Source organism: Deltaproteobacteria bacterium (genome assembly GCA_021737785.1).
Classification (GTDB): Bacteria; Desulfobacterota; DSM-4660; order Desulfatiglandales; family Desulfatiglandaceae; genus AUK324.
On the sequence record JAIPDI010000037.1, the window covers coordinates 1 to 53850 of the forward strand.

37 protein-coding genes and 1 pseudogene are annotated in these 53850 nt (G+C 55.0%); 31 read left to right on the top strand and 7 right to left on the bottom strand.

Features of this window, described 5'->3' with window-relative positions; all coding sequences use genetic code 11:
• Positions 1-135 precede the first annotated feature (135 nt).
• On the top strand, positions 136-393 hold the full coding sequence (locus tag K9N21_16945) for a hypothetical protein (GenBank protein ID MCF8145602.1): 258 nt from the start codon (positions 136-138) through the stop codon (positions 391-393).
• A 50-nt stretch (positions 394-443) separates the two neighbouring features.
• On the opposite strand, the gene K9N21_16950 is transcribed toward K9N21_16945, so the two are convergent.
• The 6 genes from K9N21_16950 to dnaA all read right to left on the bottom strand — a co-directional run bounded on the left by K9N21_16950 (position 444) and on the right by dnaA (position 9319).
• On the bottom strand, positions 444-626 hold the full coding sequence (locus K9N21_16950; protein MCF8145603.1) for a hypothetical protein: 183 nt from the start codon (positions 624-626) through the stop codon (positions 444-446).
• A 24-nt stretch (positions 627-650) separates the two neighbouring features.
• On the bottom strand, positions 651-1703 hold the full coding sequence (locus tag K9N21_16955; GenBank protein MCF8145604.1) for an NAD(P)-dependent glycerol-3-phosphate dehydrogenase: 1053 nt from the start codon (positions 1701-1703) through the stop codon (positions 651-653).
• Positions 1693-4119 carry a DNA gyrase subunit A gene (gyrA, locus tag K9N21_16960; protein ID MCF8145605.1) on the bottom strand — a complete coding sequence of 809 codons (2427 nt, stop codon included), beginning with the start codon at positions 4117-4119 and terminating at the stop codon, positions 1693-1695. The genes K9N21_16955 and gyrA overlap by 11 nt, the downstream gene beginning before the upstream one ends.
• Positions 4120-4237: 118 nt before the next feature.
• A complete protein-coding gene (gene gyrB, locus K9N21_16965; GenBank protein MCF8145606.1) occupies positions 4238-6625 on the bottom strand; it encodes a DNA topoisomerase (ATP-hydrolyzing) subunit B in 2388 nt (795 codons plus the stop codon).
• Between the two features lie 4 nt (positions 6626-6629).
• Positions 6630-7745, bottom strand: coding sequence for a DNA polymerase III subunit beta (dnaN, locus tag K9N21_16970; GenBank protein ID MCF8145607.1), 1116 nt, complete (start codon positions 7743-7745; stop codon positions 6630-6632).
• 320 nt (positions 7746-8065) lie between these two features.
• Positions 8066-9319 carry a chromosomal replication initiator protein DnaA gene (gene dnaA, locus K9N21_16975; GenBank protein MCF8145608.1) on the bottom strand — a complete coding sequence of 418 codons (1254 nt, stop codon included), beginning with the start codon at positions 9317-9319 and terminating at the stop codon, positions 8066-8068.
• Between the two features lie 168 nt (positions 9320-9487).
• Here dnaA and K9N21_16980 point away from each other — a divergent pair, with 168 nt between their 5' ends.
• The 10 genes and pseudogenes from K9N21_16980 (at position 9488) to K9N21_17025 (ending at position 23961) form a co-directional block, all read left to right on the top strand.
• Positions 9488-10231: an AAA family ATPase gene (locus K9N21_16980; GenBank protein MCF8145609.1), complete on the top strand. Its 744-nt coding sequence runs from the start codon at positions 9488-9490 to the stop codon at positions 10229-10231.
• A gap of 381 nt (positions 10232-10612) precedes the next feature.
• Complete coding sequence (locus K9N21_16985; GenBank protein MCF8145610.1) at positions 10613-12196, top strand: acetyl-CoA decarbonylase/synthase complex subunit delta; 1584 nt, start codon at positions 10613-10615, stop codon at positions 12194-12196.
• A 38-nt stretch (positions 12197-12234) separates the two neighbouring features.
• Positions 12235-14280, top strand: a pseudogene (gene cooS / locus K9N21_16990) (anaerobic carbon-monoxide dehydrogenase catalytic subunit).
• Positions 14281-14317: 37 nt separating this feature from the next.
• Positions 14318-16534 (top strand): CO dehydrogenase/CO-methylating acetyl-CoA synthase complex subunit beta, encoded by a 2217-nt coding sequence (cdhC, locus tag K9N21_16995; GenBank protein MCF8145611.1) that lies wholly within the window; start codon positions 14318-14320, stop codon positions 16532-16534.
• 109 nt (positions 16535-16643) lie between these two features.
• Positions 16644-17990, top strand: a complete 1347-nt coding sequence (locus tag K9N21_17000; GenBank protein MCF8145612.1) for an acetyl-CoA decarbonylase/synthase complex subunit gamma — start codon at positions 16644-16646, stop codon at positions 17988-17990.
• Between the two features lie 113 nt (positions 17991-18103).
• Positions 18104-18988, top strand: a complete 885-nt coding sequence (locus K9N21_17005; GenBank protein MCF8145613.1) for a dihydropteroate synthase — start codon at positions 18104-18106, stop codon at positions 18986-18988.
• A 105-nt stretch (positions 18989-19093) separates the two neighbouring features.
• Positions 19094-19936 carry an Mrp/NBP35 family ATP-binding protein gene (locus tag K9N21_17010; protein ID MCF8145614.1) on the top strand — a complete coding sequence of 281 codons (843 nt, stop codon included), beginning with the start codon at positions 19094-19096 and terminating at the stop codon, positions 19934-19936.
• 185 nt (positions 19937-20121) lie between these two features.
• A complete protein-coding gene (locus K9N21_17015) occupies positions 20122-21252 on the top strand; it encodes a (Fe-S)-binding protein (protein MCF8145615.1) in 1131 nt (376 codons plus the stop codon).
• A 582-nt stretch (positions 21253-21834) separates the two neighbouring features.
• The gene (locus K9N21_17020; protein MCF8145616.1) at positions 21835-22833 is read left to right on the top strand and encodes a glycine cleavage system protein H; all 999 of its coding nucleotides are present in this window, start codon (positions 21835-21837) and stop codon (positions 22831-22833) included.
• 147 nt (positions 22834-22980) lie between these two features.
• A complete protein-coding gene (locus K9N21_17025) occupies positions 22981-23961 on the top strand; it encodes a glycine cleavage system protein H (GenBank protein ID MCF8145617.1) in 981 nt (326 codons plus the stop codon).
• A gap of 102 nt (positions 23962-24063) precedes the next feature.
• Here K9N21_17025 and K9N21_17030 read toward each other — a convergent pair whose 3' ends face one another.
• Positions 24064-24639 (bottom strand): archaemetzincin family Zn-dependent metalloprotease, encoded by a 576-nt coding sequence (locus K9N21_17030; protein MCF8145618.1) that lies wholly within the window; start codon positions 24637-24639, stop codon positions 24064-24066.
• Between the two features lie 778 nt (positions 24640-25417).
• On the opposite strand from K9N21_17030, the gene K9N21_17035 reads away from it, so the two are divergent.
• The 20 genes from K9N21_17035 to K9N21_17130 all read left to right on the top strand — a co-directional run bounded on the left by K9N21_17035 (position 25418) and on the right by K9N21_17130 (position 53551).
• Complete coding sequence (locus K9N21_17035; GenBank protein ID MCF8145619.1) at positions 25418-29860, top strand: FAD-dependent oxidoreductase; 4443 nt, start codon at positions 25418-25420, stop codon at positions 29858-29860.
• A 387-nt stretch (positions 29861-30247) separates the two neighbouring features.
• Complete coding sequence (locus K9N21_17040; protein MCF8145620.1) at positions 30248-31783, top strand: CoB--CoM heterodisulfide reductase iron-sulfur subunit A family protein; 1536 nt, start codon at positions 30248-30250, stop codon at positions 31781-31783.
• An 82-nt stretch (positions 31784-31865) separates the two neighbouring features.
• Entirely contained in the window at positions 31866-33542 is a 1677-nt protein-coding gene (locus tag K9N21_17045; protein MCF8145621.1) for a CoB--CoM heterodisulfide reductase iron-sulfur subunit A family protein, read from the top strand.
• 74 nt (positions 33543-33616) lie between these two features.
• Complete coding sequence (locus K9N21_17050; protein ID MCF8145622.1) at positions 33617-34066, top strand: hydrogenase iron-sulfur subunit; 450 nt, start codon at positions 33617-33619, stop codon at positions 34064-34066.
• Between the two features lie 151 nt (positions 34067-34217).
• Positions 34218-35024 carry a 4Fe-4S dicluster domain-containing protein gene (locus K9N21_17055; protein MCF8145623.1) on the top strand — a complete coding sequence of 269 codons (807 nt, stop codon included), beginning with the start codon at positions 34218-34220 and terminating at the stop codon, positions 35022-35024.
• Positions 35025-35085: 61 nt separating this feature from the next.
• On the top strand, positions 35086-37122 hold the full coding sequence (fdhF, locus tag K9N21_17060; GenBank protein ID MCF8145624.1) for a formate dehydrogenase subunit alpha: 2037 nt from the start codon (positions 35086-35088) through the stop codon (positions 37120-37122).
• Positions 37123-37405: 283 nt separating this feature from the next.
• Positions 37406-38839: a sigma-54 dependent transcriptional regulator gene (locus K9N21_17065; GenBank protein MCF8145625.1), complete on the top strand. Its 1434-nt coding sequence runs from the start codon at positions 37406-37408 to the stop codon at positions 38837-38839.
• A gap of 463 nt (positions 38840-39302) precedes the next feature.
• Positions 39303-39992, top strand: coding sequence for a response regulator (locus K9N21_17070; GenBank protein ID MCF8145626.1), 690 nt, complete (start codon positions 39303-39305; stop codon positions 39990-39992).
• Between the two features lie 180 nt (positions 39993-40172).
• Positions 40173-41411 carry a GAF domain-containing protein gene (locus K9N21_17075; GenBank protein ID MCF8145627.1) on the top strand — a complete coding sequence of 413 codons (1239 nt, stop codon included), beginning with the start codon at positions 40173-40175 and terminating at the stop codon, positions 41409-41411.
• Positions 41408-41776, top strand: a complete 369-nt coding sequence (locus tag K9N21_17080) for a response regulator (protein ID MCF8145628.1) — start codon at positions 41408-41410, stop codon at positions 41774-41776. Before K9N21_17075 ends, K9N21_17080 begins: the two co-directional genes overlap by 4 nt.
• 91 nt (positions 41777-41867) lie before the next feature.
• On the top strand, positions 41868-44909 hold the full coding sequence (locus K9N21_17085) for an FAD-dependent oxidoreductase (GenBank protein ID MCF8145629.1): 3042 nt from the start codon (positions 41868-41870) through the stop codon (positions 44907-44909).
• A 78-nt stretch (positions 44910-44987) separates the two neighbouring features.
• Entirely contained in the window at positions 44988-45395 is a 408-nt protein-coding gene (locus tag K9N21_17090; protein MCF8145630.1) for a hydrogenase iron-sulfur subunit, read from the top strand.
• Positions 45396-45477: 82 nt separating this feature from the next.
• Positions 45478-46326: a 4Fe-4S binding protein gene (locus tag K9N21_17095; GenBank protein MCF8145631.1), complete on the top strand. Its 849-nt coding sequence runs from the start codon at positions 45478-45480 to the stop codon at positions 46324-46326.
• Between the two features lie 11 nt (positions 46327-46337).
• Positions 46338-48383: a formate dehydrogenase subunit alpha gene (fdhF, locus tag K9N21_17100; GenBank protein MCF8145632.1), complete on the top strand. Its 2046-nt coding sequence runs from the start codon at positions 46338-46340 to the stop codon at positions 48381-48383.
• Between the two features lie 230 nt (positions 48384-48613).
• Positions 48614-50098 (top strand): Fic family protein, encoded by a 1485-nt coding sequence (locus K9N21_17105; GenBank protein ID MCF8145633.1) that lies wholly within the window; start codon positions 48614-48616, stop codon positions 50096-50098.
• A 394-nt stretch (positions 50099-50492) separates the two neighbouring features.
• Positions 50493-50696, top strand: coding sequence for an ORF6N domain-containing protein (locus K9N21_17110; protein ID MCF8145634.1), 204 nt, complete (start codon positions 50493-50495; stop codon positions 50694-50696).
• A 20-nt stretch (positions 50697-50716) separates the two neighbouring features.
• Positions 50717-50932: a hypothetical protein gene (locus tag K9N21_17115; protein MCF8145635.1), complete on the top strand. Its 216-nt coding sequence runs from the start codon at positions 50717-50719 to the stop codon at positions 50930-50932.
• A complete protein-coding gene (locus K9N21_17120; GenBank protein MCF8145636.1) occupies positions 50919-51500 on the top strand; it encodes a hypothetical protein in 582 nt (193 codons plus the stop codon). The genes K9N21_17115 and K9N21_17120 overlap by 14 nt, the downstream gene beginning before the upstream one ends.
• A 263-nt stretch (positions 51501-51763) precedes the next feature.
• Positions 51764-51979, top strand: coding sequence for an addiction module antitoxin (locus tag K9N21_17125; protein ID MCF8145637.1), 216 nt, complete (start codon positions 51764-51766; stop codon positions 51977-51979).
• A gap of 969 nt (positions 51980-52948) precedes the next feature.
• Positions 52949-53551, top strand: coding sequence for a hypothetical protein (locus tag K9N21_17130; GenBank protein ID MCF8145638.1), 603 nt, complete (start codon positions 52949-52951; stop codon positions 53549-53551).
• Positions 53552-53850: the final 299 nt, after the last annotated feature.

Genomic DNA, 53850 nt, shown 5'->3' on the forward strand with positions numbered 1-53850 from the left:
GATCGGCAAGACCATCAACCGGAGCCATTCCACGGTCCTCTATTCCGTGGAGCAGGTGGCCCACCGGATGAAGACCGATCGCAATCTCAAATACCAGATCGAGTTCCTCGCCGGGCGCATCGAGGATATGAAAAAATGAGCAGCGACTCCTCCCACCCATTCAAGACGCTTGCCGTGTGGGCCTGTATCATCGTCGGCGGTCTGGCGACAACCGGCATCGGCCTCGTCTGTCTCGTCTCCATCTGGGAAGGGTTCACACACGTCCATCGACCCGGTTCCTGGGTCCCCATCGTGGCAGGAACACTCGTCTTGGGCCTGGCCGTATGGCTCTATGTTAGAGGAACAAAGGCCATCCACGGCCGTCTCGACAGAGATGAACTCCTAAATTTTTGAGATGATTTTCCCAGCCGCCTTATCTGCGTGATATTCCTGCTGCAAGGATCTCAACGCGCCCTTTCCTCATAAAACGACCGCAAAAACTCCTCGTCCTTCGGCGACAGGTTGAATTGGCGGGCGGCTTTCTCGATAAGCTCACCCATCGGATGGGTTTCATCTTCCAAACGGGCTTCGGCAATCCACTTCACTGCCTGGCGTACATTTTCTCCCTTGGGCTGGACAGTTGCCATCTCTCGCTCCTTATGCGTCCCCCTCTAAAACTCCCTTTCCGCCTTCAGGTCCCTTAACATCAGTTCCCGCACTGCATCCCTCGGATCCCTCCCCTCGTACAGGATCCGATAAACCTCCCTGGTGATCGGCATGGCCACCCCCATTTTTACGGACAGTTCATAGGCCGAACGTGCGGTCTTGACCCCCTCGGCCACCATCCGCATACTTTGCGTGATCTCATTAAGTGCCGTGCCCACGGCCACCTTGAGACCAACGCTCCGGTTCCTGCTCTGATCGCCGGTGCAGGTCAGCACCAGGTCGCCCAGACCGGCCAGACCGGCGAAAGTATGGGGATTGGAGCCCATGGCCACACCCAGGCGGGTGATCTCGGCCAGGCCCCGGGTGATGAGGGCGGCCCGGGCGTTCTCGCCGAATTTAAGTCCATCCGATGCCCCTGCCGCAATGGCAATCACATTCTTGAGGGCACCGCCCAGTTGGGTTCCGATCAAATCATCACCGGCATAGACCCTGAAGAAATCCGTTGAAAACAGTTCCTGCAGCTTTTTTGCATGGCCCGGATGCCGACACGCAACAGTGACGGCCGTCGGATATTGGCGGGCCACCTCCCTGGCGAAACTGGGCCCGGACAGACAGGCGAAAGTCTCCTGATATTTCTCGTCCAGGACCTCACCGGCCACCTGAGACATGACCAAAAGCGTATCGTTTTCAATGCCCTTAGTGGCAATCATGACCGGTATATCCGGCCGCAGAAAGGGTTTTAGGGAAACCAATACCGTCCTGAAAACATGGGAAGGGATCGCCAGGAGGGCCAATTGCTTATCCTGCAGTGCCTCTTCAAAAGAATTGACCGGCCGCAATCCATGGCTGACCCTGAACCCCGGCAGAAACACCTCGTTGCGCCGTTCATCGCGGATTTGCCGGAACACCTCTTCCTCCCTCACCCAAAGGTCTACCTCAAGTCCCTTTTCAGCCAGAAGATTCGCCAAGGCCGTGCCCCAGCTTCCCGCTCCGATCACGGCGATTCTCTTTATGTCGGTTCCCTCCAATACCCCTTCCTCTCTCGGGTCAGTCTTCATCTTCCATGAGCTTGGCGACCCCCACCACCTTTTCCCCTTCACCCAGATCGATCAATTTGACGCCTTGCGTATTTCTCCCGATCACCGAAATATCGCCGGCCCTCAGGCGTATGATCTTTCCGTGTCCCGTGATAATCATCAATTGATCCTGATCGTTCACCTGGTAGGAATAGACCACCGGCCCGTTTCTTTCGCTGGTCTTGATGGTGAGGACGCCCTTCCCTCCCTTGCCCTGCCGGGGATACTCGTCCGTCCTGGTGCGTTTGCCAAACCCGTTTTCGGTGACCGTCAGGATTGTGGCCCCCTCTCCGATGGCCTCCATCCCCACGACCCCATTGCCCGGCGCCATCCGGATCCCAATGATACCCGAAGCCACCCTCCCCATGCTCCTCAGTTCGGACTCAGGAAAACGGATCGATTTTCCTTCCCTTGTGGTGAGGAAAATATCCTGCTCCCCACTGGAAACCCTGACTGCAATGAGTTCATCGCCCTCCCTGATTTTAACCCCGATCGTTCCCACCGACCTGGGATGACTGTAAGCGGTCAACTCCGTCTTTTTGACCAGCCCCTCTTTGGTGGCCATCACCACATATTTTCCTTCTTCATAGTCTCTTACCGGGAGAATGGTCGCCACACGCTCCCCCTTCTTCAGATCCAGAAGGTTGACGATGGCCTTTCCTTTGGACATCCGGCCGCCCTCCGGAATCTCATGCACCTTTTTCCAGTAGACCCTGCCCTTGTTGGTGAAGAAGAGGAAAAAATCATGGGAGGACGCAACAAAGAGGTGTTCCACAAAATCCTCGCCCATCGGCTTGACCCCGGTCATTCCCTTGCCGCCCCGGCGCTGGGCCCTGTACAGGCTGATGGGATTTCTCTTGATATAGCCATTATGACTGATGGTAACCACCATGTCCTCTTCGGCAATGAGGTCCTCCATGTCGATGTCCTCTACGTCATCGAGGATTTCGGTCCTGCGCTCGTCGCCATAGAGTTCTTTAACTTCCTTCACCTCATCCTTTATAATATTGAGGACCATGGCCGGGTTCCCAAGGATTTCCTTGTATCGTGCGATATCCTTGATCAGTTCGTAATATTCCGCATTGATTTTATCTCTTTCCAGCCCGGTCAATCGTTGGAGTCTCATGTCTAAAATGGCCTGGGCCTGAATTTCGGAGAATCCGAAATCCGACATAAGGCGGGTCTTCGCCTCTTTGGCGTCGGAAGAGGACCGAATCAATTCAATGACATCATCAAGGAATTCCAAGGCCTTTTTCAGGCCTTCCAGAATATGGGCCCGGGCCTCTGCCTTCTTGAGTTCGTAAATCGTTCTTCGAACCACCACCTCCCGGCGATACTCGATAAAATGCCGGATAATCTCTTTGAGGGAAAGGATCTGGGGTCTCCCGTTGACAATAGATAGAAATATGATCCCGAAGGATGTTTCCAGTTGAGTGAACTTATACAACCTGTTCAGGATCACCAGTGCCACACCGTCCCGCTTCACCTCAATGGCGATCCGCATCCCCTCCCGGTCGGATTCATCCCTGATTTCCGATATTCCTTCTATCTTTTTCTCCCGCACCTGCTCAGCCAGCTTTTCCAGGAGTTTCCCTTTATTCACCTGATAAGGGATTTCAGAAATGATAATTCGCTCACGGTTATGGCCGACCTTCTCCACAAAGGCCCTTGCCCTCATCTTAATGATCCCGCGTCCTGATTCATATGCGTCTCGGATCCCCTTTTTTCCGCAGATAAACCCCGCTGTCGGAAAATCAGGACCCGGAACCAGTTCCATCAGTTCCCTCAAACTGATATCGGGAGTGTCTATAACCCGTTCAACGGCCTGACAGATTTCAGACAGATTATGGGGCGGAATATTGGTGGCCATGCCCACGGCAATTCCTGAAGATCCGTTCACCAGCAGATTGGGTATCCGGCTCGGGAGAACCACAGGTTCCACAAGGGATCCGTCGTAGGTCGGTATGAAATCAACGGTCTCCTTTTCAATATCCGAAAGAAACTCCTGGGTCGCCCGGGCCATTCTGACTTCCGTATATCGCATGGCCGCCGGAGGATCACCGTCTATGGAACCGAAATTCCCCTGACCGTCCACCAGCGGATACCGCATGGAGAACCCCTGGGCCAACCTCACAATCGTATCATAGACCGCCGTATCCCCGTGCGGATGGTACTTACCGATAACATCGCCCACCACCCTCGCGGATTTCTTGTAGGGCCTGTTGAAAAAGTTTTTCAAATCATACATGGCGTAAAGGACGCGCCGGTGAACCGGCTTCAAGCCATCTCTGATATCGGGAAGGGCCCTCCCTACGATCACGCTCATGGAATACTCGAGATAAGACTTTTTCATCTCATCTTCGATATCAACCGACTCATATACCGCTTCTGGCATCATTAGGTTTCAGCTCTCCAATACATTTGTTATTCGAACATTTGGGTTTCGGTATGTAGCATGGATTTCCTGTTCCGGCATCTAAGACCGTTCAATCGGAAATCCGAAGTTTAAATCAATCTTAAATATCCAAATCCTTCACCTCTAATGCGTTGTTCTGAATAAATTCCCTTCTCGGCTCGACCTTGTCGCCCATCAGTATGGTGAATATATTATCGGCCTCCACTGCATCTTCCACCTTCACCCTGACCAGGCTTCTCATATCCGGATTCATGGTGGTGGTCCACAACTGGTCGGGATTCATTTCGCCCAAACCCTTATATCTCTGGATGGCAAGACCCCTTTTGGCCCTTTCCATTAATTCCTTGAGAAGTTGTTCAGGGTCTTCAATTCTTTCTTTCTCTCCGTCCGGTCCTGCCCTGTAACTTCCCTTCTTCAATTCACAAAAATCATCGCGCAACTTCATGAGCTGGCGAAGTTCCGGCGAAGAGAGAAACTCCCAGTCGACGTCGAATTTCTGGCCCCCGGTTTTCGACTCGGTCACCGAGAAAAGATAGAAACCCTCTTCTTCTCCCAGACGAATGTCACTCACCCCGAAACCGTTTTTCTCCAATTGGGCAAAGAGATCCTCCATGAATGCCTTATCTTTGAACTGCTCCTTATTGCTTATCCCATTCAAGATCAGGAGCTGGATAAATCTGGGACTGACCCCTCTCCTGGACAGCTTCTCCAGCTTTTCAAAAAACCTCACCAGCCGATTGAGCATACTGATAAGCCGGCCGCCGGATAATTCTTTTCCATTATCGAAAACGACCACCTCATTTTCCGACACCCGTTTCAAGAGGAAATCATTGAATTCCGCTTCATCCTTTATAAACAATTCCTTCTTTTTGTCCATCAGACGATACAGGGGCGGCTGGGCCACATAGAGATATCCCTTTTCAATAAGATCCGGCATCTGTCTGAAAAAGAAGGTTAAGAGAAGGGTTCGGATATGAGCGCCGTCCACATCGGCATCGGTCATAATGATGATTTTGTGATAGCGGATCGAATCAATATTATAATCCTTTTCGCCGATTCCCGTGCCCAGTGCGGCGATCAATATTCGAATCTCGTCACTGGAAATCATTTTATCAAATCTCGCCTTCTCCACATTTAGAATCTTCCCCTTCAAGGGTAAGATGGCCTGGTTCTTTCGGTCCCTTCCCTGTTTTGCAGAACCTCCTGCGGAATCCCCCTCCACAATGAAAATCTCACTCCTTGCCGGATCCCTTTCCTGACAATCGGCCAACTTGCCGGGCAACGAGTGATCCGAAAGAATTCCCTTCCTCCTTGCTAACTCCCTTGCCTTTCGTGCAGCCTCCCTGGCCCGGGCTGCATCGATCACCTTTCCTAAAATAGATTTTATCACTGCTGGATTTTCTTCAAAAAAGGTGCTTAACCCTTCGTTTACCAGGTTTTCCACCAGGCCCTTGACATCGCTGTTGCCCAGTTTGGTTTTGGTCTGGCCTTCAAATTGAGGATTCGGCAGTTTGACGCTGATAATGCCGGTAAGTCCCTCCCTCACATCGTCCCCGGTCAGCTTTTCCTTGAAGTTCTTGGAAAGGGGCGAATTCTGGAGATAGAGGTTAATGCTTCGCGTCAGTGCCGATTTAAAGCCGATTAAATGGCTTCCCCCTTCTCTTGTGTTGATATTGTTTGCAAAGGTAAACAGGTTCTCTTTGTAGGAGTTGTTGTATTGAAACGCTGCCTCTATCACTACCGCGTTTCTCTCCCCGCTGATGAAAATTGGCTTTGAATGAAGCACCTCCTTATTGGCGTTAAGGTACTCCACAAAGGAGAGAATCCCTCCCTGATAAAGAAAATCCTTCTTCTTTCCGGTCCGTTCGTCCACGATTTTTATGCGCAGACCCTTTGTCAAAAAAGAAAGCTCCCGCATCCGCCTTGCAAGGGTGTCAAAATCAAAATCCAACGATTCAAAAATGGTCGGGTCCGGAAGGAATTTGATCCTGGTGCCTGTCCGCTCGGTCTCCCCGGTTATCTTGAGCTCACTGGTTGTCACTCCCCTCTCGTATCTCTGAAAATAGATTTTTTGGTTCCGGTAAACTTCCACCTCCAGATACTCGGAAAGGGCATTCACCACCGACACCCCGACGCCATGGAGTCCGCCCGACACCTTGTATGATTTATTATCGAACTTTCCGCCGGCATGCAGCTTTGTCATGACAACCTCAAGTGCCGGCATATTGGCGCTTTTATGCATGTCCACCGGAATTCCGCGCCCATTGTCCAGAACCACCACGCTCCTGTCATTCAGGAGCTTGATCTTAATCTCGTCGCAATAGCCGGCCATGGCTTCGTCAATGCTGTTGTCCACCACTTCATAGACCAGATGGTGCAGACCTTCAACAGAGGTGTTTCCGATGTACATGGCCGGTCGTTTCCTGACGGCCGAAAGCCCTTCCAGGACCTTGATGTCTTCTGCCTGGTAAGTAGTATTTTGTTCCATTATCTTAGACCCTCATCGGCATGATCAACCCTATGAACCCGTCGTCTTCGTCCCCCTTGATCACACACGGCTTCGAATTATCCATGAACTCCATATGGATGATATCGCTCTGCATTGCCTGGACAACGTCTATGAAGTATCTGGGGTTGAATCCTGCCTCAATTCTTTCACCCGAGTAGGTTATATCTATTTTTTCCTGGGCCTCACCCAGATCAGGGTTGGCTGAGACCAGGTCCAATACGTCGTTCTCCAAGGTTATCTTCACCGCGCGATACCGTTCATTGCTTAAGATCAGCATCTTCCGCATGGCTTCCAACAGTGAAGACCGCTTCAAGGATATGGAAAAAGCGGCCTCCGTCGGGATGACCGCCTGATAATCCGGAAACTTGGCTTCCAGGAGTCGCATGACCAGCAACGCATTCTGTTTCTTTGCCACGCAATCCTTCTGTTTAAATCCGATTTCCACAACGCCCTCCTCGGACGCCAGCCGGTTCAGTTCAGACATCCCCTTTCTGGGGATCATCACCCCCTGGGCCAGATCCAAAGTTTCAATACCTGGAACAGGCTTATCGATCATCGAGAGTCTGTGCCCATCTGTGGCTACCATTCTCAGATAATGGGTTTCATTATGGGAAACCCTCTCGGTAAAAACTCCGGACAGTTTGAAACCGGCCTCTTCAATGGTTATGGCATAAATGGTCTTATTGATCATATCCGCCAGAATGTTTGCGTCCATCTGAACCATGGCAACGCCCTCAGGTTCGATAAACGCCGGAAACTCGTCGGGCGCGATACATGCGAGATCAAATCGGGCCACGCCGTCTGATAGATGGACCCTGTTGTTCTCTTTGCTCTTAATAGTGAATGTTTCGGAATTGCTTTCCTTGAGAATTTCAAAGAGCTTTCTTCCCGAAATGGTGATGCTGCCCTCCTGTTTGACGTCTGCCGAAAGCGTCTCCTGAAAGCCGAGTTCAAGATCTGTGGCTGAAAGACGAACGGTCGGACCCGAGGCGTCAAAAAGTATGGTTGAGAGAACAGGCATACTGCTTTTTCTTTCAATAATGCTTTGAACCCTTGAAACAGATTTGAGGAGTTCAGACCTGGCGATTTGGATTTCCATTTTTTGCCTCCGGCAGCTGGGTATTAGTGTATGTATAGATATAGAAAAGACAACAATCCTAATAAGAATTGTCTATTTGTTAATACATGGACGATCTATTTGAAATAATGGCTAAAACTTATCATCCATCTCTGATACGCGTTTCATCAGTTTCGAATGCCCCCCCTATAATTTTTGTAAAAATCCAAGCTTTCAACAGGCCTTCGAAATAGTTTGAACAGGTTTTTGAAACGTGAATTCCGGCATTGTAAAGGCCAAATCATCATCATGCCACCAGAGGCGGTTGCAGGGCCGAGGCTCCCTCTCCCATAATGCCTCAATTAAAACAGAAGATTTTGTATGTCATCGATATCTTGTGATATTTTTGCATTGTTAGCTTTAGCCTTCCGTATACACCTATCCGCATATATGACAGTAGAATGATGCCTGTTACCGAATGCACGTCCTATTTCCTTTAGGGAAAGGGGGGTCAGTTTCTTACTGAGATAGATGGCCGCCTGCCTCGGGTATGAATAGGGCCGTCCTCTCTTATCAGATAACAGGTCGGCTAAAGAAATATTGAAATATTTCGCCGTGACGCCTTGTATATGATTAATGTCAATACAGCTTGAAGGAGACGCCGCTTTAATTATCAATTCGGCCACGGAGAGGTCTATGGGTCTTTTATGAGAAAAAAAGTGGTCTTTGATCCTTCCGATATGCTGGATCAGGGTTTTCATGTCATCGGTGGTGTTTGCCAGGAAAAAGGCCACGTCGTCCGGAAGGGTGAGTTTTTCGTTTCCGGCTATTTTTTTTATAATTTTGACCTTAGTCCTTTGACCTGGGGGACGGATCTCTGCTATAAGACCCCATTCGAGACGTGAGCGCAGTTGGGGGAGGAGATTCCGGATCTTGCCGGGCGCATAAGCGGCTGTTACCACCAACTGACCGGCGGATTCGAGGCACGAGCTGCAGAGTGCCAATAGTTCTGCTTGGAGTTTGCGCTGACCGGCGATCAGGTGAATGTCATCCAGGAGAAGAAAATCAGGGGTCTTCTCTGTTTCCCGGAAGCGATCGGGATGCTGGGCGTCCAAGGTGCCTGAGACCTCATTGAGGAACCGATCGGCGGTTAGATAGGTGATATTTGCCCGGGGGTTGTTTTGGAGGACCAGGTTGCCGATGGCATTCAAGATATGTGTTTTTCCCAAGCTGAGTTCACTGTATATATAGAGCGGATTGTAGTCGCTGCCGGGCCTTTGTGCAACGCTCAGGGCTGAAGAGCAGGCAAGACGGTTGCAATTGGCCATAACAAAGTCACCAAAGGTGCTATGGGGGTCGATCCCGTGAAAGAGGGGACTGTTGCGTCCCTTGACGACCCCTTTGATTTGTGGTTGTATAGGATCCGGAGGGTCGGCATAAGTGAAGCGAATCTCCGGAAGGGTGTTGAAATTATGTTTGAAAATGGTTTGAATCTGATCCGTGTAGTTCTCTTGCAGCCAGTGGGCAATGAATTTGTTCGGAACCTCTACAACAACCTGGCGGGCGTTGATTTCCTTCAGGGATGCCCTTGATAACCATCTCTGGAACTCGGACATGGAGATTCCGGATATAAAATCTGCTTTGAATTGGTCCCATGTATAATTTTTTAGTGTCATCACAGATACTTAAATCTTGCGCAACCGGCTGTGTAAAATCGTTTTTTTATAACAAATCGTCATAAAGATATCAATCAAAATCTGTTTGATAAGAAGAGGGAGACAGCAATGACCTATTCGATCGCCCTTGCAGGGAAGGGGGGAACGGGCAAAACAACCATCGCCGGGATGCTGGTCAAATATCTGGTGGAAAAGGGGAGGATTCCGGTCTTGGCTGTGGACGCGGATGCCAACGCCAATCTGAATGAGGTTTTGGGGCTGGAGGTTGAAGAAACCCTGGGAGACGCCAGGGAGCAGATGAAGACGGGGGCCTCCAGCGGCATGACAAAAGATATTTTCATGGAGATGAAGCTCCAGCAGGCGGTCGTGGAGGCGGACGGCTTTGATCTGATCGTTATGGGAAGGCCTGAAGGGGCCGGATGCTACTGCGCTGCCAATACCCTCTTGACCCAGTCCCTGGAGAAACTGATTGCGAACTACACCTCCGTGGTCATGGACAATGAGGCCGGCATGGAACATATGAGCCGGTTGACCACCAATAATATCGAAGCACTTCTCGTGGTTTCGGATCCCACGCGAAGAGGGCTTCAGGCGGCTTCGAGGATCGTGGAGCTGGCAGATAAACTCTCGTTGAATATCGGCCGTAAGATGGTGTTGGTGAACCGCTTCAGAGAGGATCAGGCCCAGGCCCTGGAGCAGGCCCTGGCCGAATATAATCTGGATTTTGTCGGAACGGTGCCCGAAGACGGGGAACTGCAGGAATTTGATCTGAAAGGCAGACCTACCAGTGAGCTGGGAATAGAAAATCCGGCTGTCGCAGCGGCCTACCGCATCTTCGATGCCATCCTATAGCGGAGAAAGACGGGGTTACCGGTGATAGGCGTTGCATGAAACCGGTTGTGCGGCGAAGGATATAGCAACATTTGAACTGATAATCGCTATATGTTGTATTTTTTTCTTTTTTACCCACAATATATAGAAAGGGTCAAAGAGAGAAAAGCCGCTTAAATTACTGCAAAAAATTCTTGACAATGAATTGAGATTCATCTAATTTGCTTTGCAATAGCCTCCGCAGGTGAGGTATTTTTTTGCATTTTCTATGTTATTTTTTTCACAAAGAAATGTTTAAGACATTTTTTTCGTATAAGGGTTTACTCAGTATTTATGGTTGGCGGCAGTGTTTCAGACGGCCGCAGATTATTAACAACAGCATGGAAGAAGGAGGTAAAGACATTGGCCTTTGAAATTCCCAAACAGCCCTATTCCGGAAAGATAGGGAATACCACGGTCGGAACCGGCAGTGGCGCTGTGACGTTGGGGGGTCAGACTTCGTATCCATTTCATGTCTTCGAGGGAGATATGCCGAATCCCCCGAAAATCGCGATGGAGATCTGGGATTACGACCCTTCCAATGAATGGCCTGCAGCGGCCGTTGCCCCGTTTAAGGATGTTATTTCTTCACCTGAGACCTGGGCCAAAAAATGTGTTGACGAGTACGGGGCCGACATTATCGTGCTTCAACTTAAGAGCACCGACCCCAATGGAATGGACAGGAGTCCGGACGAGGCGGCCGAGGTCACCAAGAAGGTTGCAGACGCGGTGGATGTGCCGGTTATCCTGTGGGGTACGGCAAACAACCAGAAGGATGAAGAGGTCCTCAAAAAGATTTCCCAGGTATGCGAAGGCAAGAATCTGGGCCTGGGTCCGGTGGAAGAAGCCAACCACAAAGGGGTGGGTGCAAGCGCCCTGGGGTACGGTCATACGGTCATTGCGTCCTCGCCCATCGACGTGAACCTCGCAAAACAGCTCAACATCCTTCTGGGTAATTTAGGGGTTCAGTCAAACAAGATTGTCATCGACCCCACAACCGGCGGTCTTGGGTACGGTCTGGAATATTCCTACTCGGTCATGGAGCGCATCATGATGGCCGCACTGACCCAGGAAGACGATAAACTTCAGATTCCCATGATCACCAACCTGGGCAACGAGATCTGGAAGTGCAAAGAAGCGGGCCTTCCCCTTGGAGAGATGCCCACATTGGGCGACCCGGAAAAAAGGGCCATCCTCATGGAATGTGTGGGGGCGGTATGCTATCTGCTTGCCGGGTCTTCGGTGGTGATATTGAGGCATCCCGAATCGGTTCGTATGGTCCGTTCGTTTATCGAGCTTTTGAGCAATGGGGGAAGTGCCGCCGACGTTCAGGAGATCTCAAAACTATTGCCGCTGGAGGAGGCGGATCTGATCTCATTGTCTCCTGAGCCCAACCTGGATTTCGGTCCTGCAGAGACTGCTCCCAAACCTGAGAAGGCCCCGGCCAAACCGAAAACCGAGGCAAAGGCTGCCCCTGCGCCTCCCAAGAAAGAAGAGAAGGCTGTAGCCGAACCAGAGGCCAAAAAGGCCGAGCCAAAGCCCGATAAAGCGGTAGCGCCAAAGGCGGAACCCGACGCAAAGGCCACGGCTGAAGCTGAAGCCAAGGCCAAGGCAGAGGCCGAAGAAAAGGCCAAGGCAGACGCCGAAGCCAAGGCCAAAGCCGAGGCGGAAGCGAAAGACAAGGCAGAGGCAGAGGCCAAGGCCAAGGCCGATGCAGAGGCCAAGACCAAGGCGGAAGCGGAAGAGAAGGCCAAGGCAGACGCCAAGGCCAAGGAAACAGAGGACCTGAAGGCCCTGAGATACAAGCGGGCCCAGGAAAGAGAAAAACACGAGGCCGGGCAAAAGGCTCGCGAAGGAGAGGCCGTTGCCAAAACTCCGGCAGGCCAGCAGATGGACATGGTTGAGAAACTGATTGCAGCCATCAATCGTATTCATAAACGGATTTAGAACCCGAAATCGCAATTGGAAAGAGGAGGAACCTCATAATGGCGACAGAAGAAGTCAAGAGTAAGGTTGTTTCAGCAAAGAAAAAGGCTGAGCCGCCCAGGCCGGAAGATCTGGCCCTGGATGTGGCGAGCCAGGAGATGATCGTGAGGTCGAGGGAGATGGAGATCGAGACCATCTTCGATCGGGCTCAGAGCATGAAGCCCTGTAATATCGGGGCCCAGGGAACGTGCTGTAAGAACTGCGCCCAGGGGCCTTGCAGGCTTCCCCTGCCCAAGGGGGGCATAGAGGGGAAGGATACCCGCAAGGGTCTGTGCGGGGCCACGCCCGAGACTATCGCTGCCAGGAATTTCGCCCGGATGGTTGCCGGCGGCGCCGCGGCCCATTCAGACCATGGCAGGGGGGTTGCAGAGACCTTTCTGGCGGCCGCTCGAAAGGAAACCGACGATTATCACATTAAAGATACCAAGAAGCTCCTTGAGATCGCCCCTGATTTCGGCGTAGAGATCACCGTAGAGGGGGAGAACGGCGAAATCCTGGACCGGGATATTGACGAGATCGCCGTGGAAGTGGGTGAAGTCGCCCTGGGCCAGTGGGGACAGCAGACCGGCGAGGTCTGCACCATCAAGCGGGCCCCGGAAAAACGGTATGAACTCTGGAAAAAGCTGGGCGTCACCCCGAGAGGCATCGACCGGGAGATCGTGGAGATCATGCACCGGACCCATATCGGCGTGGACCAGCATTATGAGAATCTGGTGGAACAGTGCAGCCGGGCAGCCATCGCCGACGGCTGGGGCGGCTCCATGATCGCCACCGACCTTCAGGACGTCCTCTTCGGCTGCCCCTATCCCCTGAAGAGTCAGGCCAATCTGGGGGTGATGAAAAAAGATCATGTCAACATCGTCATCCACGGCCACGAGCCCCTCTTGAGCGAGATGATCGTACAGGCCTCCGAGCTCCCCGAGATGTTGGAACTGGCCAAGAGCAAAGGGGCCAAAGGGATCCAGTTGAGCGGCATCTGCTGCACGGCCAATGAGCTTTTGATGAGACACGGGATCCCACTCTGCGGTGATTTCCTGCAGCAGGAGCTGGCCATTATCACCGGCGCGGTAGACGCCATGGTGGTGGATGTACAGTGCATCATGGAGAATGTCGCCAGTGTGGCCCAGTGTTTCCACACAAAGGTGATTACCACCAACCCGCGTGCCAGGATCGCATCAGGCGAAACCATTCATATAGAATTTGATGAACACACCGCCTTTGAAGATGCCAAGAAGATCGTCAGGGCAGGCATCGAAAACTTCCCCAACAGGGAAAAGGAGGTCATGATTCCGAATGACAGGCATGACCTGGTCGCCGGATTCAGCTACGAGGCGATCAACTACCATCTGGGCGGGACCTTCCGGGGATCCTATACGCCCTTAAATGACAACATCATCAACGGCCGCATACGGGGTATCGGCGGAGTGGTTGGGTGAAACAACGCTCGAACCTCGCTGGATGCGGGGCATATCGCCGTTGTAAAAGAATTGATCAAGCATGATGTGATTGTACTTACCACCGGGTGTAACGCCATTGCCTGCGCCAAGGCCGGACTCCTGACGCCCGAATCGGCGGCTGTTTACTGCGGTCCCGGGCTGGCCGAGGTCTGTGAGACGGTCGGCATTCCGCCTGTACTGCACATGGGTTCATGCGTGGATAACAGCCGGATCCTCATGGCGGCGACCGAAGTGGTCAAGGCCGGGGGCCTGGGCGAGGATATCAGCGACCTTCCGGCCGCCGGATCCGCGCCCGAATGGATGAGTGAAAAGGCCATCAGCATCGGCCATTATTTTGTGACCGCAGGCGTGTATACCGTTTTCGGCGTGACCATGCCCGTGAGCGGCTCGCCGGTCTTCGAAGACTACCTGTATAACAAACTGGAGGGCCTCTATGGCGGCATGTGGGATCTGGAGGTGGATCCGATCAAGCACGCCCACAAGATGATCGCCCATATTGACAAGAAGCGGAAGGCCCTCGGCATCGACAAGGCGCGTGAGAGGGTCCTCATGGATATGGCTGACCGGCAGAAGCTGGAGGCGGCGTAAACCGAAAAACACCTCTTAAGAAGGGAGGACATACACCATGTCAAAATTAGTAGCGTTTGCGGCCATTCAAGGCGCTTACAATATTGTCTCAAAGGCGGAAGGGACCTACAAGCGGGCCCTGGAAACCTACGGCGGAAGCCAGAAGCTGGAGTTTCCCAATACCGCCTATTTTTTACCCATTATATATTCTCTGACCGGGATCAAGGTGACGGATCTGGATTCGGCGAAAAAACCCCTGGAATTTGCACGGAGCCTGTTGCCGCCCCATGTGAAAAAGGACTGCCACCTTCCCTACCTGGGACCCCTCCTGGATGCAGGGATGGGGGCGATTTTTGCCGAGGAGATCTCAGAGGCCATCCGGTATGTGGAAGACCCGGATTTTTATCAACCCGAGGTGGAAGACCCGGATGTGGACAACGGCAAGATCTGGCTGGGTGCGGCCGATGACGCCATCATGAGAAAACGGGGCGTGGAGTTCGTGGACGGCACGGCCCCGGGGTTTGCCGCCATCGTGGGCGCGGCCCCCGATTCGGCCACCGCCAAGAAGATGGCCGAGGAGTATCAGCTCAAGACCATCTATGTTTTTATGGCCGCCAATCAGAACAACACCACCTTCACGGAGCAGCTCCTGGAGCAGAAGGTCCAGATCGGCTGGAACACCCGTCTGGTCCCCTTTGGGCCGGATATCTCCGCTGCGGTGTTCGCCCTCGGTTTTGCCAACCGGGCGGGCATGTCCTTCGGCGGCATCCAGCCGGGAGACTATAAGAAGATGCTGGCCTATCAGAAAAACCGCATCTTTGCGTTCGTCAACGCTCTGGGCGACGTCAATGCCGAGTGGGCGGCCAATGCGGCCGGATGCGTGAACTGGGGATTTCCCACCATCGCGGATACGGATATTCCGGAGATCCTGCCTACAGGCGTCTGCACCTATGAACACGTGGTGGCCAACGTGGGTCACGATGAAATGCCCCAGAGATCCATCGAGATTCGCGGGCTCAAGGTGAGCATCACGCAGATCGACATCCCCTTGGCCTACGGCCCGGCCTTCGAAGGCGAGCGGGTCCGAAAAGACGACCTCTATATGGAGATGGGCGGCGGCAAGACCCAGTGCACCGAGTTGTGCAAGATGGCGGATATGAACGCCATAGAAGACGGTAAGACAGAGGTCATCGGTCCTGACGTCAAGGACGTGAAAAAGGGAGACAGGCTCCCACTGGGGATTTTCGTTCAGGTGGCCGGCCGGGAGATGCAGGCCGACTTCGAGCCGATCCTGGAACGGCAGATCCACCACCTCATCAACTATGCCCAGGGCATTATGCACATCGGGCAGCGGGATATCTCCTGGATCCGGGTAGGTGAGCCGGCCATCGAGAAGGGATTTACCCTCAAGGATATCGGGACCATCCTTCACGCCAAGTTTCATCAGGACTTCGGGAGCATCCTGGATAAGGTCCAGGTGACCCTGTATACGAAGAAGGAAGACGTGGATAAGCTCACGAAGACCGCCAGGGCCGAATACAAGGCCAGGGATGAGCGGGTGGAGAGCATGACGGACGAGAGTGTGGAGACCTTTTATTCCTGCACCCTCTGCCAGTCCTTTGCCCCGAGCCATGTCTGCATGGTGAGCCCGGAGCGGACCGGACTGTGCGGCGCCTACAACTGGATGGACTGCAAGGCCTCCTTTGAGATCAATCCCACAGGTCCCAACCAGCCCGTGAAAAAGGGCGAGGTCTTGGACCCGGTATTGGGGCAGTTCAAAGGGGTGAACGACTTCGTGTTCAAGGCCTCTCGGCAGACGGTCGACCACTACAACTTTTACAGCATTGTCCATGACCCCATGACCACCTGCGGCTGCTGTGAGTGCATTGCCGCGGTGCTTCCGGGGTGCAACGGGGTCATGACGGTTCACCGGGACTACACCGGCGAGACCCCGTGCGGAATGAAATTTACCACCCTGGCCGGGGTCATGGGGGGGGGACAGTCCTCGCCCGGCTTCGTGGGTCATGGTAAATTCAATATCACCCAGCGCAAGTTCATCGCAGGGGACGGCGGGCTCCTTCGCATGGTCTGGATGCCCAAATCGCTCAAAGAGGAGATCAAGGAGCGGCTCATGAAGCGGGGAGAAGAGCTTGGGGTCCCCGATTTATATGACAGAATCGCGGATGAGACCGTGGGCATTGACGAGGAATCGGTCATGGCCTTTCTCAAGGAAAAGGACCATCCGGCCTTGAAGATGGACCCGATCGTAGGGTAAGGGATAAGCGCCAATTCATTTTCCGGACGCGGGTAGACGCAGACCCTGCAGATTAAGTCATCTGTGGGTGTCTGCGGCCTCCTGCGTCCCCATAGATGAGGAGTACATTATGGGATTAACTGGAATTCAGATATTTAAGCTGTTGCCTAAAACGAACTGCGGGGAGTGCGGCGTACCCACATGCCTCGCCTTTGCCATGAATCTGGCCGCGGGCAAGGCGGAACTGGACAGCTGCCCGTATGTGTCGGATGAGGCCCGGGCCCAGTTGGCAGAGGCCTCTGCCCCGCCGATCCGGCCGGTTGCCATCGGGGCCGGCACAAGGGCGTTCAAGACGGGCGGCGAGACCGTCATGTTCAGGCATGAAAAAACCTTTTACAATCCGACCGGACTCGGGGCCATGGTCGCCTCGGATATGGACCCGGCCGCCCTGGATACCAAACTGAAGGAGTGGAACGCCCTTCAGTTTGAGAGGGTGGGCCTCAATCTGAGGCCCGAGCTGGTAGCCCTGAAGGATGCGGGCGATGCGGCGGCGTTTGCGGCTGCTGCCAAGAAGATCGCCACGGAGAGCGAATTCAATTTGGTGCTCATGACAGAGAACGTTGACGCCATGAAGGCTGCGGTGGAGGCCTGCGCATTCAAAAAGCCGCTTCTGTACGCAGCGACCGCGGCCAATGCCGAAGACATGGGGAACCTGGCAAAAGAAAAGGGACTCCCCCTGGCCGTTAAGGCGGACAATATGGATGATTTGATCGCCCTCAGCGATAAGCTGACGGGGATGGGGCTGAAGGATCTGGTGCTCGATTCAGGGGCCAGGGAGATCAAACCGCTCCTGCAGGATCAGGTGTCCATCCGAAGGGCCGCACTCAAGGCCGGCAACAAGTCCCTCGGGTTTCCCACCATCACCTTCCCCTGTGAAATGGCGAGCAACCTGGACATGGAGACCCTCATTGCGTCCATGCTGATCGCCAAATACGGAGGGATCGCCATCCTCTCGGATTTCAAGGGTGGAAGTCTCTTTTCCCTCCTCCTGGAGCGGTTGAATATCTACACAGACCCGCAACGTCCCATGACCGTTACAGAGGGGATCTACGAGATCGGTTCGCCGGACGAGAATTCTCCGGTCCTGGTGACCACCAACTTCTCTCTGACCTACTTTATCGTCAGCGGTGAAATAGAAGGGAGCCGGGTGCCGAGCTGGCTGCTGATCCTGGATACGGAAGGCCTATCGGTCATGACCGCATGGGCCGCAGGAAAATTCTCCGGAGACGTGGTGGGCATGTTTGTGAAGAAGTGCGGCATCGCCGACAAGGTGAAGCACCGGAAGATCATCATCCCCGGCTACGCCGCCTCCATCAGCGGCGAGATGGAAGAGGAACTGCCTGACTGGGAAATTCTAATCGGGCCCAGGGACGCCTCTCTGATACCCAAATACCTCAAGGACATGGCAGCAAAGTAGAATGAAAACCAGGAGTTGGAACTTGCCGTGCCGGGGCCAGCAAGCCCGGCCGGCCCAATAGACAACATGAGACCTTGATCTCGGAACAAACCAGAAGAAGGGGGAGTGTGCCCATGTTATTGATTGGTGAAAATTTAAATGTCATCAGCACGGTGATCGGCAAGGCCTTTAAGGAAAAAAATCCGGGCCCCATTGCCGAAGAGGCCAAGCGCCAGAAGGAAAAGGGGATGGACTGGATCGACATCAACCTGGGCCCCGCCAGAAAGGGCGGACCCGAGTTGATGGAGTTCGTGGTCAAGACGGTGCAGGAAGCCATCGGGGATTCGCCCCCTCTCTGCCTCGATACCTCCAACGTCGAGGCCATGGAAGCGGGACTTTCGGTGCACCAGGGGAAGGCCATTATTAACTCCATCATGTGCCGGCCTGAACGATATGAAAAGATGATCCCTTTAGCAGTCAAGTACAAGGCCAACATGATCGCCCTCATGTGGGGACCGGAAGGCCTCCCCAGGGACGAAAACGAGCGGGGCGCCCTGGCTGCCGAGCTGATATACGCCGCCAATGAGGCCGGCGTGCCCAATGAAGACATCTTTGTGGACGGGATTGTGACCCCGGTGAATATCCAGCAGCCGCAGGCACTCAGCCTGCTCGCCTTTCAAGAGATGCTTCCGGATATGTTCCCCGGCGTCAAGTCCACCTGCGGACTCTCCAATATCTCCAACGGACCGCCGGATCATCTCAGGCCGATCCTCAATCAGACCTATATGGTCATGCTGGAGAGGAAGGGGATGTATTCCTGTATCGCCGATGCCTACGATGATCAGCTGGTGGCCATTGCCCGGGGAAAGCGACCCGACGTGGTGGAGATTATTCACAAGGTCATGGACGGCGAAGCCATCGATATGGGTGCCCTTACAAAGGAGTTGCAGGGCTATGTCAAGACGGCCAAGGTGATCTTAGGCGAGTCGCTATATTCGGACTCATGGCTTGAGCTGTAACAGAGACCTTATTGAACCTAAAAGAGGCCTTCCCAGCATACCAGGGATGGGGTGCGGGGAGGCCTCTTTTTTATACTGAAGCGAGGAAATGAAAGGATTCGGGACATGGAAAATGCTGCATGCAACACCCCCGGCGATTTTGAGCGTGCCCAGCAGGACAAGATGATTGAGGCCAATCTTGGACGCATCGGCCGGAAGATATTGGTGATGAGCGGAAAGGGCGGGGTGGGGAAAAGTACGGTGGCCGCCTATCTTGCCCTCCTCTTGAGCCAAAACGGCAGCCGGGTCGGGCTCCTGGATGTGGACCTGCACGGCCCCACCATTGCGAGGCTCATGAACGTTCAGGGCGGTTTTGATATGAGCGAAGAAGGGGTGGTCAGGCCCTACCGCTTCTCCGACACCCTCCGCATCGTCACCCTGGAGATGATGCTTGGAGACAAGGATACGGCGGTGATCTGGCGGGGACCGATGAAGATCAGCGCCATCCGGCAGTTCATCTCTGATATTGAATGGGGAGACCTCGATTATCTGCTGGTGGATTCGCCGCCGGGCACCGGAGATGAGCCGTTGACCGTGGCACAGACGATCCCTGATGCAGAGGCGGTTATTGTGACCACCCCCCAGGAGATCAGCCTGGCGGACGTCCGGAAATCGATTAATTTCTGCCGACAGGTGGACATGAAGATCCTGGGGGTCGTGGAAAACATGAGCGGTCTGATATGCTCAGGTTGCGGTGAGACCGTGCCGATGTTCGGGACGGGCGGCGGCGAACTCATGGCCTCCCAGATGGGGGTTCCCTTTCTGGGCCGGATCCCCATGGATGGGGGAATGGTGGTTTCAGGCGACAGAGGGGATCTCAAGACCCTCATGGCCAGATCGGATCTGGAGATAAACGCCGCCTACAAAAAGATACTGGAAAAGTTTGGTCCGACCCAGCCAGTGAATTGATGAATCGGTCATCGTTTAATATCCCCTGCAGATGCGCCCATGCGGGAAACGCAGTTTGGGGCTCCGGCCAATTTTAGCTTGCAGCAGGGGGCGCTTCATGGTATTGAGGACAGCTGTAGAGCGGTCACAACATATAAATGAATTCTCCTCGCCAATGCTATTTCATCAATAAAACGGAACAGACAATGGAGCTTACTCAAAACCAGATCGATTACTGCATGGAATGCGGGGTATGCACCGGGAGCTGCCCGGTCAGCAGGGTGCTTCCTTCTTTTTCGCCCCGTCAGATGATCAAACGGGCCATGAAGGAACCGGACGGAGATCTTTCCGGGGCCCATGAGATATGGGCGTGCCTGAGCTGTGCACGATGCAGCACAAGGTGCCCGGTCGAGATCGATTTCCCCGAATTCATCCGGTCCTTCCGGCAGAAGGCCCGGCGGACCGGGAATCTCCCTTTTGAGAGTCATCACGGTATGCTGCAATCCATTGCCGGGCTCCAGACGGGTGAAGTCCGACAGCGGCGCACGGATTGGGCCGGGGAAACGGGCGTTTTTTCAGACCAAGGAGAGTATTTCTATTTTGTGGGGTGTCTTCCCTATTTTAACGTTATCTTTAACTACCTGGATATATCACCGCTCCAGAGCGCACGGGGGGTCCTCACCATTCTCAACAGGATGGGGATTACCCCTGTTATCAGCAATGAAGAACGGTGCTGCGGGCATGATGCCTTATGGAGCGGAAATGAGGAGACCTTCCGCAAATTGGCCGAACGCAATATGGAGGTAATCGCCTCCTCAGGGGCCAAGACCGTCCTCTTCAGTTGCCCTGAAGGATATACCACCTTTAAGACACATTATCCCAAATATTTTGGGGAACTCCCGTTTGAAACCCTTCATATGACCGAATTCCTGGCCCGTGAACTGCCGGGCTCCGGGCTTTCTTTCAAGCCTTCCCAAAACGGCGCGTTAACCTTTCACGATCCATGCCGGCTGGGCAGGGGGGCAGGTCTCTATGAGCAACCTCGAGAACTGTTGAAACTGATCCCGGAAAGCCGCCTGGTGGAGATGGGCCGCAACAGAGAAAATGCACTGTGCTGCGGCACCAGTGCGTGGATGGAGTGCTCCAACTGCTCAAAGGCCATGCGCATTGAGCGGCTGGATGAGGCGTTGCAGACCGGGGCCGATACGCTGATAACCGCCTGTCCCAAGTGCCACATTCATCTCTCCTGCGCCCGGAACACGGCTGAATTGGATCTGAAGGTGACAGATTTGTACGTCTACCTCTCAGAGGGGCTGTCGGAGAGCAATAATGGATGATCGCTCATAAAAAGTCCCTTGGACGGCACCCTGTCAAGAGCAGTTCTTATGGTTGGATCCGTCACAATCCCCAAGAAGTGCTTCGGGTTTTTCCTTTCACCGCATCCTTGGGCTGAATTCCATATGTCAGTCAATCCCCGGCATATCCCATTGACGCAGAAAGGCCTCGGCCCCGGCTGTCCCATATCAGGGATGGGGCCCGGCCCTAACGATCTTCGACGATTTCCTCCCTTTCAGGGCTCGGCGTGATGTCCTGGCAGCAGATACCCACTCCCTATTGTAGAAAAGCGCTACGGGGGTGTTGCAAATCACAACACATATGCAAGTCATTTAATTTAATATACTATTTCCCATAAACAGGGATTAGCAAAATATGTTTTGCCAAGAGATGTTGAAATATGCAGCATGTCTGTTGCATAAAAAATCTTCTCTGATTCCCCCGCCAGCCCTTCACATCCTGACATTATATTAAATATCAATAGGTTATCCTCAGAACAAGGATCGGTCGCCTCAAATGGCACAGGCCTTGCTCTATAATTAGGGCAACACCACACCCAACGAATAAAAGAAAAGGAGAAAAAAATGGCCGAAGAGATCAAGAAGGGCAGAAGAAGCGAGATCGGGTACGGGTCTTCATACAGGAAAGGGGCTGACCAGGATTTAACCGCCGGGTCGGATATCCCCACTGTCCTGGGAGGCCAGGTATGGATGGTTAAACCGGATAAGCGGGCGGTTACAAGCCATCCCTGCATCTGGATGCAGGCCGGTGCCGTGGAATTCAAGAATTGCAACAATTTCTTTGACTGCACCACCTGTAAGTATGATCTGGGGATGCGGGGGAAGGTGAAGAAAGGAAAACAGATTAGCTGGCAGGACGCCATGCGGAAACGGCCCGGTCTGAACCGGGTGTGCAGGCACAGCCTGACCGGCCGCGTCGCCAGCCGCGCCTGCGCCTATGACTACGCCTGTTCCACGTGTGATTTCGATCAGTTTTTCGAGGACGTGTGGAGCATGAAGACCAAGACGATTCCCTACGAGACGCAACAGGTAAAAGGTTTCAATGTTCCGATGGGATATTATTTTCATAACGGACACACATGGGCCAGGATCGAAAGTGGCGGATGTATCCGGGTGGGGATGGATGATTTTGCCTTGAAACTTCTGGGAAGGGCCGACGTCATGGATCTTCCCCTCATGGGTAAGGAGGTGGACAAGGATCGCCCGGGTTGGGGACTGAAGCGGAAAGAGAATGACGCGGAGGTCCTTTCGCCGGTAAACGGGGTGATCATGGAAGTGAATGCGGCATTGAGTGAAAGGCCCGGGCTTGCCAATGAGAACCCCTACGAAGAGGGGTGGGTTTTTATGATACGGACGCCCGACGTTAAGAAGGCCGTCAACGCCCTTATGGCAGATGCTGACACCATCACCTGGATGGACCATGAGATCGGGAAACTGGAAACCATGGTGGCAGAGGTCGCAGGGCCGCTGGCCGCGGACGGGGGGTATCTTGCCGATGACATCTTTGGAAATCTCCCAGGGTTGGGCTGGCAAAATCTCACCAGGACCTTCCTCAAGACGTGAGCCGAAGATGTTCCCCGTGCCGGCCATTCCCCCCCAGGGATTCGGGGGTGAGGCAAAGACGACGCCTCTGGGACGGCACGATGAACGGAAATTTCGTATGGACAGGGCCGCAGACGGCAACGGGCGCGGTTCGACCGGGAGGGAGACGTGAAACCGAGTCCCTCCGCCTTGAACCTATCTGCGACCATGGAGATGGATATGGCGCCACATCAGGTAAACCGAAGATCACCCGGGGAACGGTCGCCTTGCATCTGGATGCAGGGCGGGGTGGTTTCCCGGAAGTTCTGCAAGACCAATTATGCGTGTATTTCCTGTAAATTCGACAAGGCCCTGGGAAAAGCCGCCGATCGGAACCGAAGCGGCATGCAGGAGGGGATGGGGCTCACGGGAAAACGGGGGAAGATCGTCTCCTGGAAGGACAAGTTGAGAGCAAGGCCCCTCTCCCGACGGCCGTGCATCCACCATATGAAGGGACGCATCGAATTCCGGGCGTGTCACCATGATTATCATTGTGAGAATTGCGGGTTTGATCAGTTCTATAATGATCAGTTTGCCGTTCACACGGTGGTCAAGCCGATTGATCCGATGGAAGTGAAAGGATTCATGGTTCCCCAGGGATACTATTTTCACCCGGGGCACGCGTGGGTCAAGGTGGAGGACGGGGCCCGGGTCCGGGTGGGCATCGATGCGTTCGCCTCAGGCCTCTTGGGCCCTTTTGACCGCATCCGGTCTCCCCTGCTGGGCCGGGAGGTCCGCCAGGACCGGCCGGATATTGTGGCGTCCCGGGGGAAACTTGAGGCAAACATCCTTTCCCCTGTCAGCGGGATCGTGGTGGCCGTCAACCCGAGGCTCTGGGAGGACGGGTCCCTGGCCGGCAGTGACCCCTATTCAGAAGGCTGGGTCATGAGCGTCCATTCCACGGGTCTTCGCCACGATCTCAAGAAATTGATGATTCACCGGGAAACCGAGGTCTTTATGGAAACCGAGGTGAACGACCTCTATCAGCTCATAGAAGAGGTCGCCGGGCCTCTTGCAGCGGACGGCGGGGACCTGGGGACGGATATTTTTGGAAATATGCCGGCCCTTGGATGGGAAAGACTGACCCGGAAATTTCTCAGAGCCGCTTAGACCGATTGCCGACCCAGAGGCTTGATATAGGAACCCCTGCTCTGTTTCAGTGCGTTGAATCCTGAAGTCGAAGGCTTAACGTGCTGAGAGAGAAATAATTCTTCAATTCCTCAATTCCTCAATTCCCGAATTTCTCTTTATCTCATCGTTCAGCAAGATCCTGCAATAGCGGCAGAGTTCCATAGACTTCTTGTCCACATCCTTTACACTACGGCAGTAATGCATGATACAGGAGGGATCCTTACAGTGGTGGAGCGAAAAGGTATGTCCAAGCTCATGAACCGCCTCCTTCACAAGCCGGAAACGCAAATCCTCTGGATGGCTGGCCGGCAATAGCCCCTCTCTGAGCCGAAAGGTGGAGACCACGCATGCCCGTCCGCCCAACTGGGCCTCGCCATAGACATGGGTAAGGATGGGGATAAAGAGATCCACCGCCACAATGGCCAACACCTTCAGTGCGTTGGGCGGGGCCGCCTGGGCAAGCCTTTCGAGGATGGGCGTGGAATGATACTGGAGCCGATCCTGGTCCATGACAAATTCGACGTCGCTCAGGAGGGGATGGATTTCCGTCGGATATCCGAACACCCGAGTGACCTCCCTGCAGATGTGGCCTGCGAGCAGAGGGTTCAGTTCGCACAGGGGGGAAATGAGAATAGTGTTCTTATTGGATGCGCTCAAGCGGGTCTCTTGACGAAAAAATGTTACACGGGGTTTAAGGTGCTGAATCAATCCTTACCATCCCGTTGTAGAAGGATATATGTCCCCGAATACCCTCCTTGCCCGGGTTTCTTCCCGCCGGCCGGCCACGTCTGTCCTTGCCGATCTTTTAATATTGCCAACCCGAAGAAGTCCGCTGAAAATCTCTTTTCAACCTGACACGACGCATTTTTCCACAGAAAGAACCCTCCGGGAGAGGTAAGACCAAGGTACCACAGGATGCCGAGGCCGCAGGGTCGGGTCCCCGGGATATCCGGTGAAAGAGCGGTCGAAGGGGTTGTTTTCAGACCCATGACTTCGGCCGTCCGATTCCCGCTTTCTGGGGCCGGGATCAGTGAGAATGAGTGTGCGGTGTGGGTATCATGAGGTCGTGTAATCAAGGGTCGTTTTCCCAGGGACGTTCTTGCAGAGAGGACCGCCGCACACTGTAACTGTGCCGGTAAGAGGAGGATCGCCGATATCTTGAAGCACTCGGGTTTCACACGCGGCGGCGGGCGTCAGGCCCAAGATGAAGGGAAGGGTAGTTTGTGCCGAACGCCCATCCAAGTACGCCCATTTTATCATTGACATCAGATCCAAAACCACCTAATTTTGCGGAACGCAACGGGAAAGAAACAGCGTAGTGGTTTGCAGCAAGCTTGTCAAGACAGGTTTTCGGCGGGTCCCATCGGGGCTGGCGGTTTTACTCGGATTACTCACTGCGGGCAGGTGAAAGCCGCAGGTGTTGAAGGAGTGGTGCATGGCAGAAAAAACAGTCGGGTCGGTTATGGTTATCGGCGGTGGGATTGCAGGGATGCAGTCTGCTCTGGATCTCGCTGATTCGGGATATTTTGTTCATCTTGTGGAGAAATCGCCCGCCATCGGCGGTGTCATGAGCGAACTGGATAAGACGTTTCCCACCAATGACTGCGCCATGTGAATTATCTCTCCTAAACTGGTCGAGGTCGGCCGGCATCTCAACATCAATCTGATAACCTGCGCAGAAGTGGAACAGGTCGAGGGCAGCGAAGGAAATTTCGAAGTCACCCTCCACAAGACTCCCCGTTATATCGATGAAGGCAAGTGCACGGCATGCGGCGATTGCGCCGCGGTATGTCCGGTGTCCCTCCCCAGTGAATACGATCAGGGACTGATTGGCCGAAAAGCCACCTTCAAGAAATACGCCCAGGCCATCCCCGGGGCCTTTGCCATTCAGAAGACAGATAAGGCCCCCTGCCGTCTGGCCTGCCCTGCCGGACTCAATGTGCAGGGATATGTTCAGATGGTGAAACAGGGCAAGTATGAAGCGGCCCTGAAGATCATCATGGAGGACCTTCCCCTCCCCGGCGTATTGGGACGGATCTGTCCCCACGGCTGCGAGGATGCCTGCCGCCGGTGCGAGGTGGATGAGCCGGTGGCCATCCGCGATCTCAAGAGGCTGGCCGCTGATCAGTTTGATCCCAGGGATGTAAAGATCGAATGCCTCCCCCGCCGGGACGAAAAGGTGGCCATTATCGGTTCGGGCCCTGCAGGGCTTTCGGCCGCCTATCACCTGGCGCGGAAAGGGATTTCATCCACGATCTTCGAGGCCCTTTCCGAGCCCGGAGGGATGCTGCGGGTGGGGATCCCGGCCCATCGTCTGCCCCGGGAGGTCCTGGACAGGGAGATCGAGCTGATCCGAAACCTGGGGGTCGAGATCAAGACCGATACGCCCCTGGGACCGGATCTGGGCATCGAGGATCTCATGAATACCGGGTACCAGGCGGTGTACCTGGCCCTTGGGGCACATAAAGGGATCGAACTGGGGATCCCCGGAGAAAAGGCCCAGGGCGTTCGCCAGGGGGTTGACTTCCTTAGGGAAGTGAACCTGAATGGAAAGGCCCCGGTGGGAAAACGGGTGGCCATTATCGGGGGCGGGAATGTGGCCATTGACGTGTCCCGATGCGCGGTCCGATTGGGCGCCGAAGAAGTGATGATCCTCTACCGCCGTACCCGGGATGAAATGCCTGCCTGGGAAGAGGAGATTCAGGCGGCAGAGGCAGAGGGCGTCAGCGTCGCCTATCTGTGTGCGCCTCAGGAGGTTCTGACCACAGACGGGCGGGCAACCGGGCTGCGATGCATTCGAATGGAACTGAGGGAACCCGATTCCTCCGGCAGGAGACGCCCGATCCCGATTCCCGGGAGCGAGTACGATATAGAGATCGACCAGGTGATCCCCGCCATCGGTCAGACGCCCGACCTGTCGGCCCTGGAAGATGCCGCGGATCTGGCCTTTTCCAGATGGGGCACCGCTGAAGTGGACCCGGTGACCTATGAAACCGGCCGCAAGGGGGTCTTTGCCGGCGGCGATCTCCAGACCGGACCCTGGGTGGCTATCGGCGCCATTGCGGCGGGACGCGAGGCCGCGGAATCCATCGTCAGATATTTGGACGGCCGCGACATGGCAGAGGGCCGCGCCCCCCTGATCAATGAAAACCCGGCCTACCGCCCGATCCCCGAAGATGCACCGCGGCGCTCAAGGGCCCATATGCCGGAGCTTCCCCTCGGGGAAAGGACCGGCAACTTCAAAGAGGTGGAATTAGGCTATCAGGAGGAAGCGGGAAAGGAAGAGGCGGGCCGCTGTCTGAACTGCGGTTACTGTTGCGAATGTCTCCAGTGTGTGGAGGCATGCAAGGCCGGCGCAGTCACCATGGAGACCCATGCACAGCAGCCGGAGACCCTGTCCATCAATGTGGGATCCGTGATCATGGCCCCGGGATTTCAGGCCTTTGACCCGGGCCGGTTTGACACCTATCATTACGCCGCCAGTCCCAATGTGGTCACCTCCATGGAATTTGAACGGATCCTGAGCGCCACAGGCCCGTACCAGGGTCACCTGCAGAGACCCTCCGATGGGCGGGAACCCCGGAAGATCGCCTGGCTCCAGTGTGTGGGATCGCGGGACGTCAACCGATGCGATCACTCCTATTGTTCTTCTGTCTGCTGCATGTATGCCATCAAAGAGGCGGTCATTGCCAAAGAGCACTCGGAACACGATCTGGATGCCGCCATATTCTTCATGGACATGAGGACCTATGGGAAGGATTTTGAGAAGTATTATGAGCGTGCCAGGGACGAACAGGGGGTCAGGTTCATCCGTTCCAGGATCCATTCCATCTCCGAACAGGCCGATACCGGAGACCTGATCCTGGAATATGCGGACGAGGGCGGCCGGATCCATAGGGAGACCTTTGATCTGGTGGTTCTGTCCGTGGGACTGGAGACGCCGAGGCAGCTGGTTGAAACGGCCCATCGTCTGGGCGTGGAACTGGACGGGGACGATTTTGTGGAGACAGGGACCTTCAGCCCGGTGGAGACATCCAGAAAAGGGGTATATATATGCGGGGCCTTTCAGGAACCCAAAGACATCCCCTACTCCGTCATGGAGGCCAGTGCAGCGGCCTGCGATGCCAAGGCGGCCCTCTCTTCTGCCCGGGGAACCCTGGTCAGGGAAAGGACCTACCCCGATGAGAGGGATGTGTCTGCCGAAGCGCCGCGAATCGGTGTCTTCGTCTGCAACTGCGGCACCAATATCGGAGGGATCGTGGATGTGCCGGCAGTTGCGGAATATGCCCGCACCCTTCCGGGGGTTTTCTATGTGGAGGAAAACCTCTTCACCTGCTCTCAGGACACGCAGGACAAGATGAAGGAGGCCATCCAGCGGGAGGGGCTCAACCGGGTGGTTGTGGCGGCCTGTACCCCGAGGACCCATGAGGAGCTGTTCCGGGAGACCCTGAAAGACGCGGGGTTGAATAAATACCTTTTCGAGATGTCCAACATAAGGAATCAATGTTCCTGGGTCCACAGCAAGGAAAGAGATGAGGCCACGAGCAAGTCAAAGGACCTGGTCCGGATGGCGGTGGCCAGGGCCCAGTTGATCCAGCCCCTTCCCCAGCCGACGGTTCCGGTGGACAGCAGGGCGCTGGTGATGGGCGGGGGCGTCGCAGGGATGAGTGCGGCCCTGGGTCTGGCCGATCAGGGGTTTCATGTCTTTTTGGTGGAACGGGCCGGCGATTTGGGCGGAAACGCCTTGGGTCTTTCCAGGAGCTGGCGCGGCGACGACATTGCAGAGAAGGTGAAAGAGATGACCGCCCGGGTGGAAGCCCATCCGGAAATAGAGATTTTCAAGGAATCCGCGGTCACCGGGGCCTCCGGTTTCGTGGGGAATTATGAGACCGTGATTTCACAAAACGGCGTTGATCGTTCGGTGAGGCACGGGGCCGTCATTGTGGCAACGGGGGCTGAAGAATACACCCCGGTGGAATATCTGTACAACAGGGACAACCGGGTGTTGACGCACCGGGATCTCGATGCGGCCCTTAAGGCGGAAGACCCCCGGATTACCGGGGCGAAAAGGGCTGTTTTTATCCAGTGCGTCGGCTCCAGGGAACCGGAAAGACCCTACTGCTCCAAGGTCTGCTGCACCCATACCATGACCTCAGCACTGGAACTGAAGGCGCTGAATCCGGAAATGGAGGTGTATGTATTATATCGGGACATCCGGACATACGGCCAGAGAGAGGCCCTTTACCGGGAGGCCAGACGCCAGGGGGTGGTTTTTATCCGGTACACCCCGGATCAGAAGCCGGTCGTTGAAACAGACGGGGATGCCGTCTCCGTGATCGTCCGGGACCCCATCCTGGACCGGCAGATCCGCATCCATCCCGATCTGGTGGTACTGGCCTCGGCCATTGTGCCGCGGGACAATACTGCCCTGGCCCAGATGTTTAAGCTTTCCCTGAATGAAGACGGGTTTTTTATGGAGGCCCACGCCAAGCTGAGGCCGGTTGAATTCGCCACAGAAGGGGTTTTCCTGGCCGGAATGGCCCATTACCCGAAGCCGATTGAAGAGAGCATTGCCCAGGCCAAGGCGGCGTCCTCGAGGGCCTCGGTGGTCCTTTCCAAGGAATACCTCACGGTAGAGGGCGTGGTCTCCCATGTGAATGAATATTACTGTCTCGGGTGCGGCCTGTGTGTGGAGGCCTGCCCCTTTGCCGCCATATCTCTTGTGGACGCGGAGGGGGGCGGAAAGGTCTCCCGGGTCCAGGAGGCCCTCTGCAAGGGATGCGGGGCCTGTTCGGTGGCCTGCCCCACAGGGGCGGCGTCCGTTTTCCACTATGATGACGGGGAAGTGCTGACCATGGTGGATGCGGCCTTGAATTGAGAATAGACGCTTTGTCTGTAACTTCTCTGTAACGTGCGAAGAGGTTTGCCCGTGGGGGTCTCTGCCTCCCGCCCAGGAGGCGGGACAAAAACCGAATACAGCTCCTGGGGACGGCAGCAGGGCTTTACAATTCAGTCTGTTCCAGCCCCAAGTACAGCCTTTCATGGGACGGTATGTCCTTGCTGCCTTTCCATAAACATTATTTGGAGCCCGGGGGCGGCCGCCGAACCATACGACCGCATTTTATTGCAGCTCTTGGGCAGAGACCCCCACGGGCGTCCATAGGGGAAACCTGTTTGGTTGCGGCTGTCAGGCCGCCTTAGGATAAAGATTGCAGATCATCTTAGAAAAATAGTTGAGACCGGATAAAAGAATAACAGGAGAGACATGGTGAACAAAGACATTCTCGTTATCGGAGGGGGCATCGCCGGGATACAGGCGTCACTGGATCTCGCAGAAATGGGGATCCATGTGTATCTGGTGGAAAGCCTTCCCAGTATCGGCGGGAAGATGGCCCAATTGGACAAGACCTTTCCCACCAACGACTGTGCCATCTGAATTCTTTCGCCCAAGATGCTGGATGTCGGTCGGCATCCCAATATTGATCTGATGGCCTACTCCGAAGTGGAGGAGGTGGCCGGCGATAGCGGCAATTTCAGGGCGACGGTCAGGAGAAAGGCCCGGTATGTGGAGGAAGACCGGTGCACCGGGTGCGGCGCCTGCAAGGAAAAGTGTCCGACCGTGCTCCCTGATGCGTTCAATGAGGGCCTGGGGACGCGAAAGGCCATATACAGCTGGTTTGCCCAGGGCATCCCCTCGACCCATACCATCGATCCCGATCATTGCCGGCAGTTGAACGGCAAGAAGTGCGGTATCTGTCAGAAAGTCTGCCAGGCCGAGGCCGTCAATTTCGATCAGAAGGACCGGATGGTGACGCTGGATGTGGGGGCCATTATCGTGGCCTCCGGATACAAGGTCTTCGATCCCTCCCGGATCCCTGAATACCAGTATTGCCAGCTTCCCAATGTCATTACGGCCATCGAGCTCGAAAGACTCCTGAGCGCCAGCGGCCCCACGTCCGGACATCTGCACCGCCCGTCGGACCTCCTTTTGGAGGCGGAGATCGAAGCCCTTGAAAAGGATGTGAAGAAATCGGAAAAGGCCCTTGGTAAATTTGAGCAGAAATATGATCAGGCATCGGCCGCCTTTTACGACGCCTATCAGAAGGGCGAATACGAGGGGGATGCGGATCGCGGAAAATGGGCGGAAAAATACGCGTCCCACCTGGCCCTTCTGGCGCCGCTTGAGGCGCTGAAAAAGGAGGCGGAAGGCGTTGATGTGGCCAAGCGACTGGCCTTTATTCAATGTGTGGGGTCCAGGGATTTCCGGTTTTATCCGTTCTGTTCGGGTTTCTGCTGCATGCATTCCATCAAGGAGGCCATTATCGCCAACGAGCATGAAAAGGAGACCACCTCCGTCATCTTCGGAATGGACATCCGGGCCGTGGGAAAGGGTTTTGAGGAATACAAAATCCGGGGAGGCAACCAGTCGGGAATCAGCTATGTTCGCGGCCGGGTGGCGGAGATTACAGAAGGACCTTACCGGAATCCGGTGGTAACCTATGAGGATACCCGGGAGAGAAAGGTCATTTCCCAGGATTTCGATCTGGTGATTTTAGCCACCGCCTGCGCCCCCAGCGAGGGGGTGGACCGCCTGGCAGAGATACTGGGGATCGAACTGAACCGGTTCGGGTTCTTCAAGACCGGGACGTCACAGCCTGTGGATACGACCCGGCCGGGCGTTTTCACCTGTGGTTGCGCCCACGGACCGATGGATATTCCGGAATCGGTGGCCCAGGCCAGCGCGGCCGCGGCCCGGGCCGCGCAGATCGTGTCAGCGGCCAACCTGCGGAAGGCGTCTTGAAATTGAAAAATTGGAAGTGAAAATTGAAAAAGATAGACCCTGGCGCTGACGAGCAGGCGCTGACATGGAGATCGTTACCAAGATGAGTGGAAAAAAGCCTCAAGCAGACGAGTTGCGGATCGGCGTATTTATCTGCGACTGCGGCTCCAATATCGCCGGACATCTGGATTGCGCTTCGGTTACGGATTATGCCTCCAACTTGCCTGGAGTGGTGTATGCCAAAGAAAACCTGTACACCTGTTCCGAGGCCGGGATCGGAGAGATTCAGAAGGGTATCAAGGAACAGAATCTGAACCGGGTTGTGGTGGCATCCTGCTCCCCGCGCACACATCAGCCCCTCTTTCAGAACTCCTGTGCCGCGGCCCAGCTGAACCCTTACCTGTTTGAGATGGTGAACATCAGGGATCAGTGTTCCTGGGTCCACATGCAGGAGCGGGAAGATGCCACCCTGAAGGCAAAAGACCTGGTGCGGATGGGGGTATCCAAAGCGGCCTTTCTGGAACCCCAGCAGGACATCGAGGCCTCACTGATTCCCAGGGTGCTGGTGATCGGCGGGGGCGTTGCCGGTCTGTCTGCGGCAGGGAGCCTGGCGGACATGGGCCTGGAGGTGGTTCTGGTGGAAAAGGAGACAGAAGCAGGGGGGCTCCTCAGACAGATCAACCGGTTGGCCCCCCATGGGGAAAAGGCCGCTGACCGCGTTTTGCAGATGACGGAATCCATCAAGGCCAATCCCAATGCCACGCTTTACCTCGGTTCACGGGTGGAAGAGGTGGGGGGGTACATCGGCAATTTTGAGATTACCATCCGTCCCGATGGGGGCGATGCGATTCATGAAAAGGTGGGGTGTATTGTCGTGGCCACCGGGGCCGTTCCCCTGAAGCCGGAAGGTCTGTACGGGTATGACGGGGCCGGGGTCGTCACCCAGATGGAGTTGGAGCAACGTCTCTTATCCGGTGCAATGGACGCCCGGCGGGTGGTGATGATCCAGTGCGTGGGGGCCCGTTCTCCGGAGAGGGAATACTGTTCCAGGATCTGTTGCCGGACCGCGGTCAAGAACGCCCGGCTGATCAAGGAGCAGAATCCGGAGGCGGACGTTCATATCCTCTACAGGGACATGCAGATGTACGGGACGGAAAATGAACAGATGCTCTGGGACGCCAGGGGGGAAGGGGTCCGGTTCGATGTATTTTCACCGGATCGGCCGCCAATGGTGGCGGAGGACAGAGTCCGGTTCTATCGGCCGCTTACAGGGGAAATGACGGAGATTCCCTGTGACCTGGTGGTCCTGTCCACGCCTTTGGTGCCGAGAGAGGGGGCCCAGGCCCTGTCTCAACTCCTGAGGGTCCCGGTGGACCAGAACGGTTTTTTCTTGGAAGCCCATGCCAAGCTGAGGCCCCTTGATTTTGCCACGGACGGTATTTTCGTATGCGGATCGGCCCGATACCCGGCAAATGTGGAAGAGGCCGTGTCCCAGGGGTTGGGGGCGTCTTCAAGGATCGCCACCATTTTGTTCAAGGACAAGCTCATCACCAGCGCCATTGTGGCCGAGATCGATCCGGAATCCTGTGTCGGGTGCATGGGATGCATGGAAATGTGCCCTTACGAGGCGATCACGTATCTCCCTGAAAAGAATATTTGCGAGGTCAACACCGTCCTGTGCAAGGGGTGCGGATGCTGCGCCGCCACCTGCCCGTCGCAGAGTGCCAGGCTCAAGGGATTCAAGCCGGAGCAGCTTCTGGCGCAGATACGGGCGGTGTAACCGGATACCGGGTGCTGGACAGTGAATGAAAGCCGGACTTCAATCTAAACTCAACGCTCATAAGAGGATGATTCATGACCGAAAACAGTTTTGAGCCCAAGATCATATGCTTTTTGTGCACCTGGTGAGCATACGCTGCTGCTGACCTGGCTGGGGTCAGTCGACTGCAGTATCCCACGAACATCCGGACCGTCCGGGTGATGTGTTCTGCGAGCGTTTCGCCGCACCATATCCTGAGGGCGTTTCAACAGGGGGTGGACGGCGTTTTTGTGGGCGGGTGACACCTGGGTGAATGCCATTACCTGTATGGTAATTACGCAACAGATAAGCGGATAAGATTTCTCCGAAAGCTTCTGGGGTTCAGCGGGATCGAGGAAGACCGGTTGCGCGCCCGATGGATCTCTTCGGCCGAGGGGCCTGAATTCGCTGAAGAGATACGGGATTTTGTCGAAACCCTGAGGGGGCTGGGCCCTTCACCCGTAAAAGAGGTGGAATCCCGCTTGAAAACGGCCCTGGCCGCTTAATCATAGGCCTTTATAATGCGGATTTCCGAAACCAATCCCGCCCAGGCGGGACTCACACAAAGCCACGAAGCCGCAAAGGGGTTTTGTTTTTCTTTCTGTCTCTGTGCCCCTGTGTGACAAATTGTTGGTCTTGGGTTATTAAGGTGGCGATATGATCGAAAAGGTGAAAGAACGGGTCAGAGATCTCCTGGCATCCGGGGAGGTCCAGGGATTTCTAGGCTTGAGTAACAAATACGGAAACACAGGTCCTCACCTGTTTTGCGACGGGGAAGACCTGGACAATCTGGTCATCGGGGATTGGAGGGCGCCGGGAGATGCCCGGTACTCCCTCAACAAACAGCTCATCCATATTGCCCGAAAACATCCTGAGCATGTCTTTGGTGTGCTGGTGCGAGGATGCGATGAACGGGGGTTGAAGGTCCTGTACACCTGGAACCAGCTCAATCCGGAAAAGGTGGTCCCGGTGGGCATCGCCTGCGTTCAGGAACTGGCTGAGGCCTGTGAATGTTCAAAGCCCTTTCCGGATGAATTGGTGGCCGGTGAAAAGGCCGACGGATGTATCGCCGAATCGGTGGCCCGGTTGGACGCCCTGGATGTGGCCGGGCGCTTTGACGCGTGGCTGAAGGAATTTTCAAAATGCATCAAATGCTACGGGTGCAGGGATGTCTGTCCCATGTGTTTCTGCAATGACTGCACGCTTGAAGACGACGGCCTGGTGAGCAGCGGGGCCATCCCGCCCGAGATCCCCATGTTCCATCTGACCCGGGCCGTGCATATGGTGGGCCGGTGCATCGATTGCGGCCTTTGCAATGAGGCCTGTCCTGCCGATATTCCGCTCAGGACCCTGTACAAGAAGGTGGCGGATATCGTGGATGAGGAATTCCATTACCGGCCGGGACAGGAGCTGCACGCAAAATCGCCCTTCAATATTCTGATGCAGCCGTCATCCACCGATTGATTCATATCAATCACCCCTCCGGCAAGGGCGAGTAACCGGAAAGAGAGGAAGGTTTATTTACATGGACTACCGGACTGTGCTGACCACGTGCACCTATTGCGGCTGCGGCTGTAATTTTTACCTGGAGGTGCTTGACGGTCAGGTCATCGATACGATCCCCTGCAAGACCCATCCCGTGAACGAGGGAAAACTCTGCATCAAGGGATGGAACGTTCATGAGTTTATACAAAGTCCCCGGCGGCTGACACGGCCGCTCCTCCGCAAGGACGGGGTCCTCAAAGAAGTGGACTGGGACGAGGCCATCGATTATACGGCTTCCAGGCTCAAGGCGATCAAGGAGGCCGACGGCGCCGACAGCATCGCCTTTCTCACCTCCGCAAAGGTAACCAATGAGGAGAATTATCTCCTCCAGAAGTTCGCACGGGCCGGGGTGGGCACCAACAGCGTGGATCACTGCGCGCGTCTCTGACACTCCTCCACGGTGGCAGGTCTTGCCGCCGCGTTCGGGAGTGGGGCCATGACCAATTCAATATCTGAAATTGAAGACGCGGACTGTGTCTTCATCATCGGATCCAATACCACTTCTTCTCATCCCCTGGTGGCCACACGCATCTTCCGGGCCAAGAAAAAAGGGGCCAGGATTATCGTTGCCGATCCCCGGACGATCCAGCTATCCTCGTTGGCGGATATTACGGTTCGCCATAAGCTGGGGACCGACGTGGCCCTGTTAAACGGCATCATGCATGTCATCCTCGAAAAGGGATGGCACAATCTCTCCTTTATTCAGGAGCGGACCGAGGAATTTGAGGCGTTTTCAAAGGTCATTAAAGACTACCCGCCGGAAAAGGCCGCCGAGATTACAGGAGTGGCCGCCGAAGACATCCTCCGGATGGCCGAACTCTATGCCAAGGCCGAAACCGCCTCCATTGTCTACTGCATGGGGATCACCCAGCACACCACCGGAGTGGACAATGTCAAGACCCTGGCCAATCTGGCCATGCTCACGGGAAATGTGGGGAGGGAATCCACCGGCGTCAACCCGCTCCGCGGGCAGAACAATGTTCAGGGGGCCTGTGACATGGGAGGGCTCCCCAATGTTTACCCCGGGTATCAGCCGGTAAATATGGTGGATATTCAGAAGAAATTCGAAAGCGCCTGGAATGCCGCACTGTCGGACAAGGTGGGTCGGACGGTCCCTCAAATGCTCACAGGGCTGGCAGACGGATCGGTCAAGGCATTGTATGTCATGGGTGAAAATCCGATACAGAGCGATCCCGATACCGAGCATGTCAAAAAGGCCCTGGAGGCTGCTGAACTCCTGATCGTCCAGGACATCTTTCTCACCCCCACTGCCGAACTGGCCCATGTGGTCCTCCCCGGGACCTCTTTTGCGGAAAAAGACGGCACGTTCAGCAATACCGAGAGGCGCGTGATGCGGGTCCGGCAGGCCGTCGATCCGGTGGGGGACTCCCGTCCCGATTGGCGGATCATCCAGGAGGTTTCCAACCGATTCGGCTATCCCATGAACTATGCCTCGCCCGAAGCCGTGATGCAGGAGATTGCCTCTCTGACGCCGTCGTACGGCGGGATCACCTATGATCGCCTGGAGGGTGAGGGGCTTCAATGGCCCTGCCCACATGCGGATCATCCCGGAACCCGATATCTGCATGAGGGGGTGTTCTCAAGGGGAAAGGGACTGTTTCATCCGATTGAATACAGGCCCCCGGCAGAAATCGTGGACGAGGAATTTCCGCTCTGGCTTTCCACCGGGAGGGTCTTTGCCCATTACCACACCGCCACCATGACCCGGAATTCCCCCTCCCTGGATGCCGAGATCCGGGAAGGATTTCTGGAGGTCCACCCCGAAGACGCGGACAAATTAGGGGTTTTGCAGGGAGACAGGGTCATTATAACCTCCCGGCGGGGGGCCATTACGGCCCGGACCGCCATTACCGACAGGGTCCAGCAGGGACTCGTATTTATGCCCTTCCATTTTATTGAAAGCAACGTAAATGTCCTGACCAATCCTGCCCATGACCCGATCGCCCAGATCCCGGAGTTCAAGGTCTGTGCGGTCAAGCTTGAGAAGGCTGCCTGAGGGTTCACCTTTCCGCCGGGTCAATAAGGGAGATATGGGCAGATATGGCGCGTCTTCCCACATCTGACCCGGCAGTGTGATCCCCAAAGGCTCTACCTGAAGGGCGTATCCAAGAAACGCTTATAATGAAATCCCCACCCCTTTTCACAACCGGGGTTCGTTCAGACGTTACTTACAAGCCTGCCAAAAAAATGAGAAAAACTTTGCGGCGTTGCAGGCTTGTGTGAGATATTTACCCGGTGTGGCTGAGACGCATTCGGGAAAGGTAAAAGAGGCCGGCAAGATGAAATCCACTAAAATTCTGGTCATCGACGATGAAAGGGCCATCTGTGATGGATGTAAATTGGTACTCGCCGACGAGGGGTATGCAGTGGATACCTGCCAATGGGGTCGGAAAGGGTTGGATATCCTACTGGGCGGCGGATACGATGTGACCCTGTTGGACATGAAACTCCCTGATATGGATGGGTTGGAGATCATCCAGACCCTCAGGAGGGAACGACCGGGTGTCTATATAATTGTGATGACCGGTTACTCCAGCGTGGAAAATGCGGTGGAAGCCATGAAATCGGGCGCATTCGACTATCTTTCCAAGCCTTTCGCAGATGATGAGCTGCTGATTGCCGTGGAAAAGGCCGTTGAAAACAAGCGGCTTAAAGATGAGAATCGATACCTGCGCCAGCAGCTTGTCGACCGGGGCGAGTTTCGGGACATCATCGGTGAAAATCCTCATATCCTGAAATTATTTGAAGACCTGAAAAAGGTGGCGCCGACCGACAGCACCGTGCTGATCTGCGGGGAGACGGGAACGGGCAAGGAGCTTTTTGCCAAGGCCATACATGCCCATAGCAAACGGGCGGACCGCGCGTTTATTGCGGTGGACTGCAGCACCTTTGCCCCATCCCTCCTGGAAAGCGAGTTGTTCGGACATGTCAAAGGGGCCTTTACCGGCGCAGTAAAGGATAAGGCCGGGGTCTTTGAGGCGGCCGACGGCGGCACCTTCTTCCTGGATGAGGTGGCCAATCTGGATCTGAGTATTCAGGGCAAACTCTTGCGGGCCATGGAGACCCAGGAATTCAAACCGGTGGGGGGCAGCCATACTAAACTGTCCGATGTGCGCATCATTTCCGCCACCAACCGGGACCTGAAAACAATGGTAGACCAAGGGACATTCCGGGAAGACCTGTTTTACAGATTAAACATATTTCCTCTCTTCATCCCCCCGCTGAGGGAGCGGAGGGATGACATCCCGAGGCTCCTCTACCATTTTCTGAGTGTGTACTGCCGGGCGACCGGAAAACGAATTGACGGGTTTTCAGACGATGCCCTTGAAATGCTGACCAGCTATGACTGGCCGGGCAATGTCCGCCAGCTCAGGAACACGGTGGAGCGGCTGGTCATCCTGGCCGACGAACGGATCCTGGACAACCGGAGCCTGACGGATAACTGGGAGACGAAAGGTCCGTCAGTCAGGGACGGGATCCCCGAAACCCTGGAGGAACTCAGGTCGGTCAAGAAAGACCTGCTGGAAAACCGGTTTGGCCAGATCGAGCGGGCCTTTCTACAGCAGGCCCTTCTGGCTGAAAAGGGGAACATCACCCAGGCAGCCGGACGGGTGGGAATGCAGCGATCCAACTTTTCCGCCCTGATGAAAAAACACCATCTTTCCACAGTCCCCCCAAAGTCTGCATCCACAGAGGACCCTTCCGGCAAGTAGGCGCCCTCGTTCTTCCGCCGTATGAGACCCCATACAGCCGTATATCTTGTTATACGCGGCTAACCCATTTAAATCAAAAGCATTAACGGCTTTTCACCCTCCTATGCATATACAGAGTTATACGGCGGCCCGTGCGGGGGCAGTTCCTCATTTTTGGTTCATGTATATATAACCGATTGATATTTTGGGTTTTTCTGATCATTCGCCATCTCTGGCCGAGGCCTGAGATGTTTGGCATCACAATTGCTTTATTAATAGACAAAACTGATGGTCTCGTAAAAAGTCGTCACCCCGTTGAAAAACGGGGTCCAGGGTTCTTATAAGCGATTGAGTTTACTGGATTCCGGCTTTCGCCGGAATGACGAAAAAGGCCATTTTCTGACTTTTTACGAATGCATCAGAACAGCATCGAAACATTTTGAAAGGCCATCTTGACACTTAATGAACAAAGGGAGGGACGGAGATGACAACATTGCATCAAGAAAGAATGGTAGGGGGTCAGACGCCGCCCCATATCCTGGTGATGGAGGATGACCTCAGTGTGGCCAAAGGCCTTGAGATGGTCCTGACCGAGGAAGGATATGATGTCTATCTGGCAGGCACGGGCGGCATGGCCTTAGAGGAATTCAACGAGAAACGGTATGACCTGCTGGTGGCGGATCTCAGGTTGCCGGACATGGACGGCATGGAGGTCATCAGAAAGATCAAGGCTGAAAAACCCGACACAGAGGTGGTGGTGATTACAGGATACGGAACCGCCGCCAATGCGGTGGAGGCCATGAAATTAGGGGCCCATGACTTCCTGCCCAAACCGTTTACCGAGGAGCAGATCAAGGCGGTTGTCGGCGAGGCCCTGAAGGAGCGCGTGGAAGAAAGCACAGAGCCCCTTTTCCCGGATGCCAGGGTTGCGGAAGGAAGACTCATCCAGAAGAGGGAAGTCATTCAGGCATTGAACCGGACTTCGGAAGACAAGGCATTCTGGAGCGATTTGATGGAAAACGGACCCGTCGCCCTGGAGGGTTACCGGCTCTCAAGCGAAGCAAAGGCGGCCGTTGCATCGGGTGATTTGAGATGGATCAACGAGAATGTGGGAGAACTCACCCAGAAGCAGTTGATGTTTGTCTACAAGCGGCTGGAGCGCGAGGCCTGGTAATCCGGATTTTTGAGAGCGATCCCGGAACCCTGCCTGCGGGGCTGATCCGATTTTGAGGACGCGGCACAGGTTTTGGGAAGGCAACTGTTTTCCATGTCAATACTCATAACGGGGAATTTGTCCTCCTTAACTGCCTCCTGCTGTTTTCAGGGAAGATGTGTGAAGGAGGCGTGATCATTCATGACTTCTTCGACGTTGTTTGAAAGTTATTTTCACGTCATCCGGGACGTGATTTCCGCCATGCACTCCCTGACGAATCTTCAGGATGTGCTGGACGTGGTGGTCACCAAAACCACCAAGGTTCTCCACGCCAAGGGCGCGCTTCTCAGAATACTCAACAAAGAAACCAACAGATTCGAGGTGCGGGCGGCGGCTGGATTGGGCGAGCGGTATCTCAACAAGGGTCCGGTCAGTACGGAAACCATCCTGGCTACATTGTCCGAACCGGGCAAGGTCTATATCATCACCGATATCTGGAACGCCCCCCGGATCGAATATCCTCAGGAGACCTGGGATGAGGGGATCCGCATGCTGCTGGATGTGCCGCTGGCCGTTGATGAGCAAGTAACGGGTCTTCTGCGGATATACCTTCCAGAGCAGCGTGAGCCGTCCGTCGATGAACTGGATTTTATCCAGACCATCGCCATGCAGTGCGCCTGCGTCATCGAACGGGTCGACCTGATTCAAAGACAGCAGTCCCGCTTCGACTTCCTGGCCACTCAGGTGGAAAAGGGCTCCTCCTTAGCCCGGATGGCCGCAGGTATTGCCCACGAGATCAACAATCCTCTGGCCGGCATTCTCCTTTACAGCTCCAACATGAGGAAGAAGGTTCCCCCGGGCGGGCCGCTGGAGGACGGTCTTAAGATTATCATAAAAGAAACCCAGCGATGCAAGACTATCATCCAGGGTCTGCTTGACTTTGCGCGGGAACAGGAACCCGAAAGGGCCCTGGTCAATGTCAATGATGTGATAAATTCCGCCATCGGCATTGTGGAAAACGAGTTTCATCTCCGGCATGTGCGGTTTCTAAAGGAATTGGCCGAAGACATGGTGGAGGTTCTCCTGGACAAAAATCAGATCGAGCAGGTCCTCATCAATCTCTTCCTCAATGCCCTACACGCGGTGGACGACCGAGGTCTGGTCACGGTCAAGAGCGCCGTGAACAGGGAGAAACGGACAATCCAGGTGGAGGTTGCCGATACCGGCTGCGGGATCTGCAAAGAGAATATGGAAAAGATATTCGAACCATTTTTTTCCACAAAGGCGAACGGAACAGGACTTGGACTGGCGGTGAGCTACGGCATTATAATGAATCACAAGGGCGATATCCGGGTCTTGAGCGAACCGGGCCGGGGGACGCGTTTCATTGTTGAATTGCCGATGCTGCCGTTTGCCCCGATGGGCAAGGAGCGGAGATGACACCGCTGGATGTCTTGGTAATTGACAATGAAGACGTGATCTGCAAGGCCTGCCATCTGGTGCTGACGGAAAAGGGGCATGCGGTCGATTATTGCAAGACCGGCAAATCCGGATTGCTTGCCTTGGCGCGGTCGCGCTATGACCTTGTACTGCTGGACATGAAGCTGCCGGATATGGACGGGATGGACATTCTCAGGACCTTGAAGGATAAGATGCCGCCGCTGCGCGTGATCGTCATGACCGGGTATTCCACCCTCGCCAATGCGGTGCAGGCCATGAAATTGGGTGCGACCGATTATCTTTCCAAGCCTTTTACGGATGATGAGTTGGTGGAGGCCGTTGAAAACGCATGCGCACTGAGGTGATCGCCGGGGATCGGAAAAACAGAGAGAGATCTTTCCCGTTCTTTGGCGGTTCAATTCTACCCAAAAGACGTTTTAGACGAGAGGTATTACAATGAGCGATAAGATGGTTAACCAGGAACTGCAGGGGGCCGTAATGGTTGTCGGCGGCGGTATTGCCGGCATGCAGGCGGCCCTGGACATGGCAAACTCGGGTTTTTATGTATATATGGTTGAAAAATCGCCGGGGATCGGCGGGGTCATGGCCCAGCTGGACAAGACCTTTCCCACCAACGACTGTTCCATGTGAATCCTGGCCCCGAAACTGGTCGAGGTCGGCCGGCACGTCAACATCGAACTTCTGACATTAAGTGAAGTAAAAGAGATCTCCGGAAAAGAGGGCGATTTTACCGTCATTGTGGTGCGTCATCCGCGATACGTGGATATGGACAAGTGCATCGCCTGCGGGACCTGCGCCGAGAAGTGTCCCAAGAAGGTGGATGATCTCTATAACGAGGGGTTGATGAAGCGGAAGGCGATTTACGTCCCCTATTCACAGACCGTTCCCCTCAAATACGCCATAGACAGGGATAACTGTATCTATTTCCAGAAAGGGAAATGCAGGGCCTGTGAAAAGTACTGCCCCGCGGGGGCCATCAACTTTGATGAACAGGAGACAGAGGTTGCCCTCCACGTGGGCTCCCTCATTCTGGCCCCCGGATTCAAGTCCTTTGATCCCGGCCGATACGATACCTATTCCTACTCGGCCCTCCCGAACGTGGTGACCTCTCTCGAATTCGAACGGATCCTTTCAGCGACAGGGCCTTTCATGGGGCACCTCTCCAGGCCATCCGACAAGAAGGAACCCGCAAAGATCGCATGGTTTCAGTGCATCGGCTCCCGGGACGTCAACCGGTGCGACAACGGCTACTGCTCATCCGTATGCTGCATGTACGCCATCAAGCAGACGGTCATTGCGAGGGAACACAGCAAAGTCCCTCTGGATTGCGCCGTGTTTTTCATGGATATGCGGACCCATGGAAAGGATTTTGACCGGTATTACGAGCATGCCCAAAAGGACGGCGTACGGTTTATCCGATCGCGGGTCCATTCGGTGGATTCCATTACGGGTTCTGATGATATCCAGGTGATCTACGCGGACGAGTCCGGCCGTCTGCAAAGGGAGTCCTTCAACATGGTGGTCCTCTCCACCGGTCTGGAGGTGGACGAGGCGGTGGCGGGCCTCTCGAATCGGCTGGGGATCACCTTGGATTCTTATCATTTTGTCGCGTCCGACAGCTTTCACCCGGTGGCGACCTCGGTGCCCGGGATCTATGCGTGCGGGGCCTTCACCGGACCCAAGGATATTCCCCAATCGGTCATGGAGGCCAGCGCGGCCGCGTGTGCGGCAACCGAGCGGCTGGCCCCTGCCCGCAACACCCGAACCAAGGAGGTGGTGATCCCCCCGGAGCGGGATGTGCGGCGGGAGCCCCCCAGGATCGGGGTATTTGTGTGCAACTGCGGCATCAATATCGGGGGCGTGGTCAGGGTCCCGGAGGTGGCGGAATTTGCCAGGGGCCTCCCCCACGTGGTCTATGTGGAGGAAAACCTCTTTACCTGCTCCCAGGATACCCAGGACAAGATGACGGAGGTCATCAAGGCCCAGGGATTGAACCGGGTGGTGGTAGCGGCCTGCACGCCCCGAACCCATGAAGGGCTGTTCCAGGAGACCCTCATGAATGCCGGGCTCAACAAATATCTCTTCGAGATGGCCAACATCAGGAACCACGACTCGTGGGTGCATGCCGACGACCCGGATGCAGCCACGCAAAAGGCCAAAGATCTCGTGCGCATGGCCGTGGCCAAGACCGGTCTCTTGACCCCGCTTCAGCAGACGGCCCTTCCCATCAGTCAGTCGGCCCTTGTGGTGGGCGGCGGGGTTGCCGGCATGACGGCCGCCCTGGCCCTGGCCCGCCAGGGATACCCGGTGCATCTGGTTGAAAAATCAGAGACCCTTGGGGGCAATGCCTTGATGCTGAACCAGGCCCACCAGGGGGAAGCGGTGGCGGACCTGATCCAGGAACTGGTGAGCGAGATCCGATCGGAGAAGCGGATTACCCTGCACCAGAATGCCGCCATTACCCAGGTAAACGGGTTTATCGGCAATTTCAAGACCGAGGTGACCGAAGGGTCTTCCAAAGAGACCATCGATCACGGGGTGGCGATCCTGGCCACGGGGGCAGCGGAGTACAAGCCCAGGGAGTACCTCTATGGGGAGCATGGGGCGGTGGTGACCCACCAGGAGATGGACGGACTGTTGAGGAGCGACGATCCCAGGGTGGCACAGGCCGGGACGGTGGTCTTTATCCAGTGCGTGGGATCGAGGGATGACGAGCACCCCTACTGTTCCAAGGTCTGCTGCACCCATACCGTGGAAAGCGCCCTGGAACTGAAAAAGCGGAATCCCGATGTCATGATCGTTGTCCTTTACCGGGACATGCGGACCTACGGAAAACGGGAGGATCTCTACCGGGCCGCCCGGGCCGCAGGGGTGATGTTTGTCCGGTATTCAAAAAATGAAAAGCCTCTGGTCAGTGCGGACGGCGACGGCGTGAGGGTTGAATTCAGAGACCCGATACTGGATCGCACACTGGCGGTCCGGGCCGATCTTCTCTGTCTGGCCACGGCCATCGTATCGCACAGGGATCTGGGTCTGGCCCAGTTCTTCAAGGTCCCCATGGACGGGGACGGGTGGTTCCTGGAGGCCCATCAGAAGCTGAGACCGGTGGATTTCGCCAATGACGGGGTGTTTCTCTGCGGCATGGCCCACTACCCAAAGCCCATCGACGAGAGCATCGCACAGGCCCAGGCCGCTGCCTCCAGGGCCTTGACGGTCCTTTCCATGGATACCATCCAGGTGGGAGGCATTGTCTCGATCATCGATCCCGAGCTCTGCTCCGGGTGTCTGGCATGCATGCAGGTCTGCCCCTATAACGCCATCTCGCTGAACGAGGAAAGAAATGTGGCAGAGGTGAACGAGGCCCTGTGCAAGGGGTGCGGCGCCTGTGCGGCCACGTGCCCGTCCGAGGCCGCGGTCCTGATGGGGTTCAACAACACCGAAATCTATGCCCAGATCCGGGGGGCCCTGGCCGCCTGAGACTGGGAATTGCAGGATTCGAAAAAAAAGGAGAGAACCGTGAAAGAAGACGGATTTGAGCCTAAGATCATCGCGTTTATGTGTAACTGGTGCACCTACGGGGCGGCAGACCTGGCCGGCGTCAGCCGGCTGTCTTACCCGCCCAATATCCGGCCCCTGCGCGTCATGTGCTCGGCCACGGTATCCCCGCACCATATCCTGAGGGCCCTGCAGGACGGGGCCGACGGGGTCCTGGTGGGGGGCTGACACATCGGCGACTGCCATTACCTGTATGGTAATTACATGACCGTGAAGCGGATGACATTCCTTCAGGAATTGTTGGGACTGCTGGGCCTTCAGGAAAGGGTCCATCTGGCATGGATCTCATCGGCCGAGGCCCAGAGATTCGTGGAGGTGGTCACGACGTTTACCGAAAAAATTAAATCACTGGGGCCGAATCCGCTGTTGGCGTATTCCGACGCGCCGCGGGCTGTTAATTGGGCGTGAGGCGCAACGATGAGGCATGAGGCGGAAGGTGTCAGGCGCAAGGATGGATGGAAGCACCCTTGTGCCTTGGGCCTGGCGCCTAATGCCTCTCCTTTCAAGGAGACTTTCTATGAATAACGAGATCAAATCCTGGCTTGAACAGGGAACCATTGACGTGTTTTTAGGGTACAGGGAGGTGGACCATCACCCCCTCCCCTGGTGCTTTACCCGGGAGCGGCTGGAAGAGGTGGACGACCTGGTGGTGAGTCCGGCCCGGTATTCCCTGGAGAAGATCGCCACCCATATGGCGGCGGAAGATCCGGATATCAAAATCGGCCTGCTGGCCCGCGACTGCAACCGGCGGGCATTGAATGTATTATATGTCTGGAATCAACTGCGGCCGGAACAGATTTCCACCGTGGATGTCAATTGCTGTCCATCGAGGCTGAAGGAACATGCCGACTGCTCCTATCTGGAGCCGAAAACAATCGGCGCCTACAAGAAGGAGGTGGGCATCGACAACACCCTTCGATTAAATGAGGCGGAGGCCTATGGCCCGGAAGAGGGGCGCAACCGGTGGATGTATGAATTCCAGAAATGCATCAAGTGCTACGGGTGCCGGAATATATGCCCGGTCTGTTTCTGCAGGGAGTGCAGCCTGGAGCACAGCGATCTTGTGGGGACCGGCCCGCTCCTGCCGGACATCCCTGTCTTTCATCTGGTGAGGGCCGTTCACATGGCGGGCCGCTGCATCGATTGCGGGTTGTGCGAAGATGCCTGCCCCATGGACATTCCGCTGAGGTTGCTCTATCAGAAGGTCAACCAGATCGTCATGGATCTGTTTGACTACGACACCGGGTCCAGCGCGGATCAGCCCCCCTTCAGCATATTGGGGGATAAGGTGACCCTCCAACCGAAACCGATTCAACCCGTTATAGGGGCGGAGGCATAAAGGAGTCTGAAATGGAGTGCAAATTGGTGCCGTCGGTCTGTTCCTACTGTGGAACCGGCTGCGGCGTTTTATTTGAGGTGATCAACAACCGGATTGTCGGCACATTGCCCATGAAGACCCACCCGGTCAACGAGGGGAAACTGTGCATCAAGGGGTGGAATCTTCACGAACATGTCAACAGCATCCTGCGGCTCAAGCAGCCCCTGGTCAAGACCTTCGGCCGGTTCATCAAGACGGACTGGGACGAGGCCATAAAGCTCACTGCGGATCGTTTTCGAGAGATTATCGACAAATACGGACCGGACAGCATCGGGGTCCTGGTCTCGGCCAAAATAACCAACGAAGAAAACTACCTGGCCCAGAAGCTTGCCCGCGCAGTCATCGGGACCAATAACGTGGATCACTGCGCGAGGCTCTGACACGCCTCCACGGTGGCAGGTCTTGCCGCCGCGTTCGGGAGTGGGGCCATGACCAACTCCGTTGCCGACATAGAAGATGCCGGATGTATCTTTATCATCGGTTCCAATACCACGGCATGCCACCCCCTGATCGCCAGGCGGGTCATGCGGGCCAAGGAAAAGGGGGCCAAACTCATTGTGGCCGATCCGAGGCACATCCAGCTCTCGCGCTTTGCCGATGTGGCCGTTACCCACCGGCTGGGGAGCGATGTGGCCCTCCTCAACGGAATGATGCACCTCATCATTAAAAACGGCTGGCACGCCAAAGAGTATATCGCCGCCCGAACCGAAGACTTTGATGCCCTTGAAAAGAAGGTCGGTGCGTTTACCCCTGAGAAGGTCCAGGCCATCACCGGGGTGGCGCCAAAGGACCTGGAGGAGATGGTGCGGCTGTACGCCACCCATTCGCCGGGGAGTCTCCTCTATGCCATGGGGATCACCCAGCACACCACCGGCGTGGACAATGTCAAGTCGTGCTGCAACCTGGCCATGCTCTGCGGATACGTGGGGGTGCGCGGGGGCGGCGTCAATCCCCTGAGGGGGCAGAACAATGTACAGGGGGCCTGCGACATGGGGGGCCTCCCCAATGTCATGACCGGGTATCAGCCGGTGGCGGACGAGGGCGTGCGGGAAAAGTTCTCCAAGGCCTGGGGGGCGCCGCTCCCGGCCACCCCGGGGCTGACCATTACCGACATGGTCCCGGCCATGCTGGAGGGAAAGCTGAAGGGGCTGTATGTGATCGGCGAAAACCCCAAACTGAGCGATCCGGACTGGAATCACTTCAATCATGCCCTGAAAAAACTGGATTTCCTGGTGGTCCAGGAGCTTTTTCTGTCAGAGACGGCCCAGGTGGCGGATGTGGTCCTTGCCGGGGCCTCGGTGGCTGAAAAGGAAGGGACCTTTACCAATACCGAGCGCCGCTGTATGCGGATCAGAAAGGCGATCGAACCCATCGGCAACACGCTCCCCGACTGGGAAATCATCAGCAGGCTCTCAACGGCCATGGATTATGACATGCGCTATGAGAACCCGGAAGAGATATTCAATGAAATGGCGGCATTGACGCCCAAGAGCTATGCGGGCATGACGTACCAGCGGATGGGGCTGGACGGGCTCCAGTGGCCCTGCCCGGATAAGGACCATCCGGGCACGCCCTATCTGCACAAGGACCAGTTTACCCGGGGCAAGGGAAAGTTCTTTGCCCTGGACTATAAGGACCCTGCGGAACTCCCGGACGAGGAATACCCCTACTTTCTGACCACCGGCCGGATGTTCGCCCACTTCCATACCGGCACCATGACCCGGATTTCCCCGCATCTGGATGCGGAACAGAAGACAGGGTATGTGGATATCAACCCGGAAGATGCAGAGACCCTGGATGTGAAGGACGGAGACGTGGTGGTCCTCTCCTCCCGCAGGGGCGATATCGAGGCCCCGGCCCGGCTCACCCGTTCGGTGGTGCCCGGCACCCTCTTCCTTCCCATTCACTTCGGCGAGGTGCCCACCAATGTCCTCACCAATGCGGAGGCCGTGGATCCCCTGGCCAAGATCCCGGAGTTCAAGGTCGGCGCGGTGAGGGTGCAAAAGCTCGTCCTGTAATAGATCAAAGGCCCGGAAACCGCACGTTTCCGGGCCGATCTTTTTTTTCCGGCACCGAAATAAAATTTGGGAAATCGGCAAAAAGGTCCGGAAATGATTGTTATTTGATTCTTGAACGACGTCCCAAAGTTCCACTGACCCTGTGACAGCAGGAACACTCACTGAAATTCTTGACAAAAAGGAGGCATAAATATAAAATATTCTACAAAATAGGCACTTCAGGTTTTTCCATGCAAAATAATCTACCCGAAATCGTCTTCGCGTCCGCGGACAAGGCCGAGTCACAGAGGATCAGTCGCTGGGTGAGAACCGGCCTGCTGAGAAAGCTCGTCCCGCGTGTGTACACATCCAACTTTAAAGACAGCGACCGCGCGATTATCGGGCGGAACCTCTATTTGATCCTTGGCAAACTCTTCCCTGGGGCCATCCTCAGCCACCGCACCGCGCTTGAGGGCGGACCAGCTGATACCGGCGATATATTCCTGACTTACAAATACTCGCGAAAAGCGGAACTCCCCGGATTTTCCGTCCATCTCCTGAAAGGACCCGGGCCTGTGGAAGGCGACCTGCCGTTTCTTCAGGGTTTGTTCATGTCCTCCGCACCCCGGGCATTTCTGGAAAACCTGCAAATTTCACGGAGCAGATCCTCCATATCCAAAGGACTGCCGCGATCCGAGATAGAAAACCGACTGGAGCGCATCTGCCGAATTCAAGGCCCTGAGGCACTCAACCAACTTCGCGACAAGGCCCGCAACACGGCTGTCTTTCTCGATATGGGCCCTCAGTTCCAAATGCTGAACCGCATCATCAGCGCTATCATGGGTACGCGGCCTGCCGGCGAACTGTCTTCTCCACAGTCACGAGCCTCATCTCTGGGTATGCCATATGATCCGGATAGGCTGGAGATTTTCAATCATCTGTTCTCCTTTCTGGCCCAAACACAACTCCCCGTGAGAAAACAAACACGGCTTTCGGAGGAACAAATGCATTTGGCGGCGTTTTTTGACGCCTACTTCTCGAACTTCATCGAGGGGACTGAATTCGAAATCGATGAAGCCCATGCCATTGTTTTTCTGCACAAGGTGTCCCACAATCGACCTGAGGACGCCCACGATATCATGGGAACATTTCGTCTCGTATCCAATCAGGAGGAAATGTCTAAGGTGCCTGAAACATTTGATGATTTCATCTCTCTCGTCACATCGCGCCACCACACAGTAATGGCGGCGCGTCCCGAAAAGATGCCTGGCGAGTTCAAGCGGGAACCCAACCGGGCCGGCCAAACGCGCTTTGTGGCCCCTGAAGAGGTGAGGGGCACCTTGCTCCAAGGTTTTGAGATGAGCCGTGCGATTGAGCCGGGGCTTCCCCGCGCCATATTTATGATGTTCATGATCTCCGAAGTTCACCCGTTCGTGGACGGCAATGGGAGAATCGCCAGAATCATGATGAATTCCGAGCTGGTGCACACGGGTTTGTGCCGGATCATCATTCCTGTCGTGTTTAAAGACGATTACCTTCAGGCCCTCAGGGCCTTATCAAGAACCAGCCATCCGGGACCTCTCGTGAAAGCCATGGATTTCGCCCATCTTTTCACCAGTCAGATGATCTTTACGTCATACGATGCGGCCATAAGGGTGCTGACGGCATGCAACGCCTTTAAGGACCCGGAGGACGCGAGGCTCAGGCTGCCAGGTTCAATCGGAGCAAGTGAATAGATCCTCTGCTGAGAAGTCGGAGCTTCCGGGGCAAGGGAAGACGACCATTCGGCAATGGGCCGATCGCCTGCTATTCCTTTCCGGCCCCTCGGTCAGAGGCAAAAACATCTTGACTTACAGGCAGTTATTGACTATCAGACATGCACGAATGCCAACATAGAGCAAAAAATCAAACCTTCACGAATTTGAGGCAAAGAAGCCGTGCCCGAAATGTTAAAACTCAATGGGCGGTTCAGCGTGCCTTGGTCATTACCAGACGCCTTTGGGTTATCTTACCCAAGGGCGTTTTTTTTCGGATGGATGGAGGGGGATGCGAACTGATGTATATCCTTGAATTACCAAAAGGCTGCCTTGCGTCCAAAGGAAAGTCCTGCACTGCTGACGGGAGCTAAAGATGGCAGATAGTGTACCGACGAAAAAGATCGCCAGTAAGATTTACGTCATCCGGAATACAAAGGTTATGATCGATAGAGATTTGGCTGATCTTTATGGTGTGGAAACAAGGGTGCTGAACCAAGCGGTACGAAGAAATGTTAAACGTTTTCCCGAAGATTTCATGTTTGAATTGACCCGCCTGCGTTTCCACCGCCTGGGGTAGCCGGTCACAGGAGAACCGCTTTGGATGTCATGGAAACCCATAAATCGAGGATGCATCCGGTGCAGCTCAGGATCTTTCGAGAAATGAGCCCCGAACGAAAGCTGGAGATTGCCCAGATGCTCTACTATTCGGCAAGAGAACTGAAGGCCGCTGCCATTCGCGCCAAGCATCCGGAGTGGTCTGAAGAAGAGATTCAATCCAGATTGAGCGAGGCGTTCCTTTATGGCAGGACCTGAGCTGTTTCAAGTTTTTATACGCCCGCTGAACCTTCTGAATATTCCCTACATGGTGACAGGATCTGTAGCGAGCATCGTTTACGGCGAAGCCCGGATGACTCACGATATTGATATGGTCGTGATGATCCGTGTTCGTGACGCTGAGCGCATTGCTGAGGCGTTCCCCTCGACTGATTTTTATTGCCCGCCGAAGGAGATCATCCGGATCGAGGCAAATAGGCCCCTGCGCGGTCACTTCAATCTCATCCATCATGCAACCGGGTTCAAGGCCGTTATCTATGTGGCGGGCGAGGATCCTCTCCATCATTGGGCCATGGAGCGCCGAAGGTGCATCCGCATGGCAGAAGATCTAATGTGGGTCGCCCCTCCCGAGTATGTGATCCTTCGAAAACTGGCCTACTATCGAGAAGGCGGAAGCGAAAAACACCTCTCTGACATTCGGGGCATTCTGGAGGTTTCAGGGAATGACCTTGACATATCCGAAATTCAAAGGCGGGCGCTCGACATGGGGTTTCAAAAGGAGTGGCGCGAGTTGTTGGCAAATCTCCCGGAAGGCGTAAAAGCGTGAAATCGATGCGTCAACAAAGGGCCATAGGGGGACCTTGACCTCCCCCTCAGCCCTCCATGCCATGGATGTTGTCACCCCAGCCTTTTCCGCATCTTCTCAATATCCGGTGCATAAAGCCTTGGCTGGTTGATGCTTATTCGGCGTCAACATTTTGTGCGGGGTCCGGAGTTACTCGTGGTCTTACCCCGGTTTGTCGAAATGATACGCTTGACGCTTCAATTTGCACGTATTAGTATACGTGCAATGTTAAGGAGGTGCATCTGATGCAAAAGAAACTCACAGTGACCATCGACGAAGAGGTTTATGAGGGCTTGCGAACAGTCATCGGACCACGGAAAATCAGCCGCTTTATACAGGAGTTGGTACGCCCACATGTTGTAAAAAGAGATATGTACGCCGCGTATAAAGAAATGGCCGCTGATCAAATCAGGGAATCTGAAGCCCTTGAGTGGGCCGAAGCCACCCACCTCAATCTATAATCACCCCCCTCCTGCCCCATTTTGCAATTTTTCCTTGACATACCCATCTGTTGCACTATGATCCCCCCAATTACCCAATTTCGGCCAAATAGGTTTCCAAGTTCCAATCCATGATTCATTAACCTTAAGCCTTTGAGCTTTCAACTTTCAGCTTATGGATCATCATCCCCTCAAATACCCCATACCCCGCTCCTGACAGGGCTCTTTTTCCTGTTGGGAGCAAAAACGCTATCTCCGATCCGCAACAGTCGATTTTCACAACCATATGCACAGAACGGCTTCAATCCCGCAATAGGCGTTCCACATCAATGCGAACTTCCAACGCAGAAGTTTCAGTATGGCAAAACACAACCGTCTGCCCAAATACAACGAACTCCTGAACCCCACTTGGTACAGGCCCTGCGTGACCTCTGGGATCGGGTATAGCATCGATACGTTTCATGCAACGGTTTTGCCTTATGGCTAATAAATATTAAAGACGTTGTGTGATAAAATACGTGGTGGTTCGTCGAAGTGGCCAACGGAGATCATGAGAAACAAGATACGGCAAACAAGAGTCAACAGCAGACCTGACCCCTTTTCTTCATCACAGCTCTTTGACAGATAAAAGCCCTTGATCCATTAGCCATTGATTGGTCATGCCGGTCTGGGTGGCCAGTGTCCGGGCTAAGTGCCAAGGCCCTTTTCTGCTTATGGCGACCGATATGGCGGCATCCAGAGAGGTCCCGAGCTTTCGCAGCTCCCGCACCTTTGTCCGGGCATACCGCCATCACGCCATGGCGTGATAGCACATACGCAAGCGTCTCCTGAGCCAGTGATCGATTTCAGGAAGCAAAAGGGGACAGGCAAATTATGATTTCCATCTTTACAGTCTTAATACCATGATACATGGACTTTTTTCCATGATATATAGGCAATAGGTGGATACTTTTCCAGCTGTCCCAACTGTTATGCCAGAAGGACGTTAAGATGACTCAAATCGGTCTATGCTATTTTTCCAGAATCGTCTCGGATGATGTCGTTGATGACTTCGTATCAACCATCTCAACTAGCGGCTTGTCTCTCACCGTCGAGCGTGAGGAAGAAGTCCCTATTCAAGGTGGTTTAGAGTGGCTAGCTCCGACAGCGCTCATTGTCTTTCTCGCAAAGCCCTATTTCGAAGCCTTCCTATCAGAGATGGGGAAAGATCATTACAATCTCCTTAAGAAAGCTCTGAAGAAAGCCGCCAATCGTCTCCTCGGTCCGTCGAGACCAGAGATACTTCTCGTCCATTCAAAGGGTAAAGTTAAAAGCTCAGGAGAATACTCCCTGGCTTTCTCGATCCATGTCAAGGTTTCTGAGGATCTAAATCTTAAGCTGTTGTTTCCAACTGAACTGAGGGAAGAAGGTGTCCATGAGATCATTGAAGCATATTCGGATTTCATTGCCGCTCTTTACGCAGGGAAGGTCGACGAGGAACTCATACATAAGCTGAGCGCTGGAAGGGTAATCGGCAAAACAATGCTTGTTGCATACGATTTCGAATCAAAAGAAGTTGGACCTGTTGATCCCATCCCTCGGAAACGTAGCTGAAGGCATAACATCGCGGCGCTGACTTCGTCCAGCCGCGATTAAGTATCAATAATTATGTACGATGATGACCTAATACATGAAGATTGCATATTACGTGATGTAGATCCGTATTTCGCTCAAGGATATCGAAAAAATTTGAGATACGTTACCAAAGACTATGCCCCCCTGTGTCAGAGTAGTTGTCGGATGAAGCAGGAGAGAAGTGGCGACACCCCCGTAGGTGAGCGTAGCGAACCGGAGGGGGTGTCGGAGGCGACCCGCCATCCCCATTTCTCCTCAATACGAACATGAAGCGGGGC

Excerpts from the sequence above, each read along its gene's own strand:
- K9N21_16945 (MCF8145602.1), top strand. The coding sequence starts at position 136 with ATGAGCAGCGACTCCTCCCACCCATTCAAGACGCTTGCCGTGTGGGCC.
- K9N21_17055 (MCF8145623.1), top strand. The coding sequence starts at position 34,218 with ATGATCGAAAAGGTGAAAGAACGGGTCAGAGATCTCCTGGCATCCGGG.
- K9N21_16980 (MCF8145609.1), top strand. The coding sequence starts at position 9,488 with ATGACCTATTCGATCGCCCTTGCAGGGAAGGGGGGAACGGGCAAAACA.
- K9N21_17075 (MCF8145627.1), top strand. The coding sequence starts at position 40,173 with ATGACTTCTTCGACGTTGTTTGAAAGTTATTTTCACGTCATCCGGGAC.
- K9N21_17130 (MCF8145638.1), top strand. The coding sequence starts at position 52,949 with ATGACTCAAATCGGTCTATGCTATTTTTCCAGAATCGTCTCGGATGAT.
- gyrB (MCF8145606.1), bottom strand. The coding sequence starts at position 6,625 with ATGGAACAAAATACTACTTACCAGGCAGAAGACATCAAGGTCCTGGAA.
- K9N21_17000 (MCF8145612.1), top strand. The coding sequence starts at position 16,644 with ATGGGATTAACTGGAATTCAGATATTTAAGCTGTTGCCTAAAACGAAC.
- K9N21_17095 (MCF8145631.1), top strand. The coding sequence starts at position 45,478 with ATGCCTCTCCTTTCAAGGAGACTTTCTATGAATAACGAGATCAAATCC.
- K9N21_17070 (MCF8145626.1), top strand. The coding sequence starts at position 39,303 with ATGACAACATTGCATCAAGAAAGAATGGTAGGGGGTCAGACGCCGCCC.
- dnaA (MCF8145608.1), bottom strand. The coding sequence starts at position 9,319 with ATGTCCGAGTTCCAGAGATGGTTATCAAGGGCATCCCTGAAGGAAATC.
- K9N21_17065 (MCF8145625.1), top strand. The coding sequence starts at position 37,406 with ATGAAATCCACTAAAATTCTGGTCATCGACGATGAAAGGGCCATCTGT.
- K9N21_17015 (MCF8145615.1), top strand. The coding sequence starts at position 20,122 with ATGGAGCTTACTCAAAACCAGATCGATTACTGCATGGAATGCGGGGTA.
- K9N21_17020 (MCF8145616.1), top strand. The coding sequence starts at position 21,835 with ATGGCCGAAGAGATCAAGAAGGGCAGAAGAAGCGAGATCGGGTACGGG.
- K9N21_17110 (MCF8145634.1), top strand. The coding sequence starts at position 50,493 with ATGGCAGATAGTGTACCGACGAAAAAGATCGCCAGTAAGATTTACGTC.
- cdhC (MCF8145611.1), top strand. The coding sequence starts at position 14,318 with ATGTCAAAATTAGTAGCGTTTGCGGCCATTCAAGGCGCTTACAATATT.
- K9N21_17005 (MCF8145613.1), top strand. The coding sequence starts at position 18,104 with ATGTTATTGATTGGTGAAAATTTAAATGTCATCAGCACGGTGATCGGC.
- K9N21_17045 (MCF8145621.1), top strand. The coding sequence starts at position 31,866 with ATGAGTGGAAAAAAGCCTCAAGCAGACGAGTTGCGGATCGGCGTATTT.
- K9N21_17105 (MCF8145633.1), top strand. The coding sequence starts at position 48,614 with ATGCAAAATAATCTACCCGAAATCGTCTTCGCGTCCGCGGACAAGGCC.
- K9N21_17125 (MCF8145637.1), top strand. The coding sequence starts at position 51,764 with ATGCAAAAGAAACTCACAGTGACCATCGACGAAGAGGTTTATGAGGGC.
- K9N21_17120 (MCF8145636.1), top strand. The coding sequence starts at position 50,919 with ATGGCAGGACCTGAGCTGTTTCAAGTTTTTATACGCCCGCTGAACCTT.
- K9N21_17010 (MCF8145614.1), top strand. The coding sequence starts at position 19,094 with ATGGAAAATGCTGCATGCAACACCCCCGGCGATTTTGAGCGTGCCCAG.
- K9N21_17080 (MCF8145628.1), top strand. The coding sequence starts at position 41,408 with ATGACACCGCTGGATGTCTTGGTAATTGACAATGAAGACGTGATCTGC.
- K9N21_16950 (MCF8145603.1), bottom strand. The coding sequence starts at position 626 with ATGGCAACTGTCCAGCCCAAGGGAGAAAATGTACGCCAGGCAGTGAAG.
- gyrA (MCF8145605.1), bottom strand. The coding sequence starts at position 4,119 with ATGATGCCAGAAGCGGTATATGAGTCGGTTGATATCGAAGATGAGATG.
- K9N21_16955 (MCF8145604.1), bottom strand. The coding sequence starts at position 1,703 with ATGAAGACTGACCCGAGAGAGGAAGGGGTATTGGAGGGAACCGACATA.
- dnaN (MCF8145607.1), bottom strand. The coding sequence starts at position 7,745 with ATGGAAATCCAAATCGCCAGGTCTGAACTCCTCAAATCTGTTTCAAGG.